Source organism: Aeromonas sp. ANP5, from assembly GCF_963870295.1.
Lineage (GTDB): Bacteria > Pseudomonadota > Gammaproteobacteria > Enterobacterales > Aeromonadaceae > Aeromonas > Aeromonas veronii.
Window position 1 is genome coordinate 57,672 of sequence record NZ_CAWMRY010000012.1, and the last position, 53,553, is coordinate 111,224.

Here is a 53,553-nt window from a genome sequence, read left to right on the forward strand (position 1 = left end):
CGTTCTACTGCGAGCCCACACAGCACAACCCCGCTTGTCCTCCCTGACGTTTAACACCGCTTAATGAAAAGATGCCACCGAGGTATGCATATCAGTATGACCTGCCCCCCACTCTTTATCGTCTTGGATGCTGGTGAGTAAAATATCGCGATCACGGATATGTTTACGCATCATCGTGAATCTGCATTCAAATTAATGGTAAGAGAAAAGGCAAGGTGGAAGGCTGTCTGCAACATAGACATCATATTTAACTCGCGATGCATTCGCTCATCCGGTTACAGATGTTACCGACCACCTTCACACTATTTACCTTCACGTCACCCCGCTTAATTAACCAGAGCGTAAATATCCATCTCCATCGATATAGATGATAATTATTCTTGTTCAACTGCAGCAAAAAGAAATGAGCGGGGATGATGATGAACATGACAAACGATATGTGTGTCAATCATCACCCGAGCAGTGGCTCCAGCCACTACCTTGCCTGATCGAACTCGAACTCGTTGACAGCCCTGCTCAGCTCGTGAAATGCAGCCCGAAGCGGCCGCCGTTGCAGAGAGAAGCCTCCCCCTGACTGCCTCTGATAACCACGCCATGGAGCCTTGTTTCTGGCTGGCCCAATGGACACTTGCCAAGTGCGGGAATTGAACAAAAAAACGAGAAAAATCAAGATAGATAGCCAATTAAAATGACATAATTGACTATAGTTTAATCGAACGTTTGAAAAACGTGACCACTTCACATGGGCCCAGCGCAATGACCACTGAACGGGAACAGTTGATCCGTTCACTGTTTGATGAGTACATCGAGCTGTATTCATCACGGGATGATCGGCTCACCACGCGGTTTAGCGACAATTTCAGCGGTTTTGCCGGCAGCAGTGATGTTCTGGTTACCGATAAAGATGAGTGGATCCGGATAACCCGCCGTGATTTTGCCCAGATCCCGGGCAGGATCCGCCTGGAAACACTCGATGTGACCCTGCAAGATCTGGCCGCTGATGTGGTGGCGGTCACCGCCTTCTTTCATATCCATCTACCGAAATCAGAACCTATCCTCTCCCGCAGAACCGCCAGGCTGGTGCTGATTTTTCGACACGAAGCCATGGCGTGGAAAATTGCTCACAGCAGTATCTCCATCCCTTACAGTGCGGCTCGGGAAAGCGAAATTTACCCGATGACCAGTCTGGAGGAGCGCCAACATGAGCTGGAGCTCATTATCGAGCTCAGAACCAAGGAGCTGGCGGAAGCGAACCGGAAACTGGAAGCGCTCAGCAATACCGACGGGCTCACCAACATCGGCAACCGTCGTCTGTTCGACAACTCATTGAACCAGGCCTGGGAGCGCTGTATTCAGACAGAGATGCCGATTGCGCTCATCATGCTCGACATCGATCATTTCAAGCAGTTCAACGACCTCTATGGCCACGTTGCCGGTGACGAGTGCCTTCGATTGCTGGCCCATACCCTGGCGCAATCCGGGCGCCGCTCGGGGGAGTTGGTGGCCCGCTACGGCGGAGAGGAATTTGTCATCCTGTTGCCACATGTCGAGCGTCAATCCGCCTATGAAATTGCCCAACATATCCAGCGACTGATTTTTGCACTCGCGCAGCCACACGCACAAAATACCACCGGTCTGGTGACCGTTAGCATGGGTGTCGCCTGCCTCAGACCATCGAGTTACTGGCAGCCATCTGAACTGGTCAAACTGGCTGATGCTGCGCTCTACACCGCCAAATCATCCGGCCGTAACTGCATCAGAGTGGCGGAGTCACCCAGCTTCCCGCAACCAGTCTGACCATAAATCCCTCATACCCCCCCATCCTCTCCGTGGGGAACCACTGCGCGCTAACCATGCACGGCAAGGCTCAACGCATCCCATCGCAACATGCCTTCCCACTGATCCAGTGTGCTTTGGTAGGTATCCGCCGCGTTGTAATGGACCATGGCATGCAGGCGGGCATGATGGCCAAGTCGCTTGACCACGTCGGGCATGGCATTGAGGCTGGCCAGCACCTGCGCCAGATCGCCGGGATCGTTTGGCTGATATTTGCGGCAATTCACGTCATCGGTGAGGTGTCGATCCCACCAGGCCCCATCGGCCGGGATCACTACGCATAATCCTGCCGCCATGGCTTCCAGAATGGAGAGACCAAAGGGTTCCTGATGACTGGTGGAGACAAAAATGCCGCATCGAGATCGGATCTCGTCAAGATTGGCGGGGTTGGCATACCAGTGCGTGTCTGGCAACTGTGGCTGAGGCTGGCTGCAGGGCTGCAGCGTGCCCTTGGGTTGCAGATAGCACACCATCAGCTCGGGGCGAGCGTCAGGGATCATCTGATGGGCGGCCAGCATGGTCTCCAGCCCCTTCCAGCGCAGCAACGAAGCCGCCCACAAAATACGAGGCCCCCCCAGGGTCGCTTTGGGCCAATCAATCTCGCTCAAACCGTTGGTAAATGGCTGCCAGTGTGACGGGAACTCGGTCTCGCCAAGCCGGGCCAGCAACGCCCCCAGGGAGCTGCGGGTTGATTCGAGATAAAACACAAAACTCGCCCGTTGCAAGGCTCTGGCAGAGAGCCCCGAGCACCCCACAGGGCCATGGATCAGCTGAACCACCCGGCACCGCAACCAGCGGGCCGCCCAGTAACAGCAGAGATCCACCCCCGGCCCGGACGCCGCCACCAGGCACGTCACCTCCCCCAAACGCAACATCAGCCAGAGGATCAGCAGGGTCTGCCACCCCTGTTTGAGCAGATAACCGATGCCGGACTCCCGCCCCTTCAATATGTGGGGCAGCCAAAGGGGATGATGCTGGCAACGGGACCAGGAGTCGGGATCCTGGGTCAGCACATGGCATGTGAGCCCGGGCATCCGCTTGGCCAACTCATTGAGCAGCACTTCGGTCGCAACCTTGGAGCCACCGCGAAACGGGATGGGATCCACGACGATGATCTTTCCAAACACCGGCTCAGTTTGCATGCTCATCTTGCTGCTCCCTTACTCTGGCACCTTGCGGCGGCCAAACCCCAGTTGCACTTTTTGCGCCACTTTAGCCATCCCACTCGCCAGCATATTGCGCCCTCTGGCAAGGAGTCGTTGCCCCGCCCAATGAATGAGTGTGCGATAGGGCGCGGGGGCCGTTGAGTGCCAACGACCAGCCCGCGCGGCGTCCCACACCGCCGTGACCCCGTCGACATAGCGCGCCACCGTGAACAACTGTGCGGCACGCAACTGAGCGGCCCGCCCCATTTCACATCGGCGCTGCGGATTGCTCAATTGCCGCCAGTGATCAGCCATCTCGGCCCAATCCCCCGGGGTTGCCAGCAAACCGGTCACCCCCTCCTCCACTACTTCAGGGATGCCGCCCACCCGATAGGCACTGACCGGGAGCCCCAACATGCCCGCCTCCGCCAACGTCAGACCAAACACCTCCTCACGGGCTCCAGAGACCAGCAGATCCACCCCGCCCCGCAAGATCGCGGCACTGTCCGGCCGCTCGCCCAAAAAGTGGACGCGCTCGGCCACCCCGAGTTCGACAGCCAACGCCATCAATGCTTCCCGCTCCGGGCCGCTGCCAATGATCAGCAACTGAGCCTCCTCCCCCGATGCCATCAGGGCAGCCAGCGAGCGGATCAGCAGATCAATCCCCTTGCGTTTGATCAATGAGCCAACGGTTGCGATGATCATATCCCCCGGTGGCAAGCCCAGCATGCCGACGACCGGCCAGTGAGCACCGCCATTCAGGCGAGCGGCATCCACCCCGTTGGGTACCCGGATCAACCGATCGGCCGCGCAGCCATCCTGGCGCCAACCGGTCAACACCGGCTCGCTCACCCCGATCAGCACGCTTGCCTGATGAACCCGCAGGCTGAACCTGTCTCTTGGCTGGTAACGGGCATGGAGGTGGCACACCAGCGGTACCTGCAACGCCCGACAGACCCCCGCCAGCCACTGACAAGGGGCCGCGCTGTTGGCGTGCACCAGCCCAATCTGCCGCTCGGTGATGAGATCTCTGGCTCGCCGGGAGAGGCGCCGATGGGCCGCAAGATCAAAACGTGGCGCCTGCCATCCCAGCAGCAGGCTGAACGGCTCGACCATGGTTTCTACCCCGAGGGTGGCCGCCTCTGCCGCCAGCATCGGGCTATTGCACCAGAGCAGGGGCGTAAAGCGGCTGCGATCGAGGTGGGCCAGCAGATCCAGCAGGCAGCGTTCGCTGCCACGGATCCAGTCCTCTCCGTAGTGAACCAGCAAAACAGGGGTTGCGTTCATCCTCTTGCTCCCTTTGGTGGCACTGCCGGCAACCGGGTTGCCTCCTGATGATCCTCTGCGGTGGCCTTCACCTCTGTGGCCGCCTGCTGCACGTACTTGATGGCGGCGACGGCCAGCGCCAACTCCAGATAGATGGGCCAGGTAAACCCCTGGGTCAGGAAGGATCCCGAAATCACAAACCCCACCATGCTGGCCATCACCCCCTGCATCGCCGTGATCACTGCAGGAGGCATGCCAGCAAGCTGGCAACGCCAGCAACTGCGCAGGGTAACCGTCACCATGCCGATAAACAGCGCCAGCCCGACAAAACCGGTTTCAGCCAGCACCCCGAACCAGGTGGAGTGCACCGCATGATTGAGTCCATCCCAATGGGGGCTGTAGAAGAAGTAGTTGTAATAGAAATTGGACAAGCCCACCCCCACCAGCGGATGGCCCAACGCCATGCCCCAGGCCGCTTGCCAGGCGTAGATCCGCCCCATGGCCGAGGCATCGACCCCGCTCTCGGCGGCACCGCCAGATGCCCGGTCGCTGATCCCGGCAGCGGCAAACAGCACCACCAGCGCGACCATCCCCAGCGAGATCAACAGGGTTTTCGACTTCACCCGCTGCCAGGCAAACAGGCCACCAACGGCGCAGATACCCAGCAACCCCCCCCGGCTCTGGGTGGCGATAATGGCGGCGGCGGTCAGCGCAAAGCCGAGCCCCCCCAGCAAACGCCCCCCCACCCCATTGCCCTGATTGAGCAGCAAGCTCAGCGAAAAACCGGCAGGAAAGAGCAGCACCAGCGCCAGATCGTTGGGATCCCCCAGCACAGAGCCCAGCTCGCGCCCTATGGTCACCCGGGTCCCCTCCACCAGCCCGATCCCGCTCGCCTTGTTGTAGAGGGCCACCAGCGCCACCAGACAGCCCGCTACCACGAAGGTACGCACCGCCAGCGCAAAATCCCCCGGAGTGCGCACCAGCCAGGCGGTCGCCAGGGTCATCAGATAGATCTTGCTGTAACTGCCGGTCCAGGTGGCGATCGCCTCGCCCCGGTTGCTGGCAAACAGCACACCGATGGAGACCATCACAAAGAAGGCCGTCAGCCAGCTCAGGGCTGGACTCCAGTAGGGCTTGATCCGGCCGGTCAACAAAATGTGCCAGACCAGCGCGCCGATGGCGGCCAGCGAGAAGAGCAGCGGGATCTTGAGGGGATAGAGCTGTGGGAACACCTCATGCAGCCGAAAGAAGGAGAAGGTGACAAACCCCAGCACCATCAAGAAGGGCCAGCGCAGGGCAAACCAGATGGCGGGAATGGCAAGACCGAGCACCGGTAGCAGCAAGGGATGGGGCAGCCGCCACCAGAGCAGGGCCAGCACCAGACAGATGGCGCTTGCCCAGATGGCCGGCGTTAGACGAGCCATGATCCTGCCCACCATTGGCCGAGCCAGACCATCGCCAGCGCCCCAAGCGAACTGGCCCAGAGGGTCGAGAGGCGATACGGCAGCGGCAGCAACCGCTGGCTCACCAGATAAAAGGCCAGCGCCCGCACCAGATAGACCAGCAGCAGAGTCCAGATCACCCCGGCAACCCCGAAGGGGGGAATGGCGAGCAGAAAGCCTGCGACCCCAAGAGCGCTGCAGCCCAGATTGATCACCATCTGGGCATTGCTCTTCTCGCCGCTAAAGCAGCCGACATTGAGCAAGTCCGAAACATTGCGCACCGCCATCCCCAGCACCAGCAGCGGAATATAGGCGATCGCCCCGTGATAGCTCTCCGGGGTCAGCCAGCGAATGAGCAAGGGGGCAGTGAGCCCAACAATCCCCGCGGTGACAAACCCCAGTACCGACCCCATCACGCTGTAGTGGGCATTGAGTCGCAGTCCATCCGGCTCGCGCAGCAGCATGAAACGGCGGGGATACCACCAGAGGGCAAAGGGTTGCAGCAACAGCCCCACCGCCAGCGCCAACTTGCCCGCCACCGCGTAGTAGGCGAGCAGCGCCTCACCCACCACATCGGCCAGCAGCCAGCGATCCAGTCCGCTCAGGGCAAAACCTGCCAGCCCGCTCACCACCAGGGGCAATCCATAGCGCAGCAGCGGCCGATAGTGCTGCCAGTCAAAGCGGATCCCGCTATCTCGCCACTGCCAGAGGCTCAGCAGCAGCGCCAGTGCGACGCAGGTCAGGGTGCCGGAGGCCAGCACCCCGCTCACGCCCCAGCCGAGCCAGAGCCACCAGCCGGTCAGCAGGGACTGGATCACCGCCTTGCCTGCAGTCGCTACGAAAAAGAGCCGCGCCTGATTGCGCATCCGCAGCCATGCCAGTGGCACGCCGATCACCCCTTCAAACGGCAGGGCGCAGAGCACCCAGCGCACATCCGCAAGGCGGGTTTCCACCGGCAGCCAGGCTTGCACCAGAGGTGCCAGCAGCCAGAGCAGCACCAGACTGGCCAGGGCGATCAACCAGACCAAACCAAACATGCGGGCCACCACCTGCTGGCGCTCCTGCTCATCTTTCGCCAATCCGGCAAAGCGGTAGAGGGCATCCACCAGCCCGAAGCCGAGAATGAGGGAGCCCAGATTGATGAGGGTCAACAGCACCTCCAGCTGGCCGTATTCACGAGGCAGCAGCTGATGGGTCAGCACCGGCAGCATCAGCAGGGAGATCCCCTTCATCAGGAGCAAGCCGCCGGCGTAATAGAGCATGGCAATCTGGTTCACACCAAGTTTCATAGGGCCTCCCAGCCACCCGAAGCATCCTGCTCCGGGTCAGCTACCGCTAATGCAAAGCCCACGCCACTCACTCCCGCCCTGAAGCGATAGCCCCTCTGTGCGGCTTAACCGGCCTGAACAAGCCCAGAATGAGACTGGCATTTGCGTTTTGCACAACGCTGGCTGCAAATTGCACCGACCGGCGCAATCTGCCCCTCCTCTTAGCCCCATTTGGCCCGATCACGCTGGGGTCGTCCTGTTGGCCCGATCCCTGCTTTCTGCTTAGCGAGCAACGGACTGCACCAGAGGGAGAGGTCGCCATGAACACCATCAACCTGCACCGGATGAAAAGCTGGGCCAAACAGGGGGAAACGCCACTGGCTCGCCGGGTATGGCGACTGGCCAAAAGTGCCCGCCACTGGTCATGCCCAGTGATCCCTCCCCTGCATCGGCTGCTTTATCGGCTCTATCTGCTGGGCAGCAACGCGCTGGCGACCCTGACCCGCACCCTTTGGTGGACCCCCTTGTTTCAATCTCGCCTCACGGCCCCCGCCCCACGCCTCTACCTCTATGGCGGCATCCCCTATATCAGCGGTCCGGTCACCATCGAGATCGGTGCCGACTGCCGCCTCAGCGCCGCCATGACCATCAGCGGCCGGGCATCGAGCCAGACACCACGGCTGGTGATTGGCCGCAATGTCGGGATTGGCTGGCAAACCACCCTGGCGGTGGGTAGCAAGATAGTGCTGGGGGATAACGTGAGAATTGCTGGCCGTGCCTTTCTGGCGGGCTACCCGGGGCACCCGGTCAATGCCCGCGATCGCGCCCTTGGCAAACCGGATCGCGATGAACAGGTGGGAGCCATTGTGCTGGAGCAGGATGTCTGGCTCGGCACCGGGGTGATGGTGATGGCCGGCGTCACCATAGGCGCAGGCACTATTGTCGCCGCAGGCAGCGTCGTCACCCGGGACCTGCCCGCCGGTGTGCTGGCAGCGGGGGTACCGGCCACCGTACTGCGCCCCTTGCAACCACAGGATCACAGCGACCCCGCACACGCTTCGGAGACCTTTTCATGAAACCACACTCACTGCCGCAACTGGTGGTGCTGGGCGAGGATTGGGGCCAGCACCCCTCCAGCACCCAACACCTGATCAAGCGTCTGTTGCCCGATTATCAGGTGCTCTGGGTCAACTCCATCGGCATGCGCTGTCCCCGCTTTACCCTTCATGATCTCACCCGCATCGTCCGCAAACTGGGGGCGGTGCTGCGCGGCGCGCGCCATGCTGGCGGCCAGTCGGTTGCGCCATCAGAGGTCAGCAGCCCCCGGGTTCTGCCGCCGCTCGCCTTACCGCTGCCGGGCAGTCGGCTGGCGGGCAAGATCAATGGCCACTGGCTGGCGGCGCAGATCCGGCGCCAGTTGCCCGAGCTGGATCGCCCCTTGCTTTGGATCTCCCTGCCCAGCGCCGTCGATCTGATTGGCAAGCTGGATGAGCGGGCGGTGATCTACTACTGCGGCGATGACTTCTCGGCGCTGGCTGGGGTGGATCATCAGGCTATCGCTCACTGCGAGGCCCGACTGGTGGAAAAAGCGGACCTCATTCTGGCCGCCAGCCCCGCGTTGGCCAGCCGCTTCCCCCCCCATAAAACCCGGCTCCTCAGCCACGGCGTGGATCTCGAACTGTTTATGCCCCCCAGAGAGCGGCCAGCGGATCTCCCCTCCGGCCGCCCCATTGCCGGATTTTACGGCAGCCTGAGCGACTGGATTGATATCCCCCTGCTGGCAGAGACGGCCGCCGCCCTGCCCCATTGGGATCTGGTGCTGATTGGCCCGGTCCAGACCGATATCTCCCCCCTCAAGGGGCTCCCCAATATCCATCTGCTGGGGCCCCGTCCCCATCACACGCTGGCGGCCTATGCCCAGCACTGGCAGGTGAGTCTGCTGCCCTTTGTCGACAACGCCCAGATCCGTGCCTGCAATCCATTGAAATTGCGCGAGTATCTGGCCGCAGGGCGACCCATCGTCAGCACCGATTTTCCGGCCCTCGATGGCTATCGGGATCAGATCCAGCTCCCCCACGATGGGGAGAGCCTGGCCCAGGCCATCAATCGGGCCGCCTTTGATCAATCCAATCCGGGCTGGTTTCAGGAGAGTGGCTGGGAGGGGCTCACCCGCAGCGAAGGGCGCCACACGCGCCAACAGCAGGTGGCCCTGCAAAGCTGGGATCACAAGGCTGCCGAGCTGAATAACTGGTTGAAGGGGCTGCCCGGATGAGCAGAGGGCTTTGGCTGGTTATCCTGCTCTGCGCCAATGCAGCGATGGGCGCTACCCGGCTGGAGGGGCAGACCCCGCTGCCCCTGACAGGCAACCAGACACCCCAACGGCTCGATCTGAGCACCCACAGATGGCCAATAGGCAGCGATGATGAACTGGTGATCGAGGGCCATAACCCCAGCGCCCGCCCGCAAACCCTGATCCTGCGTATCGACGACGAGGCCTCGGTCAACTACCGCAGCCGGGTCAATCTGGAGCGGATTGTCGCCCCCGGCCCCTTCACCCAGCGCTTTGCCTTGAGCGAGTGGCGCACCAGCCAACCCAGAGCACTGGCGCTGGACAAACTCACCAAGCTCTATCTCTTTATGGCCGATAACGCCCCCTCGCTGACCATCCACCGCTGGTACTGGGAGCCCGGTCTGACTCTGCCTGCGGGCACCATTGCGCTGGATCTGGGGGCGGCGGCTGCGCCCCGCTTTACCGGCTTTGAGGCCCTGAGCCCGGGGGATCCCCGGCTGATTGGCCATCCCACCCCCATCTTGCGCCCCTCCGGTGATGCCCTTGTGCGCGATGGACTGCGCAATCTGGATGGCGTACGGTTGGAGGTCGCCAAGGGGCGCTACCAGCTCACCCTCTGGCTGGATGACCCCGGCGAGTGGGAGTACCTGCCCCACCCCTTCGAGCGCAGCGTGCTGGTCAATGGCGAGCCCATCTGGGCCGAGCAGTGGCAACCGCAGGAGTGGCTAACGCAGCGCTATCTGGCGGGACAATCGCGCGAGGCACTGCCAAATCCGGATCCCTGGCAGCTGTTCGGGGCACGACAGGGCGGCCCGGTTCATGTCACCCTGAACCACCCCGGCGGCCCACTCACTATCACACTGGTGGGCCACTCACCGGATGCCAAATACCTGGCGGGGCTACTGCTTGCCCCCTATCCGGCCAGCACCCGCAAAGAGGCTCTCCCGAATAGTGGAAAAGATCTCGCCGTATTGGCCGACGCTACCGCAAGCGTGCTGACCAAGCAGCGCCAGTTGTTTGTGGAAAAGTGGACTCTGGCCCCCTATTCCCCAACCCCAGCCCCAGCTTCGCAGCAGCTGAGCCTCACGCCGATTACGGATGCCGCACCAACCCTGCAGATCGCCCCGCTATCTGCGGCCGATGCGTTGCAGCAGGCTTCGCAACCCGTGCTGGCCGCCCGTGGCAGCCAGCTGTTGCTGGAGTTTGCCATCCACACCGCCACCGACGATCCGGCCCCCTTGCTGGTGATCCAGCCCCCCGAGCAGGCAGGATCGCCGCTGGCGCTGACCCCCTATTACGGCAAGTGGCATCTGGTTCGCCCGCAGGCGAGCGGCACCCTGCTGGCTCCCTCGGATCAGGAGCTGGTCGAGGGGATCGCCGGACTCACCCTGCTGGCAGGCGTGCCCCGGCGTCTGGTGCTGCAAATGACCGTCCCACGCGATGCGCCGGCGGGGCGCTATCTGGGCAATATTCAGCTGCTGAGCCAACAGCAACTGGTGCAGCTGCCACTGACTATCGAGGTGCTGCCACTGACCCTGCCCGCGGCCAACAAGCCGGTCGGCATCTATGTCGAAGCGCCCCCCTATCTCAACTGGCTGAGCCCCAATCCCGAGGCGTTAAAAGAGCAGCTCGCCGCAGCCAGTCGCTGCGATCTGGCGCGGCTCGCCAAACTCGGGATCAGCGGCCTCTCGCCCGCCCTGCCACAAGATGAAGCAGGGATGCGGGAGATCATGGGAGAGGCGGCCGGGCTCGGCTTTGTGCCGCCCCTGCTGGCCTATACCCCGCTCAAACGCTGGGGGGGCGACCCTGCCCGCCAGCTCGAACAGTGGCAGGCGCGGCAACAGGCGCTGACCGCCAACGGCTTGCCACCGCTGGCATGGAGCCTGTTTGATGAGCCGGATCTCGCCACCCTGCCCGCCATCACCACCCTGGCGCGGGAGATGAAACGGCGGGATCCGGCGGTGATCCGCGCGGGCCACTTCAATCATCCGGGTCAGGTTGGTCTGCTGGCAGAGGTGGAGATTGCCCTGATCAACGCAGGCTTTGGCGCCGACAAGGCCGATGTGGCGCGGGTACGCCGGCACAAGGTCACCCCCTGGTTTTACAATCTGGGCACCCCGAGAGCCGCCGGGTTCTATCTGTGGCAAAGCGGCGCCGAGGGCTATTTGCAGTGGCATGGCCGCATGCCCACCGCCCTGCCCTATGACCCCACCGATGGGCGGGAGAGCGACTTTATGCTGCTCGGCCCGCAAGCCTGCGAGGCGCACCGCCTCTCCCACGATCTGTTGCTGTTGCAGCAAGCCATCGAGGATCTGCGCTGGCTCGCCTGGCTGGAGCAGGAGGCCCGCTATCAGGTGGAGGCCGCCTTGCTACTGGAACGCCTGCGCGATCAGCTGCCGACCCGCTGGCAGGTGGCAGAGCAACTGCCCTCTGCCGCCTGGATCCAGTGGCGCCGCGAGATTGAACAACTGGCCAAGGGATTGAAAACATTGCAAACTGGTGCCAACTCATCCTCCTGAAGTGACTGCGTATGGCCAACCAGACTCCCCGCTCCACAGCCAAAGACAGCGCCCTGTGCCGCCTGTTGCCTCTGATGCTGCCGCTGCTGCTCCTCACCGGTTGCGCCCGTCAGGAGCCGGTCAATGAGACCCTGCCGATCCTCAACCAGTTGCGGGAACAGCAAATGGCCGAACAGCCCCAGCTGCAACTGCAGTACCAGCAAGCGGAGACACAACTGCCAGCGGATCAGGAGCAGCTGCTGCATCAGTTTTTAGGCCGCAAGGATCCGGCCCGGATTGCGCTGGTAAGCGGCCCCGGGCTGCAAACCGACATGCTGGAGAGTGCGCGGATAGCGAGCGTGCGGCTGACCGCACTCACCCGCTTGCTGGGAGCTCGCGCCATTGAACTGGAGCCCCGCTATGACCCCATGCTGGCCCCCAATACCTTGCTGATCCGCATTCTGCCAAACGGTGAATCGGGGTCGGTCACCCCAGCGGCGGCGCAATAAGGCCGAGGCAGGTGGTCGGCAAGGCCACCCGATAGAGGGGATAAGGGGTCAGCCCCCACAACTTGCGCCAACCCTGGGTAAGACGGTACGAGAGCAGCGGCGGGCTCTGGTGCAACTCGCCTAAAAACATCACCCCCTGACTCATCCCTTCACTCGCCAGCGTCACTGACATCGCCTCCCGATCAGGCGCAACCAGCATGGCCTGCAGCAGGCCGTCACAGCGGGGATGGGCCAGCTGATAGCTGACATAGGTGCCGCCCAATACTGGCGTAGCCACCCGCAAGCGCCATCCCAACTGGACCAGCTCCATTAGCATGGGCTTGGCCCCCTCGTTAACTGCCCGGTTCTGATAACGCCAGCCCATGGCGGCAGCACTGAGCAGCGCCACCAGCAACAGCAACAGATATCCCCTAGATAGACGCATCACGGCGCCCCCGGATAAAGAGAATGGTCATCACCAGCAACATGATGGCCCACTGGTAGAGCTGGGCCAGCGAGCCGGTATGCAGCCAGCCATACCAGCGCAGATCCAGGCTCATCAGCACCAGCCGCAGCTGATTGGCCCCGATATAGAGCAGGCAAACCAGCAGCAACATGGGCCACTGCCGGTAGAGGGGGCGCTCCCGCGCCAGCCAGCAGCAGGAGACCAGCCAGGAGAGCACCACCAGATAGAGTTGAGAAAACGAGGAGCACCCCTTGAGCACAATCAGGGCATGGCCCCCCAACCGCTCGATGCGATTGCCATCAAGGCGAGTCTCCCAGCCCAGCAGCTGCAACCACTGGCCCACCCCCCAGGCATCGAGCGCCAGCACAGGGCCGGAGAGCAGGGCAAACACCTGCTGCCCCCACAACACCGCCACGGTAAAGGCGAGCACAATCTGCAACACCGCCCGCTCATCGCCACTCTGATGACGGCGCCATAGCGAGGCCACCAGCAGCAGACAGGCCAGCGCCTTGCAACTGGCACTGGGGATCAGGATCAGCAGGATAAAGAGGGCGAGCACCAGCGGATGCGGGCGCCAGCTCGGTGCAACCCGCGATGCAATTTGCCACCAGATAGCAATCAGCAACACCACCAGCAGGTTGAAGTGGCCCATATTGAGCCACACCATGCCCCACTGATTGGCCAAACCAAGTAGCAGCCAGTTGGGTGCCCACTGCCAGGGACGGATCTCCATCGCAACTCCTGCCGGTTATCAGCGCTTTTGAGTGCTGTCGCAAGTTCCATGCCTGCCCAGCCTCACCCGGATCAAGCCAAGTCAGAGGATGCAACAAAGCTGGCACGCTTTATTCATTCCCCCTGCTGGCACTAGCGCCAGGGAGAAGGAGTGAGCAATGAAACTCAAACCGTTGGCAGGGCTGCTGGGGATGTGGTTGGTAACCTCCCCCGCATACGCCTTGACCGAAGTCGATACCGAACTGCAACTGCTGATGGATGTGTCGGGCAGCGTCAGTTCATCGGAATTCAATTTGCAGTTACAGGGCTATGTGGACGCCTTTTACAGTCAGGATGTACAAAGCGCCATCCTCGACACCAGTGGCGACAGGCTGGGGTCCATTGCGGTACAGATGGTAATGTGGAGCGGCTCGACCCAGCAGAGCGTGATGACCGACTGGTTCCACCTCTACGACATGACCTCCATCAACAACTTCGCCGCCACCCTGGATGCCCTGGTGCGCCCCTATGCGGGGATGACGGCCCCCGGTTCAGCCATGGCCTTTGGTGCCCAGCAGTTTGATACCAACAACTACACCGCCGCCCGCCAGGTGATGGATGTGTCGGGTGACGGTATCCAGAACAACGGGCTGGATACCTCTACCGTGCGGGATCAACTGCTCGCCTCCGGCATCGACACCATCAACGGCATCACCATCGGCCAGGACTATGCCGATGGCGTACTGCAAGAGTGGTATGTGGAGAACGTGGCGGGCGGTCAGGATGCTTTTGTCATCAACGCCACCACCTTCGCCGACTTTGGCAATGCGCTGGAGCTCAAACTGGCGGCCGAAATTGAGGGGGGCATTATTCCGGAAGGGGCACTGGCCGCCCCCATCGAGGAGATCCCGCTGGCCGCCCAGCTGCTGCTCGGGATGCCGCTACTGCTGGCCTGGCGCTATCAGCGCCGTAATCAGGGACGCCTGCAGCCCGCCAACGGGCAACAATTGCCAGCTATCGGCTAGTAAATCACCCCGTGTGTCGCGATTAGGGAGCTATGGCTCCCTGATTTTTTGGGGCGACGATGACCTGAATACAGCGCGAAAAGGCTAGTCGCCCTGACGAAATTCGCCCGATTGACCAATATGCCAAGTCTGACCATATGGATGATGCGCCGCTTGTTCTTCTGAGGGCAACAACGATAACGCCCCCAAAGTTGATGCAATAAGTTCATTCTTGCCCAGCGCCTGGCGTAGAGAGAGCGCCTCTGACAGCACGGCGCGAGCATTATCATAGGCGCCGGTCTGTACGAGAGCCTTGCCAAGATGATGCAGTGCGAAATGCCGCATAAAGGATTTTGGTTGCAACCGACAAACTACTTGGGTGGCCAAACTGACAGCTTCGTCCAAACGGTCGAGCCGCTGCAAAACCTGCACCAGGCGTAGTTCTGAGCTAACGCGAGCAGCATCGTCCTCTGAAACCATCTGCGCGGAGATCACCTCTCGGAGAATGGCTTCTGCCTGCGCGGCTCGTCCCACACATAGCAACATAAAGGCGGCAGCGCTCCGAGCTCTTGAAGCATCTTGTGATAATGCAGCACAGGGATGTAGGTCAAGGGACTGATTGGCAACAGCCAGCATAGCTATTGGGTCTACCGCGTTGGGGAGCAGAAAGGGAGCGCACAAGCGGTATTCCGTACCGGTGCCTGCGATGCAAAACGTGTAGTCATCAGTGAGCGCCATGGGTTGATTCATCAATCCTCACGTTTGAAATAAGCTGCCTTGCAACATTCGATACTTGCAGCAAGCAAGGGCTGTAGGTTCGATTAGCGCAGCGTAATCGGACATTCGCGGTCTTTCTACAATATTTCTCTTTAACTCACCAAAAACTTCCCAGATTACCACTTCGCCCCACCAAAAAACTTACTCTCGAACTGGCACCGGCCGTGACGTTATTTCCGCATTGACATGAAATTTCACCGCGATCGTCCAATTACGCCTACCGGCTAATCGAACCTACGAGCTAACGCCGCACTTTGCGGCAAGTTTGGATCACAGCGGTAAACTTGTTCGACAGCAGCGACTTGTTAGTTTTCTTCAATGAGCAGGTATCCCCATAGATGCTCTCCGAAAAGCGACTTATCTCCCTGAGGATATAAATGTACATATAGGTACCTTTCGGTAGAATCAAACCCTGAAACTATACTAGTTACGCTATAGTAGAAGTTCTCTTCAACAACACCTACTTGAGCAGACTCTTTTGAAGGATTTTGGAATACCGGCTTTCCGACATATATCGGAGGTGCAGGTATAGATTTTTCGGTTTTGGGATACCTTCGGCTTGCATCCTGTTCCTGTTTTTTTAATAAAAAGTCAATAATGAGATCTAGGCAGTAGTTAAAGTTTTCCCTGTTTAGCTCATTCGCGGCAAAAGTAGGTGAATACTCAAAATGCCATGCATTTGTTTCTGTTCTAACTACTTCTGGTGTTAGCCTTCGAAAATTCTCGATGTCAACCGTACTTACACCAAGCTCCATGCAGTCTGTCTTTAATTGTTCGTGATTGATTTGCACATAGTCAACAGGCTTTCTTACATTTTTTTCCACCCATTGTTTGTTCCTTGTCCAATGGTGAGCCTTCATCCCTTCCGACGACCCAAAGCTGAGAATGCCCAAAAGCCCTCTTTCATTCTCATCTCGTTCTCTAAAAGAGTAAATGCAATACTGGTATTCGTAAGCGATAAAAAATGCCTTCCGAAGCCCAATTAGTGCGTCTAAAAAACGTTCCTGCTCGGAAAGTGATATAGACTCTCTTATTAGGTTTTTTACTTCTCCGTCTTTTAATATGTCTGTAAGAAATATTTCGCTTAACTTTGAACCAACTACGGCTTCCAACAAAGTATCAACAAATTGTTTTGCGACGAAAAAATAATTTACGACTGATGCTGGCTCGGCTAGCTGCCCGTAGTGCTTAGATATTACCCTTTGTTTATTTAGCGCTTTAATCGTCCCAGATTTTACTATAGGAACTTTTCTTTTTTTGAGCTCACCTAGTAACTCATCAAAAGACTTAGACTCGAGTGCTCTTTGCTCTTCGACATCTAGCTCATCTAGAGCAGCCAAAATAACGAGCTCGACAAAATCTTGCAAAAGAATTATTCCAGCAGTGCAAGCATGCTTATCACCTGAATTAACTAAATATTTGGTTTCGCCATAAATTGATTTGGCGACCATTAAAGTATTTAGTGTTGAAGGCTTCATTTCTCACCTGTTTAAAAGCTAACTCCCGTATTTTCGGCTGGTTTGGTGCTCAGCGGCAAACCAGTCCGGCAACATGTGCTTTTTAGCTACTTTTGAATATTATGGCTAAAGCCGCAACTGCTAATGATGCGGCTGCAGTAAGCCACGGGCCAAAGACAGCTATTTTATTACTTCTTTCTTCCGCTGCTTTTGCTATTACAAAATCAAGCAGTTTATTCAGATATTCCGACTCCAACGGCGGCCTTTTTGATTCTTCATCATCAGTGTCAGTATCCTCTAACCATTGTCTTGCATGGCGTATTTGCAAACTGTAGTAATTTTCGCTGGTCTTTTTGTTGATTCTTTTTCCTTTCCGAAACAAACCCTTAAAGCTTTCAAGAACAGTAATAATCTCATCTTTATCAATAGAAATTGCTTTAGATATGTTCGTAGGGCTTCTAGCAGACCAATCAGTCATTGCAAGGTGTGTCACCAATGCTATTAGCGTTTCTTGATGCTCCGAATATTTTGGATTTTGGCTCATAATTTCCTTTTACAGCTAACAGTAATTAGATGGAAAGATCTATTAGTATGTTGATAACGCCATCCTTCTAACTCCACCACACTCTTCATAACAACCAATAAATCATTTAAAAATCAATTCATTAACAACCAACGCCAGATTTATAAATGTATTATCAACGTCTTACGTCGGCTCCACTTGTACCACTGGGTAAAACTACCGTCAAGAAACGTAAGCAGAAAATGAAGCCTATATCCTCTTTTATTGGCTTGCCGCGATGTTTACTCCGCCATCCGTACAATATAAAAAAGGCCTTATCACAAGGCCTTTTCAGATATATCCAGATTCCGGCTGTCAGCCCGTTTTTACGGCAATCACCCCGGCTCTGGTGACAAGGGCAGCACCTGCCCATCCAGCGCATGATCACTATTGGATGGATAGTCCGGCATCGGCTCGCAGTAGGGAATGCGGCTTAGCACCGGCGCCTTGACCAGGGCGGCCAGTTGATCGGAGCGGCGCAGGCTGGCATCCGCCAGTTCGGCCACCAGCGCCAGACCGCAGCCGAGCCCCAGCCCGCCAACAATGCCCGCCAACAGGAACAGCCAGAGCGGGTAGTTGCTCGGCTTGCTGGGGGCAAAGGGTTTGTCGATCACCTTGATCCGCTCCCCCTGCTCGAAGTTGCCCAGATCGCCGGTCACCTTGGCCTTCTCATAGCGCAGCAGCAAATCCTGATAGAGGGTGCGCTTGACCGCCAGATCCCGCTCCAGCTCGGCGAGCTGGCGCTCGGTATCTCCCTGGGAGTCGACCACCTTGTCCAGCCCATCCAGCTGGCTCTTCAGGCCGGCGGCGTTTTGCTCCGCCTCCGTCAGCTGCGTTTGGGCCAACTGCCACTCGGGCCCGCGGGCCATATCCGGCTGGGATTTGAGCTGCTCGAACTCCTGCTGCAACTGGTCAATCTGATAGCGCAGACTCTGCACCTTGCTGTGCTCGTCGCTGTAGCGGGCCCGCAGCAACACCAGCTCGGTGCGCATCAGCTGCAGCTTCTCATCCAGTTGGCGGGCCAGCTGGCTCTCCTGCCCCAGCGATAGCTGATCGACCCGGGCCTTGGCCTGCTGCAGGGTGATCAGGCTCTCGGCATAGCGCTCCTGCAAACCATAGAGACGGGCGACGTTGGTACTCTGCTGCTGGGGCAAGGCGCTGGCATGCTCCCGTTTGAAGTCGGCGAGCAGCTGCTCGGCCGCTTGCAGTTCGCTGCGGCGGCTGTCGAGCTGGCTTTGCAGGAAACGTTCGGACGATTCCGCCGACTGGCGCCCCTTGCTGAGCAGGTTGAAGAAAAAGCGCCGTGAAATGGCTTCGAGCAAACCGGCGCTGTTGGCCGCCGAATCCGCTTTGACCTTTATCTCGATCACCTCATCGCCAATCAACCGCAGCGAGACGGCACTCGAGAGCCAGTCCATGATGGCATCGCGCTGGGCTGGCGGGGTCTCGTCATTGACCAGACCGCGATCCCGCGCCACTCCATCGAGCACATAGCGGCTGCGCAGCAGGGCTTCGAGCACCGCAAAGCGATCCTTGAGACTCTCCTGAGTGATCAGATCCTTGAGGGTCGGTGTCTGGTTGGCATCTTGCGGCACCATAAAGGTGGTGCGGCTCTCATACTCCTTGGGGGTGAGCAGGCCGATTGTCACGCCCACCAGCGGCATCACCAGCACCGGGATCACCAGCAGATAGCGACGGCGCCAGGCGGCAAAGAGAATGATGTAGAGGTTGTAATAGAACTGGACAGGCATGGCATCACTCCCTGAGAAAAGTCCTCCCCCCGCACGATGCAAAGGCAGTGCCACCAGAGGTGGCTGATCGCCTCTGTGGGCAGATCGCAAGAGTGGTACAAGATTCGCATTCTCCCGCTATCCGGGGTGTCACCCCTTCCCTTGCCGGAGCGCGAACCATGTTGTCATCAACCCCGTCGCACAGACCCCATCCCCGCAGGAGCGCCAGCGCCCAGCCCGTCGTTCAGTCTGTCGTGCAACCTGTCGTGCAAATAGTGCAGCACCTGCAGCCCGGCGGGCTGGAGACCATGGTGCTCAACCTCACTCAGGCAAGCCCCGCCGGGCAGCCAGTGCATATCATCTCCCTCGAAGGGCGCAAAGGGGATGTGTTAAGGGCATGGCCCGCCCTGCGTCCCTTTGCTGGCAATATTCACTGTCTGGAAAAGCCCGCGGGCTGGTCGCTGGCGACCCTCTGGCGGCTCACCCGACTGCTGCGCCAACTCAAGCCCGTCGCGGTACATACCCACCATCTGGGGCCCATGCTCTATGGCGGTCTGGCCAGTCGGCTGGCCCGGGTGCCCACCCTGGTACACACAGAGCACGATGCCTGGTATCTCGATGATCCCCATCAGCGCACGCTGGCCCTGTGGGGGCTGCGCGCCTTCAACCCCATTCTGGTGGCCGATGCCACGCCGGTGGCCAACCAGCTGCTGGCCAAGCTGGGCCAGCTGTCGCCAACCGTGATCCCCAACGGCATCGATGAGCAGCGTTTTACCCCGGGCGCCGCCGCCCTCGCCCGTCAGCAGATGGGGCTGCCACAAGGGGTCAAGTTGATTGGCTGCGCCGCCCGCCTTGAGTCGGTCAAGGGTCACACCTTGCTGCTGGAGGCGATCCGCACCCTGCCGCAGGAGGTGCATCTTGCGTTGGCAGGTGTCGGCAGTTTGCAAAATGCGTTGCAACAACAGTGTCAGCAACTGGGGATCGCCCATCGGGTCCATTTTCTCGGGCTGGTCGAAAACATGCCGCGCTTCTATCAGGGACTGGATCTCTTCTGCCTCCCCTCGCTGGCGGAGGGGATGCCGCTCTGCGTGCTGGAAGCACAGGCCTGCGGGGTACCGGTGGTGATGAGCGATGTGGGGGCGGCCAGAGAGATCGTCTGCCAGGCCAGCGGCCATATCCTGTCGGAGCGGGATCCCGGCCGCCTTGCCCAGCTTCTGGCACAAGGGTTGCTGCACTGCCATAGCCTGCGTGCCGTCACCCGTGAGTTTGTGTGCCAGCAAAGCAGCTTGAGCCGGATGGCTCAGGCCTATCAGCAGCTCTACAGCCGCTGATCAAGCGACCCGATGACCAGAGGAGCATCCCATGGAGTGGATCATGATCGTATTCTGGCTGTGCGCTGTACTGGTGGTCTACCACCATGTCGGCTATCCCCTGCTGCTCAAATTCGGTGGTCGGCAGGCGCGCAAGGTAGCCAATCCACCCCGCCCTCTGGATCGAGGGTTCAAAACAGACGCCACCGATGAGGCGCTGCCGACCATCACCCTGCTGATGCCGGTTTATAACGAGGCGGCGACCATCGCGGCCAAGCTGCAAAACCTCGCCAGCCTCGATTACCCCGCCGACAAGCTGTGGGTGCATGTGCATTTCGATGGCTGCAGCGACAACAGCTACCCCATTGCGCTGAGCCAGCTCGGTGATCCCGCCCTGCAGCAGTTGCAGATCAGGCTGTTTGATCACCCCCGCAATCGCGGCAAGGTTGCCGTGCTCAACGAGGCCATGACCCGGGTGCACAGCGATCTGGTGGCCCTCACCGATGTCTCGGCCCTGCTGCCCATCGACAGCCTGCTGCTGGCGGTCGCCCATTTTGCCGATCCCAAGGTAGGGGTGGTCGGGGAAGCATACCGCTTCTGGCAACCGGGCTCACAGGGCGAGGAGAGTTACTGGCACTATCAAAGCCAGATCAAGCTCTGCGAATCGGCCCTTGGCGGCATGCTGGGGGCTCACGGGGCCTTTTACATGATGCGCCGGGAGTGCCTCACCCCGCTGGCTGCCGATACCATCAACGACGATTTCATCCTGCCGATGCAGGCCATCGCCAAGGGGTATCGGGCTGTCTACGACAATCGCTGCGCCGCACTGGAGCTGGAAGTTTCCAATGCCGCGCTGGAGGCGACACGGCGCAAGCGGATCGGGGCAGGCAACACCCAGCAGCTGTTGCGGTTGCTGCCCCTGCTGCACCCCAAGTTCGGCTGGGTTGCCTTCAACTTTGCCAGTGGCAAGGGGCTGCGGGTTTTGATGCCACTCTGCCTGACCCTGCTGTGGCTCTGCGCCATCCCGCTGGCCACCCAATCCCTGCTGTTTCAACTGCTGCTGGGGCTGCAACTGCTGGGGTATCTGCTGGTCATCTTGATCCAGCTGACCCCTGTGCACCCCTGGCCCAATCTGTTTCGCAAGATCCACTATCTGGTACTCGGACACTGGTACAACGGCATGGGCACCCTGCGCTACTGCCTGCGCGCCCCCATACGTTTCATGTCACAGGAGAAAGCCGTATGACACACCCCATTCCAAGATTGACCCTGGTGGTCAAACGCAGCATGGATCTGCTCGGTGCCACTCTTGGCCTGCTGCTGACGCTGCCGCTGTGGCCGCTGATCATGTTGGCCATCCGGCTCGATAGCCCGGGGCCTGTGTTCTTTCGTCAGCTGCGGATCGGGCGCAGCCACGCCACCCATACCGAGCTCTTTTTCATGATCAAGTTTCGCACCATGCGCGCCGACGCCGAGGCGGCCACCGGGCCGGTCTGGTGTGGCAAGGGGGACAGCCGGATCACCCGCAGCGGCGACTTTCTGCGCAAAACCCGGCTCGATGAACTGCCGCAGTTTATCAATGTGCTCAAGGGGGAGATGTCGCTGATCGGCCCCCGCCCGGAGCGACCCGGGATCGCCAACCGTCTGGAAGATGCTGTGCCGTACTTTATTGAACGCACCTATGAAGTGGCCCCCGGTATTACCGGTCTGGCGCAGGTCAATCAGGGTTACGACGAGTCGCTCGATGATGTGCGCAGCAAGCTGGCGTTCGATCTGGCCTACTCGGTTGCCCTGCTCCACCCCTGGCGCTGGCTGGTGCAGGATGTGCATATCATCGGCAAGACGATCGCCATCATGGTTGGCAAGAAGGGGCGCTAATTCTGCCAATCTCAGCAACGCCTCAACCCCACCAGGCCATTGCTACTGCAATGGCCTTTTTTATGGCGCATCCTTGTGGCAAATCAACGTTGATCACCGAGAAGTCAGCGATCTGATCGCCATCATCTGGCCCCATCCATCCAAAGGCCTGATGCCTGTTTGACCAACAGCAGAAACCCAAGCGCTGCGTGATCACCGAAGCAATCCGCCCCCTGCAACCCCTAACACCTGCACATAAAAAAACGAGTAGCCAGCGGCCACTCGTTTTGACAGGTTTCTCCGTGATTCAGGCGCCGTAGACGGCCAGAATATCGGTCACTCTGTTGTTAACGCTGTACCCGCGGGCGATGGTGTTGCGGGCCGCCTGACTCATTTTGCTGCGCACCACCCCATCGCTGCGCAGCCAGTAGTTGACCAGCTCCGCCATATCCCGCACATGGCCGGGCTCCACCAGCCAGCCATTGGATTTGTGATCGATCAGGTTGACCAGGCCCCCCACCGCAAAGGTACAGACAGGTATGCCGTGAGCCATCGCCTCCAGGGCCACCAGCGGCAACCCTTCAAAGCGGGAGGTGATGCAGAGCAGGTCGATGTTGTGCCACTCATTGGCCATGTTCTGGAAACCATGAAGCTGGACGCGATCACCATACTGCTGCAACAAAGCGCTTTTCATGGGGCCATCCCCGTAGAGATGAAACGCCCCGTCCGGGCAGAAGGCGGCCAGCTGGCAGAATGCCTCCGGCCCCTTTTCCGGCGAGAGGCGGCCGACAAAGGCAATCCGGTTGCCAGTTACCGTAGCCGGCGTCGCAGGCATGGGGACGAAGTTGCTGATCACCGTGCTCGGCACAGGCAATTTGCGAGCGATGGGCTCGCTTACTGCAATACACTTCGCAAAACGCGCTGTAGTGCGATCCAGCCAGCTGTAAAACTTCAGCAACCCCTCCCCGTCATCTCCACTGTGAAAAGTCGAGACCACCGATTTACCGGTGAACCAGGCTGTCAGCCGCCCCAGCACCCCGGCCTTGTAGCCGTGGGTATGGATCAGCACAGAAGCAGGCTGGCGGGCCAGACGGCGCATAAAATCGCGGCTGTTGTGGCACACCTCGTAGGGCAAGCCCTGTTGTTTGAGCAGGGTCGTAAAGGGGGTCATGCCGTGGTTGCTCACCAGCACTATTGTGGGGCGAAATCCCCTGGCCAGCAGATCGTTGGCCAAGTGGATAATGTGAACTTCAATTCCACCGACCTGACGCGCATCGATGGCCAGCCAGATCTGCTGCATGGGTAACATAAGGCCCTCCTCCCGTGGCTCCATGCCACCTGAAATGGGGCGCTGCATAGAGCGGGCCAGTCAGGCAAAGAGGGGCAGGATCAGGCGCCGGGACAGGCGACCAGCAGGAGGGTCATGTCATCGAGGGCGGCATCATTGATGCGCTCATCAAACCAGCGGGCAATGCGATGAGCCAGTTGCTCAAGACCGGGCCCCGAGGTCAGGCAGATCGCCTTGAGCTGCGCCTCCCAGCGCTGGCGCTCTTCTGCGTCACGGCTATCGAGCAGGCCGTCGGTCCAGAACAGCAGGATCTCGCCGGGCTTGAGCTGACGCTCATTGGTCACGAAGTGGGGATCCGGGCGCAAACCGGGCAAGGGGCCGGTCACGCCGACCTGACGGATGGTGCCGGGCCCGACCAGCCAGGGCGCAGGGTGGCCCGCGCTGGCCCACTGCACCCGCCCCTCGTTGCCGAGCTCAATACAGAGGGTGGTGAGCAGGGTAGCCCCAAGGAGCGGATCACTGTGAACCGCATTGGACAAGATGGTCAGCAAACGGGCGGGGGCGCGCTCCAGATCGTGCGCCGTCAGCAAGCCGCGCAGATAACCGGCATAGGCATGGGCAAAGAACTTGGCTTCCGCGTCGTGGCCCATCACATCCCCGAGCCACAACACCCGACCCTTGACCAGCAGAAAGTCACCGCCCCCCACGGTGGCCGCGCGGGTTTGCAACGCCAGCTGGTATCCCCCTATGGAGGTGGCGGGCAATAACGGGCGCAGCGCCGAGGTCATGCGCTGATCCAGCTGCTCGCCCCATTGCGACTTGAGCTGCTGCGAGCGTTGCAGCACCCGCGAAACCGCCAGCAACAGGTCCTGCTTGGTGATGGGTTTGACCAGAAAGTCATCGATCCCCAGCGCCCCCGCCCGACTCTGGGTCCACTGATCCTGATGACCGGTCAGGAAGATAAAGGGCACCCCCTTCATCTTGGGATCCTTCATCAACTGCTGGCGCAGCCCAAAGCCATCGATCCCCTCCATCTCGATATCGGAGAGCACCAGCGCGGGGGGCTGCTTTCCAAGCGCCAGCAGGGCGGCATGGGAGTCGGCATAACTTTCAACCCGGTAGTGCTCATGGAGATAGGCGGTGAGCAAGGCACGCATCACCTTGTCATCGTCGATCACCGCGATCACCGGCAGTTGGTTGACCGGGCCCTGCTGGCGAAGGGTCACGCGATTGCGCTCACCGTCGCGAGAGAAGTGCACCTCGGCAAACAGCTGGTGCACCAGCGCCAGCCCGTATCCCCCCTCCTGCAGTTCATCGGGTAACGGCGCACTGGCAAGACCGGGTTGCGGGCCGCCATCATCCTCCAGTATCAGACTCAAGCCCGTTTCATCCTCTTTCAGCGTGAGCCAGAGCCGGGTCGCGGGAGGCGCTGTGTGTTTGACGCTATTGGTGGCCAGCTCACTGAAACAGAGCAGCCAGTTGGCTTGATCCTTTGGGGAGACCTGAAACAGGGAGAGTCCCTGCGCCAGCCGGTTGCGCAGTTCGCGCACCGCCTGCAGGGTTGCCGGAGCAGATCGCAACCAGTCATCCATATCGGGCCTCCATCAGCGGGCGATCAGATCCGGAAATTGAGCAAGGCGCTGCGCCGGCACCAGCGCTTGAGCCATTCGGTCACCCGGTTACTGGGCAGCCGGTTGAGCTCGCGCAAGATCTCGCTGGCCAGCCCCGGGTTGAGCTTGTCGTTATAGACTGCGCCAATCAGATTGGCCTCGGCACGAGTCAGTTTATCCACCGCACTTTGTACCACTGTGGTCGGGGTCACCCCCGCCAGCACCACCAGCAGCGCCCCTTCACAGGCCCCACACACCTGATCGGCCGGAATATTGCCCCGATTGAGGGCGGTGAGCGGCGAGGTATCGAAGATCACCACATCGTAATGTTCCAGCCAGCGAACCAGCAATTGGCGCAAGGTATCCTTGTTGCGAAAAGCCATCAGATCCTTGCCCGGCGCCGGGAGCAGGGACAAGGAGCGGCCAGTGGCCACCGGCTCGGGCACATCATTGGGCCCCCAGGCAACCGCCGTGGCGCGGCCGGGATGATAGAGGTTGAGATCCACCAGCAGGGTGCGCAGCCCATCCGCCTCCGAACGCCTTGCCAGCGCATCGCAGATGGAGCTCACCCCCTCTCCCCCTTCTGACGAGGTGACCGCCAGCGAGCGGATCCCCCGGGCGACCGTCGCCGCGTAGAGGGATTCGAGCTCCAGATATTGAATGGGGATGCTCATATCAAAGCGTCCCGACCAGGGCCACCACCGAGATCGTGGTCAAAATGTCGCGCATGCCATCCATGAAGATGGCCCAGTTGCTGCTTTTGCTATCAGGGATAAAGACGGTGTCCCCAGCACGCAGCACCGGCAACTGGCTAAAGTCGGGCTCTTTGGCAAAGCCGTCGAGATCGAAGCTGCGGGCCTGATCCCCCTGACCACTGGTGGCCATGTTGATCACCACAATCTTCTTGATATAGGCGCTGCTGGTCGGGCCCCCTGCCTCTGCCAGCAGATCCAGCAGGGTCATGGAGGAGTCAAAGCGGTAGCGACCGGGACGGGCAATCGCCCCCAACACCCGAATGGTGTTCTCCTTGGGCTCGTCGAGCCAGGGGCGATTCTTCTCCGGCAGATAGATGGAGTCGCCGGGCAGCACCTTGGGCAGCAAGGTTTCATCGCCGGTTTCAAAGTAGAGAGCAAGGTCGAGCTTGCTGACCCGCGCCGTGCTGCCACTGCGATGGGCGATGCGCACATTGCGCAGATCCGCCGCCGCAGTCGGGCCATCGGCGGCCGACAGGATGTCGATAAAGCCCATCTGCTCATTGAAGGCATAGCGACCTGGAGCCCCGACCTGACCGAAGATATAGATGGAGCTATCCGGTGACTGGCGCACCCACTGGGACTTGTTGTCACTGGGATCGGTGGGCAGCTCGGGGATCATGATGGTGAATCCGGCCCGGATCTTCGGCAGGCTGGCGAGCGCCCCCCCCTGATGGAGGAACTTGTCGAGATCAAACAGGGTTGGCGTGGCCTGCCCCCCTTCGGCGGTCAGGATCTGCACCTTGGCGATATCGGCCCGCTCGTTGGGGCCACCGGCGTGGGCAATCAGATCCAGCAGCGACATTTCGTCAGACCATTCATAACGCCCCGGGATCCGCACCGCCCCCATCACCATCACCGCCCGCCCGGGTGCCACTTTCAACCAGGACTTCTCGTTGATATCGGTCTTTTCCGGCACAAAGATGGCGTCACCGGGTTTGACTTGGGGCAGCGCCTTTTGCATCCCTTCGGTATAGGCCTGCAAGTCGATGGGTTCGATCGTGCCATCAGTGCGCAGCAAACGGATCTGGCGACTCTCGGCATAGCGGGTCGGGCCACCGGCATTGGCCAGAATATCGAGGAAGGAGTCCCCTTCCCGCCCCTCATAGGCGCCGGGTTTGAACACCTCGCCCATGATGTAGATGGTGCGCGCTCCCCGTTTTATCTGCTCTTCATCCTTGGGTACGAAGATGGTGGCGCCCGGCGCCAGATTGGGCAGCAACTTGTTGTTGCCGGAGTCGAGATAGGCTTTGAGATCGAACAGTTCGGGGGCATCACCATTGATCACCCGGATCCGCTCCACCCCGGCAAAGCGGGTCACCCCACCGGCTCGCATCAGCAGATCCACGATGGAGTTGCCACTCTTGAAACTGAAGGCGCCGGGGCTGTTGACCTCGCCAAACACCTTGATCGCCTTGCCGGTATCCCCATCCCCACCTGCCGCCAGGGTCGCCGCATCAAAATCGATCTGCACGTTGCCGATCAAAGGGGATGCTGGCACGAACACCACATCGAGGGATTGCAATGGTGGCAACACGCTGGCATCGCCGGTATCGAGATAACGCTTGTAGTCGAAGCTCGAGACCGTGCTGCCGCGCCGCACCTGCATATTGTTGAGCTGGGCACCGGGCACCAGACCGCCTGCGGCATCGAGGGCCATCTGCACGTTGCCATCGGGCGCCAGATCATAACTGCCGGGTTTTTTGACATAGCCCATCACGCTGATCAGCAGCCGCTTCTCCAGCAAGGTGACTGTCAATTGAGAGAGGTTGTTGTAAACAGGTTTGAGGGCGGTGCGGATCAGTTCATCCGCCTGTTGCAGGGTCTTCCCCCCCACCACGACGTTGCCAACTTCAGGCAGTGCAATCTCCCCCTGCTTGTTGATCTGGAAAGGCTGATCAAAAGCAGGCTCACCGGGTTGTACGATGGCCAACCGATCACCGGGAGCCAACAAGGCGGAGGCCAGTAACGGGCTAGTGAACAACAGCAAGAGAACACAGATCAATCCTTCGAGAGCGCCCCGTTTCATAGACATCCTTTTCGTCTGTTACGTCTGCCCCCATTGGCGTAAGGGGAGCCCTGACCAATCAGCACGACAGCCATCCGCTGTTGTCTGTTGCAGCCGCAAACGTACTTGTTGTAGTGATTGTGCCAGCACGGTCTGACGCCAGGCTACATCCGACCAGAGCCGTCCGTGCATATCCCGTTCGATATCAATACGTTGAGATTGTAGTCGTTTCAACTCGGCAGGCATACACCCCTGCAGACTCGCTTGCTTTAATTCCGTCAGCTGCAAGTCGAGTTCCTTCTGACGCTCATCATAACGAGACCAGACCCGCCGTTCATCCTCATTGACCGGAATACGGGTGGGTCTTGCCTCTGCCATGCCGCCATACCCCTCCGGCGGCCACTGCACACAACCCGACAGCAGAATGGACGAGAGCAGGATACCAAAGCGTTTCATGATGCAGCGGTCATCATGCCACGGGAGCGCATATAGGCCTTGATGCTCTCATGGCAGGGGATCACCCGGTCGATATGCAGCATCTCCAGCAGGTCATGAGGTTGACCGGGTCCGCAGACAAGGGCCATCTGATGCCCGTTCATAATCAATCTTTTATAGAGAAATACCAAGGCTCCGATCCCCGACGAGTCGATAAAATGAACATCGCTGATATCGGCCAGGATATCTCCCGGGTGGGTCGAGAGGGTTTCAAACAACGGGCGGAGCTCACTGACGGCCATCGCGTCAAACTCGTTTTCCAGTACCACTACCTGGATATCATTAAGGGTGTAAGTCATGCTTTCCATCGCTAGCTCCTTGTCGATGCTCAGACTATTTGCTGTCACGGCATTCAGCACGTTGCAAATGTTATGCCGGGCAGTGCCACGGCACTTGTTCTCCAAATGATACTCTTTGCGCCTTATTCACCGACACCCACTCCTCGTTTTGATTGCCAAATTGCAATTAACCTCCCCCGCACGTTGCAAACTGCAATTCACCTTGGCCGAGATCGCCCGATAACAGGCTAAATGGCTGATAATTCAAGCCCATTAGACTGGGCCCGATTATTGCTTGCCTTTGAGCACACTTCACAAGCCACCGTTGGCTCGGCCCCCATGCCGCCATTTTCTAGGAAGGAGAGATCATGAAAGCAGGCCTTTACATCGCACCACTGTTGGCAGCCCTTTGCGGCACCGCATACGCAGCCCCCTCCCCTGACAGCGCCGTGTTGAAGGTTGAAGGCGCCATCAGCAGCCCCACTCATCAGGCTCTGGCCCTGTGGGACAGCGCCATGCTGGATCAACTGCCGGTACACGAAATCAAAACCCATACCCCCTGGTATGACGAAGCCAAGACTTTTCGCGGCCCGCTGCTGCAAGATGTATTGGCCAAGGTCGGGGCAACTGGCAAACAGCTCACCATTACCGCGCTCAATGACTACTCGGTACAGGTGCCGACAAGCGATGCCGAGCAGTATCGGGTCATCCTCGCCCGCACGATCAATGGCAAGCCACTGTCGGTGCGTGACAAAGGGCCGCTGTTCCTTGTCTATCCGTTCGATCAATATCCCGAACTGCAAAACAAGCTCTATTACGGTCGGGCTATTTGGCAGATCAGCGCGATAAAAGTGGAGTAGATCCCATCATGCGTTCCATGGCGGCCAGTCAACGTTTCTTGTTTGTGGTGCTTTGTGTGCTGCTCCTTGCCTTTGCCGGTATTGGTACCATCCAGTACCGGCAATTTCAGGATCTGCAGCGCAGTACCAGCCAAGGCGAAGACAACGTGATGTGGAACTATTTCCAGCTCTATAACGAAGCGCTGCGTTTTCAAAGCTCGCTGCTCCATGAGTCGCAACCGACCTTCCAGCTCAGATACGATATTCTGGTCAGCCGCATGGATCTGGTGTTGGAGAGCAAGGATCGCAGCCTGCTTCAGCAAACAGAGATCTACCAGCAGGCAAGCAAAGCCATTCGATCCTACATCTCTCTGGCTGATATCTGGCTCGGCCCGGAAGCCACCAAGCCGCTCGACAATCTTGCCCATCAAGAACTGCGCCAACAGCTTGCCTCCCTGCTCCCCCTGCTCCATCAGCTGACTCTGGAGGTGAACCAGCAGGCGACCCTGTTTGATGTGGCGCGTCGCGACAGCGTGAGGGAGCAGATCATCACGACGACACTCATCGCAACCCTGCAATTTGCGCTGCTCTTTGTGCTCGCCCTGCTGATCTGGCGGCAAATGAATATCTCGTTTCTGCAACACAAACTGATGCAGCAGCTCAATGACAAACTGCTGCGGGCAAATCAGGCGGCAGAGGCCGGCACAAGAGCCAAAAGCAGCTTTTTGGCCAACATGAGCCATGAAATTCGCACCCCCATGAATGGCATTCTCGGCATGCTCTCACTGCTGGCCGATCGGGATATGGATCCGAGGGAGCGAGACTATCTGGAGACGGCGCGCGAATCGGCAAACCATCTGCTCGGTCTGCTTAACGACATTCTGGATGTATCCAAGCTGGAAGAGGGCAAGATCGAGCTGCAACTGGCCCCCCATCACTTGCCCCAGCTTCTGGAGGATATCCGGGCCCTGATGCAGAGCAACTGCGATGCAAAAGGGATCAAACTGACCCTGACTGTTGCCCCCGATACGCCGGAGTGGTTGATGATCGACCCGCTGAGGGTTCGCCAGATCCTCTTCAACCTGGTGAGCAATGCCATCAAGTTCACCCATCAGGGGGAAGTAAAGATCCATGTTGATAGCACCCTGTTGGAGCAGGATCGCCACTCGATACGCATCTCGATCCAGGACACCGGGATCGGCATGAGCAAAAGTCAGTTAAAGAACCTGTTTCAACGTTTCGCCCAAGCGGATGTCTCGATCACCCGCCAATATGGCGGATCGGGCCTGGGACTTGAAATATCCCGTAACCTCGCACGCCTGATGGGCGGCGATATCTCGGTAGAGAGCAGCGAGGGACATGGCAGTACTTTTACCTACATCTGGCCCGCCAGAGCCACGACCCCCTCGATTGTTTGCCTGCCGTCCAAGCCGCTGGATCAGGAGAGCTATCGCATCTTGCTGGTTGATGACAATGCCACCAACCGCAAGGTGATCGGCGCCATGCTCGACTCCGTGGGCCATCAGGTCACACTGGCCGTTCAGGGAGAAGAGGCGCTGGAGAAACTGGGTCACACCGAATTTGATCTGGTGTTGATGGATGTCCAGATGCCAGTGATGGATGGCCTGGTGGCCACCACCCGGATCCGTACCTCCCAGATGCCTTGGGCAGATATCCCCATCATCGCCCTGACGGCTGATGCGATGCCGGAATCCAAGCAATACTATCTCTCCCATGGCATGAACGGGTATATCACCAAGCCCATCAATAAAGAGACGCTACTGAGCGAGATAAACAGACATATTTCCCATGGTCGGCTTAAATACAACGCAGCCATGCGTGTCACCAAACAATAAAACCTTGGATTCCGGGGTACTGATTGCTCATGTGGGGCAACATTGACGTCTGCAGGCAACTGAATGGGCTTGGGTCTGGAACGCACACAGGCAAGCAGCTTCGCAACAGCTGCACGGGCCGTCAGCTTGTCTCGGGTATGCAGGGATTTTTTGATCTCTTTGCGGCGACCACAGGGGAGCGTGGTGACTTTCCGGTAATACCATATGCCGTGGGGACTGAGCCAGAGATTCACTATGAAGACTCCTGATTCATCCACACAAAGTGGATTACCAAGAGGTCTGAAGGGGGCTATTAGCTGTAACTTATTGAATTGCAGAAACAAGTGGTGGCCCTACCAGCCACATCCCGGCACTCGAGTCCCCCGCCTTGGCTGCTACCTTCCGGTCCTGACCAGGTCGACGGGTTATCAATGCGAGAGGACCAATAGGACCACCGGCGAGGAGAATAGGCAAACTGGGCGTTCAATGCAACGGCTTTCTACCCTCCAATAGATCGTTTGCCTTATTTTTCAACAATCTGCCGAATGAATCAGCTAAACAGCATAAATTTCACCCCCACCAGCAGCATCAGCAGGGCAAAGGCCTGCTTGAGGCGTGTGGGTGACAGGCGGTGTGCCAGCTTGGCGCCAATGCGGGCGAACTGGGTACTGGTCAGCACAATACCCAGCAGGGCGGGCAGATAGATGTAGCCCACACTCCACTCGGGCAGATCGGCATGATCCCAACCCGCATAGAGGTAGCTGAGGCTCCCCGCCAGCGCGATGGGCATGCTGCAGGCTGCAGAGGCCGCCACTGCATTGCGCATCGGCACCGAGTTCCAGCTCAGGTAAGGGACGGTGAGCGAGCCACCGCCAATGCCAAACAGGGCTGACATCCAGCCTATCACTGTGCCAGCAATGCCGGTGCCGAACGCTCCTGGCAGGTGTCTTTCCGCCTTGGGCTTGAGGTTAAGCCCCATCTGCAGCGCCATAGTCCAGGCGAAGCAGCCGATAATGATATTGAGGATGCTGGTACTGAGCAGATTGGCCGTCATACCACCGAGCCAGGCACCAACCAACATACCAGCCCCCAATCTGCGGATCATCACCCAGTCGACGGCGCCCGCTTCCTGATGTGCTCTAAGCGAGCTGAATCCGGTAAAGATCATGGTGGGCAACGAGGTGCCGAGGGCCAGATGGGTAATGATTTCAGGGTCGATACCCTGGGCGCGAAAGGTCATGACCAGCACGGGGACAATGATAAGACCGCCGCCGATCCCGAACAGCCCCGCCAGCATACCGGCAAAGGCGCCCAGCAGGAGGTAACCCATAAACAGCATAAAAATTCCTGTGTTAAACAAAAACTGGCCAACACGGCCGGGCAACAGTGGATATCTGCATGAAAAAAAAGAGATGGCGCGAGGGCCATCTCTTCATTGTGCCGGTTAGTGCAGTGGAATGGTACCGTCCATCACCTTGTAGAAGGCCAGCACGGCACAGCCGAGCAGGGCCGCCGTCATCCCCTGCTCCAACCGGTTAAGGCCGCGCAGACCGTGATGCTGACGCGCCTTCCAGTAGATGAAGATGCCCGGACTATAGAGCAGCGCCACCAGCAGCAGGTACTCCACACCGGCAGCGTAGACCAGCCAGCAGCCGTAAACCGTCGCCACCAGGGCCAGCAGCAGGTCACGCTTGCGCTGATGAGGTTGACCCTGATAGGTCTCCCCTTTCAATGCCAGCTTCAGGCCATAAGCGCCCGAAAAGACGTAAGGCACCAGCGCCGCCGAGGTTGCGATGTTGACCAGCGCCAAATAGGTGCTGCTCTGAAAGTAGATGATGATCAAGAAGATCTGCACCAGACAGGTAGAGCACCAGAGGGACACCTGCGGCGAGCCGTTCTTGTTCTCCTTGGCAAACCAGCCCGGAAAGACGCCGGTCTTGCCCGCGATGTAGGGCACTTCAGCGGCCAGCACGGTCCAGCTGAGCAGCGCCCCCATCACCGACACCACCAGACCGATGTTGATAAGCCAAGCGCCCCAGGGGCCGACTACGGCTTCAAGGATCATGGCGGTCGAAGGGTTCTTGAGCGCCGCCAGTTGCGGCTGGCTCATGACACCCAGCGAGAACAGGGTCACCATCACATAGAGTGTCAGGGCGCCGAGCAGCGCCAGCACGGTGGCACGGCCCACATCCTTGCGATGACGGGCACGGGCAGAGACCACCACGGCCCCTTCAATCCCGATAAAGACCCAGAGGGTCACCTTCATGGTGGACTTGACCTGATCCATCACGGAGCCCAGCTCCATGTTGTTCTGGCCCCAGATATCCAGAGTGAAGGTATCCATGTTGAAGGCCAGCAGGATCGCGACACAGAAGACGATGAGCGGCACCATCTTGGCGATGGTGGTGACGATATTCACCAGCGCAGCGACCTGCACCCCGCGCAGCACCAGCGCATGCACCGACCAGATCAGGATGGAGGCCAGCGTGATGGCCACCGGCGTATTGCCGTCACCGAAGATGACGTTGTCAGGCGTATCGAAGAAGTAGCTCAGGGCGCTGAACACTACGATGGCGTAGGAGACGTTGGCCAGCAGTTGGCAGAGCCAGTAACCCCAGGCGGCGTTGAAACCGATAAAATCGCCGAAACCGGCTTTGGCATAGCTGAAGATACCGCCATCAAGATCAGGGCGGCGCATGGAGAGGTTCTGATAGACCAGCGCGAGACAGATCATGCCAAGACCGGTGATGGCCCAACCCAGGGCGACCGCCCCGGCACTGGCATGCGCAGCAATGTTTTGTGGCAGACTGAAGACCCCGGCGCCGACCATGGAGCCGATCACCAGCGAAATGAGGGCGCCCAGCCCTAGTTTCTTGTCCATTTCAATCCTGTTTATTTAGGCGGCGGCAGAGCGTCCGTATTCATACTGCGCGCAATATGGGAGGGGCTGGGAATCCTGACCCCGTGAAAAAGGCGGCAACTATATTGCATGACTATTCCGACCGCAATCCCTCGTCTCGTCAATCATGCACCGCCTTGACCGCGCGCAATTTTACAGCACTGACCCATATGGCCTGTGAGCTGGCTCAAATTAACCAAGACCCATTGATATTTCTCATTTTTCTGCCAACACAACCTGACTCGCATGGTTCCTATGCATCGCCATTCAGGCACTCTCTGTATAAATAATCTGCATAAAAAAGCCCCGGTGGAAACACCGGGGCCCATTATGTAAATCCCTATAAACGCAAACCGCCATCCAGTTCTATCATCCTTCCCGACAGATAGTCGTTGGCAAAAATAAAGCTCACCGTCTCGGCCAGCTGTTGCGCATCGCCAAGGATGCCGACCGGAATGGCCTGCTGCATCCGCGCCATCGCCTCCGGCTTCATCGCCGCCGTCATGTCGGTGGCAAACACCCCGGGGGCAATCCCCATCACCCGAATGCCATGGCGCGCCAACTCCCGCGCCCAGGTCACCACCAGCGAGGCAACCCCCGCCTTGCTGGCGGCATAGTTGCTCTGGCCAATATTGCCGGCTCGGGCGATAGAGGAGATGTTGATGATGACGCCCCCCTGCCCCCCTTGCGCCATCAGCGCCGCCCCCTCGCGACCGCAGAGGAAGGTACCGGTGAGGTTGACGTCAATCACGCTCTGCCACTGGGCCAGCGTCATCTTCTCCACCAGCTCACCCTCTTTCACCTTGATCAGCATGCCATCGCGTAAAATGCCGGCGCAGTTGATAAGACCGTGCAGCACGCCAAAACGCTCCTTGATGCAAGCAAAAACCGACTCAACCTCGGCTTCGCTCGCCACATTGCAGACAAACAGCTCGCACTGGCTATCTTGATCGCACTGACCATTCTGGCTGCGAACCATGGCGGCGGTCGCCTCCAGATCGGCGCGATTGATGTCGAGCAGCGCCAGCGTCGCCCCCTGTGCACCCAGGGCCAGCGCAATGGCCCGTCCCAAGCCACGTCCAGCGCCGGTAATAACGATGACCTTATCTTTGATATCCATCAATGCTCCTTGTAGCGGTCGAAGGGAGATGCCTTGAAGAGAGGTGGCCCGTCAGGCGGGATCCTGTTTATCCAGATAGAGTTCGACGATGCTGGAGAAATCACGGCTCCCCTGCCCCTGAGCGGCATGCAGGTTGAACAGGTTACGAGCGAGCGCCCCCATCGGCACAGCGCTGTGGCCATGCTCGGCCAGCGCCATGGCCAATCCCAAATCTTTCACCATCAGCCGGGTCATAAATCCCCCCTGATAGTTGCGGGCAGCGGGCACATTCTCCATCACTCCGGGCCAGGGGTTGTAGCGCTCCAGACTCCAGTTGTTGCCGGAGCTCTTGCCCATGATGGTGGAGAGCACGGCGGGATCCAGTCCCTCCTTCACCCCGAGGGCCAGCGCCTCGGCGGTACCCGCCATATGGATCGCAAGCAGCATGTTGTTGCACATCTTGGCGATCTGCCCGGCACCCAGCGCCCCGGCGTGAAACAGGTTCTGCCCCATGCATGCGAGCAAGGGTTTTGCCGCCTCGAAATCTGCCGCGTCGCCGCCAACGATAAAGGTGAGCGTCCCGGCGGCCGCACCGGCGACACCGCCCGAGACAGGGGCATCGATAAAGCGCAAACCACGCGCGCGAGCCGCCTCCCCGACCTGACGGGCAGAGTCGACATCTATGGTGGAGCAGTCGATCACCAGTGCACCAACCGGCAGGGCTGCCAGCAGATCCTGCCCGCCCCGCTCACCGGCGCTCTCGCCCAACCAAAGGGCGCGCACATGCTCCCCCGCAGGTAGCATGCTGATCACCACCTCGCAGCCAGTCACCGCCTCACGGGCATCCCCCGCGGCTATGCAGCCAGCGGCGATAGCGCGCTCAATGTTTTGGGCAACCAGATCAAACACCTGCACCGTATGCCCGGCCCTGGCCAGATTGGCCGCCATGGGGCCCCCCATGTTGCCGAGCCCGATAAACCCTATCCTTGTCATCCCGCTTGCTCCTTGCGTTGCTGATGGCGGCTTCCGCCGGTTGCCAAGATGTTATTCCTTGCAGGCCAACGGATTGCGCCCCTGCGGCCAGCGATAGAACTCATTCAGCCACTCCCCCTCCGGTGGCAACTGTTGCCAGCGGGGATCTTTATCCTTGTCGATCAGCAGTGCCCGCACCCCTTCCACAAAATCCCCCTTCAGCACGCAGTTGACCGAGAGGGTCAGCTCCTCGGCAAATACCTCTGCCAGTGAGTTGCGGCGAGCCTGCCAATATTGACGCCACAAAATGGCGCGGCTGATGGGGCTGCCGGTGCGGCAGAGCTGCTGCGCCTGCCTGAGTACCGTCTCCTGTTCATCGAACTGAGCTTCGAACAACCGCGCCAATACCCTTTGCAACGTGCGCCCCGCCAGCAGGGCATCGATCCTCTGTTGATGGGGCAGCAGCACAGGCGCTGGCAAGCGGGCCGCCACCTCACCATGCAACCCCGTGAGCAGCAGATCGATCTGCTCACGGGGATCACCACTGCCAGCCCAGTCGAGCACAGCGAGGCGTGACAACAGCGCACTGCGCTCGCCACTGGCGATGGCGTGATCCGCCAGCCCAATACCGATGGCATCACTCCCGTTGAAGCGGGCGCCAGTCAGACCAAGCCAGAGCCCCAGCCGCCCCGGCATCCTGCTTAAAAACCAGCTTGCCCCCACGTCGGGGTAGAGGCCGATGGTCACCTCCGGCATGGCGAACAGGCTCTTTTCGGTCACCACCCGAAAATCGGCACCGGCAAACAGGCCAATGCCGCCCCCCATGCAGATACCGTCCGCCACGCAGATCAGGGGCTTGCGGTAAGAGTGAATGTGGTGGTCGAGCCGGTACTCCTGCTCGAAAAAGTCGCGGGCATATTCGAACAGTTCCGATCCGCTCGCCTCCTGCTTGCGGTAATAGAAGGAGCGGATATCGCCACCGGCACAAAATGCCTTCTCACCCGCCCCCTGCAGCAGCACACAGACGATGGCGGGATCCTGCTCCCAACGGGTCAGCGTCTGTTGCAGGATCTGGATCATCGGCAGGCTCAATGCGTTGAGAGACGCAGGGCTGTCGAGGGTCAACACCCCGACCTGATGGCCATCTTCGGTGGGATAACAGCTAACCTTGACCGGCTCACTCATAAACGGCTCCGTATGGATTTATTTTGTTGGGCCATATTGCCAGCGCGGTAAGCGTTTCTCCAGGAAGGCGGCCACCCCTTCACGCTGGTTGGCATCGCTAAAGAGATCGAGAAACAGCGCTCGCTCAAGGGGCAAGGCGGCATCCCGCGGGCCGCTGCGGCCCTGATTGATCAGGGTTTTGCAGGCGCGCAGGGCGCTCGGGCTCTGGCGCTCCACCAGATGGGCCATCTGGTGCGCCGCCTCCCATGCCTGACCGGTTTTCACCACCTCCTCCACCAGCCCCATCTCGTAGGCCAGCGAGGCACTCACCTTCTCACCGCAGAGGATCATCCGCTTGGCCCAGCCCGGCCCCACCAGCTCGGTCAGGCGCTGGGTGCCACCGGCACAGGGAAGCAAGCCCACCGAGGCTTCCGGCAGTCCCAGCAACGCCTGCTGCTCGGCGATGCGGATATCACAAGCCAGCGCCACTTCCAGCCCACCGCCCATGGCATAACCATTGATGGCGGCGATACTGACGCCGTGAAAACGGGCCAGCGCCTCGAAGGCCTTGCCAAAGGCCTCGGCTACTTCGCGGGCCAGCTCGACATTCCCCTCGACAAACATATTGAGGTCGGCACCGGCGCAGAAAAATTTGTCGCCCGCACCACGGATCACCAGCGCCACCACGTCGGGACGACTGTCGAGCTCCACCATCATCTGCAAAAAGGCCTGCAGGCTGGCGAGGGTCCAGGTGTTGGCAGGGGGATGGTCGAGGGTGATATAGGCCACGTGGCCATGATATTCGAGTCTGATCCTTGTCATAACATTGTCCTTGTCGATGAAGCTGCCGCCATGATGACAGGCTTGAATGACACCAACCTGTGGCTGGCTCACAAAGCCGAAACCGGCATGGCATGGTGCAAATCGGGTGGCAGGCAACACACCCTTGATGCGACCACCGGTTAGCCCAGCGACAAACCGGGATCGGCCAGCAGGCGGCGCGCGATGATGAGTCGCATCACCTCGTTGGTGCCCTCCAGAATGCGGTGTACCCGGGTATCGCGCAGATAGCGCTCGAGCGGATACTCGCGGATATAACCATAGCCGCCAAAGAGTTGCAGAGCCTCATCACAGATTCGATAACCCACATCGGTAGCAAAACGCTTGGCCATGGCACACCAGGCACTCTTGTCGGGTGCCCCGCGATCCAGCTTGTCGGCGGCCTGACGCACCAGCAAACGGGCGGCAGCCAGCTCGGTCGCCATATCGGCCAGGCGAAACTGCACGCTCTGGAATTCGCTGATCGGGTGACCAAATTGCTGGCGCTGCTGCACATAAGCCAGCGCATCGTCCAGCGCCTGCTGGGCGGTGCCCACCGAACAGGTGGCAATATTGATGCGCCCCCCATCGAGGGCCTGCATGGCGAACTTGAATCCTTCCCCCTCTTCGCCCAACCGGTAGCAGGCAGGAATGCGAACCCCGTTGAAAACAACCTCCCGAGTCGGCTGGCTGTTCCAGCCCATCTTCTCTTCTGCCTTGCCATAGCTCACGCCGGGGGCATTAGCCGGCACCATAAAGGCAGAGATCCCCTTCGCACCTTCACCACCGGTACGGGCCATCACCACCAGCACATCGCTGCTGCCTGCCCCCGAGATAAAGACCTTGGTCCCCTCGATGAGGTAGCTGTCACCCTCGCGCACCGCCCGGGTCTTGAGTGCCGCCGCATCGGAACCCGCCCCCGGCTCGGTGAGGCAATAGGAGCCCAGCAGCTCGCCGCTGGCCAGTTTGGGCACCCACTCCTTGGCAACCTCGGTAGGCAACCAGTTACCCAGCATCCAGCTCACCATGTTGTGGATGGTCAGATACGCAGTGGTCGAGGTACAGCCCATGGCGAGGCGTTCGAAGATGAGGCTCGCATCGAGGCGCGGCAGCCCCAATCCGCCAAACGGCTCCGGGGTATAGAGGCCACAAAAACCTAGCTCTGCCGCCTGCTTGATGGTCGGGATCGGAAACTCATGCTCCTTGTCCCAGCGCGCGGCATGGGGTTTGAGCGCCTCATCGGCAAAGGCGGCGGCCGCCTCCACATACGCCTGTTGATCATCGGTCAGGGTAAAATCCATCTTGTCGTTCGCTCCCTTGTTGCCCCGCGCTTATTTTCCTGAGTTAGCGCTTTATGACGCGGCGCCCACACGCTGCGTCAGTCGGATCTGCCACTATGGCGCTGTTGTCGTGGTAGCTGATGACGCTCTCACTACCACCTATCTATCGACACACAACAGATTAACAATTGATTTACGTTTACGCTAACGTAAACTTGTGGCAGAAGTGAAGTACAAAATGGACCGACCACTGCCAGCCGTAACGCCGAGTCAGCCGGTCGAACCAACCTTCCTACCCGACTGTCATATCCGCAAGGAGAGCATGGATGCAGATGGATGAGACCCTGAATGCCCTGACCGAACAGGTTGCGGCCTTCTGCCAGAAAGTGATCGCCCCGCGCGCCAGCGAGATCGATCAGAGCAACGCCTTTCCCCGTGATCTCTGGCCCCGGATGGGTGAACTGGGGCTGCACGGCATCACGGTGGCGGAGGAGTATGACGGGGTGAACCTCGGCTATCTGGCCCACGTGCTGGTGATGGAACAGGTGAGCCGCGCCAGCGCCTCGGTCGGCCTCTCCTACGGCGCCCACTCCAATCTCTGCATCAATCAGATCCACCGCCACGGCACGGCGGAGCAAAAAGCACGCTACCTCCCCCCGCTGGTGAGCGGCGAGCATGTGGGGGCGCTGGCCATGAGCGAGCCGGGCGCCGGGTCCGATGTGGTCAGCATGCGCCTCACCGCGGAGAGCGAGGGCGATCACTTCGTGCTGAACGGCAACAAGATGTGGATCACCAACGGTCCCGATGCCGACACCTTCGTCATCTATGCCAAGACAGATACCAGTGCGGGCCCCAAAGGAATTTCTGCCTTTATCGTTGAAGCCGGCACTCCCGGTTTTTCTACCGCCCAGAAGCTCGACAAGCTGGGGATGCGCGGCTCCAGCACCTGCGAGCTGGTGCTCGACAACTGCCGAGTGCCGCAGGAAAACCTGCTGGGCACCCTGCACGGCGGGGTCAAGGTGCTGATGAGCGGGCTCGATTACGAGCGGGTGGTGCTGGCTGCAGGCCCCCTTGGCATCATGCAGGCCTGCATGGATGTAGTGCTGCCCTATGTGCGCGAGCGCAAACAGTTCGGCCAAGCCATCGGCGAGTTCCAGCTGGTACAGGGCAAGCTCGCCGACATGTATACCCGCCTCGCCAGCAGCCGGGCGCTGGTCTACTCGGTGGCGAGCGCCTGCGATCAGGGTCACACCAGCCGTAAAGATTGCGCCGCAGCCATCCTGTTTGCCGCCGAAAACGCCACCCAGATGGCCCTCGACGCTATCCAGCTGCTCGGCGGCAACGGTTACATCAACGAATACCCCACTGGCCGCCTACTGCGGGACGCCAAACTCTACGAGATCGGCGCCGGCACCTCGGAGATCCGCCGCTGGCTCATCGGCCGCGAGCTGATGGGAGAAAATGCATGAGTCGTATCCACTCCCGCCTTGACACGGCGAGCCCGGAATATGCGGCCAATCGGGCCGCCATGCAGGGGCTGGTCGACGATCTCCACGCCCGCATTGCCGAGATCGCGCTAGGGGGCGGCGCGGCCAACAACGCCCGCCATCAGGCCCGTGGCAAGCTGCTGCCCCGCGAGCGCATCAATCAGCTGCTGGACCCGGGCTCCCCGTTTCTCGAACTGTCGGCACTGGCTGGCTGGCAGGTCTATGACGAGCCGGTGCCCGCCGCCGGTATCATCACCGGCATCGGCCGGGTCTCGGGCAGGCTCTGCATGCTGGTGGTAAACGACGCCACCGTGAAGGGCGGCACCTACTACCCGCTCACGGTGAAAAAACACCTGCGCGCCCAGGCCATCGCCGAGCGGCTGCGCCTCCCCTGCCTCTATCTGGTGGATTCCGGTGGCGCCTTCTTGCCGATGCAGGATGAGGTGTTCCCCGACCGGGATCACTTTGGCCGCATCTTCTACAACCAGGCCCGCATGTCGGCTCAGAACATCCCACAACTGGCGGTGGTGATGGGGCTCTGTACCGCAGGCGGCGCCTACGTGCCCGCCATGGCTGATGAATCGATCATGGTCAGGGAGCAGGCCACCATCTTTCTGGCCGGCCCGCCGCTGGTCAAGGCCGCCACCGGCGAGGAGATCAGCGCCGAGGCCCTGGGCGGCGCCGAGGTGCACTGCGCCCACTCCGGCGTTGCTGATCATATGGCCCGTGACGATGCCCACGCGCTGGCCATCGCCCGAACCCTGCTCACCCATCTGGGCAGTGACCATGTTCCGCTCTCGGGTTTGGCATCGACCTACGATGAGCCAAGCTACCCGATCGAGGAGCTCTACGGTCTGGTGGGCACCAGTCTCAAACGCCCTTACGACGCCCGCGAACTGATTGCACGACTGGTGGATAGCTCTGACTTTGACGAATTCAAGGCGCTGTTCGGCACCACTCTGGTGACCGGCTTTGCCCGTATTTGCGGCATGGAAGTGGGGATCCTCGCTAACAATGGCGTGCTGCACAGCGACAGCGCCCAGAAGGGGGCCCACTTTATCCAGCTCTGTAACCGGCGTGCCATTCCGCTGCTTTTTTTGCAGAACATCACCGGCTTTATGGTGGGGAGCAGCGCAGAAAAAGAGGGGATCGCCAAGCACGGCGCCAAGCTGGTCACCGCAGTGGCCTGCAGCCGGGTGCCAAAGATCACCCTGATCGTCGGCGGCAGCTTTGGTGCCGGCAACTACGGCATGTGTGGCCGCGCCTACGAACCCGATTTTCTCTTTAGCTGGCCCAACAGCCGCATCTCTGTCATGGGTGGCGAACAAGCTGCCGGAGTGCTGGTGCAGGTGCGTCGGGAGAAGCTGACTGCTGAGGGCAAAGATTTGAGCGAGCAGGAAGCGGCCGCCATCCGCGCGCCCGTGATCGAACAGTATGAGCGCCAGGGTCACCCCTACTACGCCAGCGCCCGCCTGTGGGATGATGGCGTCATTGACCCGGCCCAGAGTCGCACCGTGCTGGCGCTGGCGCTCGCCGCCTGTCAGGGGGCCCGCGCAGAACCCGAGCAGTACGGCATCTTCCGGATGTAAGGAGCAAAACGATGTCAGATCCACTTACTTCCTCAGCACTTGGCTCTTCAACACAGGGCCCGTTTCGGCTGGAGCGGCACGGCCCGCTGGCCGAACTGGTGCTGTCGCGCCCGGCCCGCCACAACGCCTTTGATGCCGACCTGATGCTGGGGCTGCTCGACTGCCTCGATGATCTGGCCCATCTCCATGGTCATGATCTCGCCGAGCGCCCCCACGCCCTGCTGCTGCGGGCAGAGGGCAAACACTTCTGCGCGGGCGCCGACCTCAACTGGATGCGCAATCTGGCCCACGCAGATTTCGAGCACAATCGCGAAGACGCTCGGGTACTGGCGCGGCTGATGCAGACCCTCGATGAGCTTCCCTTCCCTACGGTGGCGCTGGTGCAAGGGGCCGCCTACGGCGGGGCGCTGGGGCTGCTCTGTGCCTGCGATATGGTGCTGGCCAGCGATGATGCCCGCTTCTGCCTCTCAGAGGTGAGCCTGGGTCTGGTGCCTGCGGTGATCAGCCCCTACGTGGTGCGCACTATGGGGATGCGTCAGGCGCGCCGCTACATGCTCAGTGCCGAGCCGTTCGATGCCATTACCGCCTGTCGGCTCAATGTGGCACACCAACTCTGCAAACCGGATCAACTGCTGGCGGAGGGGCGGACGCAGGCCCTTCGTCTGTGCCGCAACGGGCCGGAGGCAATGAAAGAGACCAAACGACTGCTGGCGGCGATAGAGGCCCATCCTTCCCGCCTGCACGAAGAGAAAACAGTCGAGACCATCGCCCGGGTACGGGTCGGTCTCGAAGCTCAGGAGGGGATGCAAGCCTTCTTCGACAAACGCCCTCCCGCCTGGCGTCCCCGTTTCAAGGATGAGACATGACCCATCACATTCAGATTAAACGCCTGCTAATTGCCAATCGCGGCGAAATCGCCGTGCGCATCATCAAGACGGCGAAACGCCTCGGCATTCACACCATCGCCCTCTACTCCGATGCCGACGCCCTTGCCATGCACACCCGTCTGGCCGATGAGGCCTGGCATCTGGGGCCCGCACCGGCCAGAGAGAGCTATCTCGACACCGGCAAGGTGCTGAAGATTGCCAAAGAGGCGCGCGCCGATGCCATCCATCCCGGTTACGGCTTTCTGTCGGAAAACAGCGATTTTGCCACCGCCTGCGAACAGCGCGGCCTGCGCTTTGTCGGCCCAAGCGGCGCCGCCATTCTCGCCATGGGCGACAAATCGGGCGCCAAGGCGCTGATGCAGGCGGCCGGCGTACCTGTGCTGCCCGGCTATCACGGCACGGATCAGCGGCAGGACTTCTTGCGCGATCAGGCGAGCCAGATTGGCTTCCCGCTACTTATCAAGGCAGCCAGTGGCGGCGGTGGCAAGGGGATGCGTCGGGTCGATCAGCTGGCCGACTTTGACGAGTCGCTGGCGGCAGTCAAACGTGAAGCCAAGGCTGCCTTTGGTGACGATCTGGTACTGCTCGAGCGCTATCTGCCCCAGGCTCGCCATGTTGAGGTGCAGGTCTTTGCCGATAGCCTCGGCAACGCCATCTATCTGGGGGACAGGGACTGCTCCTTGCAGCGACGCCATCAGAAAGTGATCGAAGAGGCACCCGCCCCCGATATCCCTCCGGCTCTGCGCCGCGCTATGGGGGAGGCAGCCGTGGCCGCAGCCAAGGCCATCCACTATCAGGGGGCTGGCACCATCGAATTTCTGCTCTGCAAGGATGAGTTCTTCTTTATGGAGATGAACACCCGGCTGCAGGTGGAGCATCCGGTCACCGAAGCGGTGACCGGGCAGGATCTGGTAGCCTGGCAGCTGGCCGTAGCCGAAGGCAAGCCGCTGCCACTCACCCAGGAGGAAGTGGTGCTGCACGGCCATGCGGTGGAAGCGCGCCTCTACGCCGAGGATGTGGCGGCCGGTTTTCTGCCTGCCAGCGGGCCTATCCACTGGCTCCACTGGCCCGTTGGCGTGCGCATCGACACCGGCGTCACCGCTGGCGATGAGGTGAGCCCCTATTACGATCCCATGATCGCCAAGCTGATCGCCCACGGCCAGAGCCGCACCGAGGCGTTCGCCCAACTGGCCGATGCGCTGGCGGCACTGGATCTCGGCCCGCTGGTGCACAACGGCGCGCTCTTGCTGCGCCTTTGTGAAGAGCCTGACGTCCTGGCCATGGGCCACCATACCCAGTGGCCCATACCCACCACAGCACGGCCCATTCCTGAGCTCGCCTGGCCGCTGGCCGCCCTCTGGCTGGCGAGCCGCCCTGCGGGCACCTCCCCCTGGCAGCAAGCCTGCGGATTTCGGCTGGGGCCGGATCGCTGCTGGACAGCGGCGTTGCGCATCGGTGATGAGCACCGGGTATTGACCCTTAACGATCATGGCGGCCAGTTTGAGTGGCAAGGGGAGACTCATTGCTACCAAAGAGGTGACAATAATATCCGGCTGCAGCAGGGTGGCTGCTGGCAACAGATCCCTATTCAGACGGTCGCAGGCTCGGAGGCAGCCTTCATCATGACCCTGGGGGGCCAGCGCATCCGCTTCGCGGCAGATGATCGGCAGCACAGCCACCACTATGAGCAGGCAAACGAGAAGGTGCAGGGCGCCATCGCGCCCATGCACGGCATCGTGGTGGCCGTACTGGTCGAGCAAGGGCAAACAGTCAGCAAGGGGCAACCCCTGCTGGTGCTGGAGGCGATGAAGATGGAGCACCAGTTGCGTGCAGAGCGGGATGGGGTAATTGAAGCCCTGCAGTGCAAACAGGGCGAGCAGGTAAGCCAGGGGGCCGTGCTGGTGCGCTTTGTCGAAGAGATTGCCACACAGGAGGATCACCCATGAACCGATCACAGGACGTCCGTGACGACAGGGTCAGTCTGGTGGAGATGGGGCCGCGAGATGGCCTGCAAAATGAAGCTGCGCCCCTCTCCCTGGTACAGCGGCTGGAGCTGATCCAGCGCCTTACCGACAGCGGCCTGCAACGCATCGAGGTGGGTGCCTTTGTCTCTGCCAAAAAAGTGCCGCAGATGGCGGACTCCGCAGCGCTGTTCGAGGCACTGCCGCGCAAGGGCTCAACCCGTTACGGCGCTCTGGTGCCCAATCTGCAAGGCTTGCAGGCAGCCATTGCCGCCCGCGCCGATGAGATTGGCCTCTTCACCGCCTGCTCCGACGGTTTTACCCGCGCCAATATCGGCATCAGCGTGGAGGAGTCGCTGGTGCGCTTCGCCCCGCTGGTGCAGGAGGCACGCCGCCTCGGCATCAAGGTGCGTGGCTACCTCTCCACCGTCATCGCCTGCCCGTTTGATGGCCCGACCCGCCCGAAACGGGTCGCCGCCATGGCCGAACAGTTACTGGATCTCGGCTGCCACGAAATTTCGCTGGGGGACACCATCGGCGTTGGCACCCCCGGAACGGTGGCGCCCATGCTGGATGCGGTGCTGCACGAGATCCCGGCGGGGCGACTCGCGATCCATTTTCACGACACCTACGGCCAGGGGTTGGCCAACCTGCTGCCCGCGCTGGAGCGCGGTATTCGCACTATCGATTGCTCGGTAGCTGGCCTTGGCGGCTGCCCCTATGCGCCGGGCGCCTCCGGCAATGTGGCGTCAGAAGAGGTGGTCTACCTGCTGCACGGCCTTGGCATGACGACGGGGGTGGATCTCGACAAACTGGCGGCCACCGGCCAGTGGGTGAGCGAGCAGCTCGCTCGCCCCAACGGCTCGCGGGTCGGTCAGGCCTTGCACGCCAATGCCGAGCGGCTGCGTGCCCGCCTCTGCCAGCCACACGCCCAGCAACAGGAGTCATGACCATGCCCCGTTCCCTGCCCGGCAAGGAGATCACCTACAGCATTTCGGATCTGGCCCACGAGTTCGATGTCACGCCGCGCACCATCCGCTACTACGAGGATGAGGGGCTGCTCACCCCGCTGCGGGAGGGGCAAACCCGCATCTACAGCCACCGGGACAAGATCCGGCTCAAATTGACCCTGCGCGGCAAACGGCTGGGGTTTAGCCTGGCCGAGATCCGCGAGCTGTTCGATATGTACGACACCGACAAATCGAGCAAAACCCAGCTCCACTCCATGATCCAGCTGATCGATGAAAAGCGCGACGCACTGCGCCAACAACTGGAGGATATCCAGATGGTGATGGCCGAGCTGGAAGCCGCCGAACAGCGCTGTGTTAATTCCCTTAACAGCTTGAAAACTGGCGCAGATTAACCGAATCTGGGAGCAAGCTATTGCCCTGGGGATCCCATGAGATATTGGTGCTGGTTTTTGCTCTTGTTCAGCCTCTCTGGCTGGAGCCATCCCCTCATCAAGGTTGGTGGATACCCCTACGCCCCCTTTGTGGTCAAACTCCCCGATTCCCGCTATGAAGGACTGACCCTGGAGCTTATCGACCAGCTCAATGCCGTACAGAAAGAGGTGACCTTCGTCTTTGTCCCCACCTCGGCCGCCAACCGTTACAAGGCGCTCGATCTGGGCCGGTTCTCGCTGATGTTGTTTGAAGACACCAAGTGGGGCTGGGACACCGATAAATTCAAGATAACAACCCCCTTCCTCGGTGGTGGCGAGGTCTATGTGGCCCTGAACAAAGCGGGCCGGGATCAGCGCTTTTTCGACGATCCTGCCAGCCATCACCTCATCGGGGTGACCGGCTATCACTACGGCGTCGGCCAGTTCAATGCCGATCCTCTCTACCTGCAGCGCAAGCTCAATATCACCCTGGTCAAAGACAACGTCAGCGCCCTGCAAGCGCTACTCAAAGGGCGCGGCGAGGTAGCCATTCTCAACGTTTCGTACCTTAACCAGTATCTGCAGGCCAATCCCGACACAGCCGACCAGCTGCTGATCTCGCAAAAATGGGATCAACAGTATCAACACCGCGCCATCCTTCACCCTGAGGCCCCCATTACCCCTGCCCAGCTGGAACAGTGGCTGGCAGCGCTGCAACAACAGGGTGAACTGGATCGCCTTTGGACAAAGTACGGCGTACAACAGCACGCAACCCCATGATTACTATCCAGCTTTTCTGTACCATGGCGGGAACCAAATGGGAGTGCACCAAATGAACACCACCGAGCCCGCGTCCCCCAAGCTCCGCTTGCTGCGCTACCTTGCCTACGCTTTTCTGCTGCTTCTTATCCTGATCACCCTGCTGCTGTGGCAAACCCCCCGTCTGGTCCAGCGCTATCTGCCCGGCTGGCTGGCCGAGCACTACGGCCTGCAACTGACGCTGGGGGAGATTGACGTAGGGCTGCGCACCCCATCTCTCACCCTCGGCGCGACCGCCCTGCTCGATGCCAAACAGCAGCCCATCATCGGTTTTGAGCAGCTCTTTATCACCCCCGACCTGCAAGCCAGCTGGCAGCAGAAAGGGGTCGTGCTTTCCGCCGTCACCCTGACCAAACCCATGGTGCTGCTGCAACGGCTGACAGACAAAAAAGGGGATGTTCGACTCAATCTGACCGATGCGCTGGCCCCCCTGCTCACCCCTGCCCCCTCCCCCGAGCCCGAAACAGCCAGCGCCCCGCTATTGGTCGATATTGCCAGCATCGCAGTCACTGACGGCCATGTGCGCTATCAGGATCAACGCAAGGAGAGCGAACCCGGCTGGTTGCCGCCTCTCAATCTGGAGAAAGTGACCCTCAAGCTCGATAACCTGCGCACCGAGGCAAATCACCCGACCGCCTATCAGCTGAACGCCGCCATCAACGGCAAAAGCAGCCTCGCTGCCCACGGCAAACTCGATGTGATGAGCGGCATGGGTCAGGGTAAGGTGAGCCTCAAACAGGTCGACCTGAAACCCTTCGCCCCGCTCTGGACACCCTATCTCAAGCTGGATCTGGCCAAGGGCCACGCCAATGCAGAGGTGGAGTACCAGCTTAAAGAGGGCAAGCAAGGGGTACTGTGGCAATTGTCCAAAGGCAAGCTGACGCTGGACAACTGGCAGCTTAAAAAACACAAGGGCGACGAATTTGCCCGCTTCGGCCAGCTGGCGCTTAGCGATCTGGCTGTCGATGGCCAGAAACAGTCGCTCCAGATCGGCAAGGTAACCCTGCAACAGCCCCTGCTCAAGGCCACCCTCAACCCACAGCAGGAGCTTGATCTGGCTGACTTGCTGATTGAACAAGCTCCCGCCAAGCCCGTCAAAGGAGCCGACACCGCAAACGAGGTGGCCAGCAATGCGGCGCCCAAATCGGCACAACAAGCAAAGACAGCCGGTAACGGCAAGAAACAGGTGCCAGACAAACCCTGGCAGTGGCAGATCAAGCAGATCCTTATCGACAAGGGCGATCTCACCCTCACCGAATCGAGCAGCGGCAAACCGCAGGCACGCCAGCTCTCCGGCCTCAAGCTGGCGCTGGGGCCACTGGGCAGCAAGGGGGAGCAACCGAGCAAACTGACTCTGGCCACCCAGTTCAACCAGAGCAGCCCCCTCGCCTTTGATGGCCAACTGACCCTGACTCCTTTCACCTTAAGCGGCGACATCAACCAGCAGGGGCTGCCCCTGACGCTGGCACAGCCCTATCTGGCCGATCTGGTGCGTATCAAGGTGCAAAACGGGCTGCTGAGCAGCAAGACCCGCCTTGATCTCGCCACCACCGCCCAGGGAGATCTGAGCAAGCTGAGCCTGCAGGGGGGGCTCGATGTCAACGGGCTCAAAGTAGTCGATCGGGCAGACAATCAGCGGCTGCTGGAGTTCAACACCCTGGCTCTCACCGGTCTGACGTACGACGGCATCAGCCAGCAGATGCGGATCAAGGACATTGCTCTGAACAAGCCCTTCGCCCGCATCGAGATCAACGAAGATGGCACCACCAACCTGCAACAGCTGCTGTTGCCACAACCGGCGGCAGCAAAAAGTACTGAAGCAAAGGCAGGCAGCAAGGCTCCCGACTTTCGTTTCACCATTGACCAGCTGCGCACCGAGCAGGGCAACCTGCGCTTTGCCGACCGCAGCCTGAGCCAAGATTTTGTGGCCGATATCGCCTCGCTGGGCGGCCAGAGCCGTCATATCAGCAATATTCCGGGGCAACGCTCCGATCTCGCCTTCAACGGCAAGGTGGATCGCTATGCGCCAGTGACCATTCGCGGCGGTACCAACCTGCTGGTCGCCAACCCTATCCTCGACATCGCGGTCGCCTTCCACAACCTAGAGCTCACCACCTTTACCCCTTATTCGGGCACCTATGCGGGTTATGCCATCGACAAGGGGCAGCTCTCCATGAAGCTGCACTACAAGCTGGAGGGCAACCGGCTGGAGGGAGATAACGACATCACCATCAAGAAGCTGCAACTGGGCGAGAAGATCAAGAGCGATCAGGCCAAGGATCTGCCGCTGGGGCTGGCCATCGCCCTGCTGAGCGATGCCAACGGGGTGATACAGATGAACCTCAAGGTGAAGGGCGATCTCGATCAACCGGACTTCAGCATCGGCAATATCTTCTGGGATGTGCTGGGCAACACCCTGAGCAAGGCGATCACCTCCCCCTTCTCCCTGCTCGCCTCGCTGGCCGATGGCACCGAAGATCTCGACGAACTTCCCTTCCTGCCGGGGGATCCCGATCTCACCCCCACCCAGCAGGAGAAACTGGTCAAGCTGGCGCAGGCCCTCAAGGATAGACCCAAGCTCAGCATGAACATTCGCGGCAAGGTCAACTTCAACGAGGAGCGCCCCATCCTGCAACGGCAAAAGCTGGAGCGGGTACTGGCCAAGCTCACCGGCAATCAGGCGGATCTCGACCTGCTGGAACAGGACTCAGCCCTGCAAGAGGCGCTGGCCCAGGCCTATGAAGAGCGCTTTGGCGAAGATCTGGATGATCTGGCGGACCGCCTCCATCTGGATGAAGAGAGCGCGGCACTGCGGGCCCAGGCGGTGATCCTGCTGCGGGATCAGCAGCTCATCACCGCCAAATCCCTGCGCAATCTCGCCATGCGCCGGGCGCAAAATACCAAGGAGTTTCTGGTCGACAGCCAGGGGATCGCCCCGGAGCGGCTGTTCGTGCTCGACAGCCAGGTCAAGGAAGAGGACAAGGAAGCCAAAGTGATCCTGACACTGGATCAGTGACGCCGCCGCACTTCGTAAAAAGCGTAATAAAAATACAACCCCTCAACTATTTTGACACCTTTTGCTCACCAAACAGCCTGCCTTGGTGAGCATTTGGCCTCTGATGCAAATAATCACGTAGTTTTTTTACGATTTACCCCCCTTGCCCCCTTGCGGGCGCGCCACAGCCTGCCTAAAATCGCGCGTCTTTTGTTAACCCCCACCTCTATTTTTGGAGAACGCCACGTGAGCGAAAAATTGGCCAACCCTGCCCCTCTGGGTCTGATGGGTTTCGGTATGACCACCATCCTGCTGAACATCCATAACGCAGGTTTCTTCCCCATCAGCGCCATGATCCTGGCCATGGGCCTGTGCTACGGCGGCATCGCCCAGATCATCGCTGGCATCATGGAGTACAAGCGTGGCAACACCTTCGGTGTGACCGCGTTCACCTCCTACGGCCTGTTCTGGCTGAGCTTGGTTGTCCTGCTCGTCATGCCGACCATGGGTCTGGCAGAAGCGACTCCGCACGCCTACATGGGTTGGTATCTGCTGATGTGGGGCATGTTCACCCTGTTCATGCTGGTTGGCACCATCAACTACCCGCGCGCCAAGCAGTTCGTGTTCGCCTCCCTGACCGTGCTGTTCTTCCTGCTGGCCGCCCGTGACTTCACCGGCAGCACCCTGATCGGCACCATCGCCGGTTTCGAAGGCATCATCTGTGGCGCCAGCGCCATCTACCTGGCCATGGCCACCGTGATCAACGAGCAGTTCGGCCGCACCGTGATGCCGATCGGCGATCACAAGAAAGCCGCCGCCGTACAGCTGAAAGCCGCTGCCTGATAGGCAAGCCACTCAGATTGTGAAAAGGGCACCCTCGGGTGCCTTTTTGCTATTTCGCAAAGCTGACGTTCCTGCGCACACATTTTCCCTTTTCAGCCCTACATCCGGATATCCGTCTCTAGCTATTCGGCACTCCTGACACACCCATTTGTGGATATATCCATCAACTAAATAAGGCTCTCACGGGCCACCACAAGGGATGCAGTGTGTTTTTTAGTATGAGGGCGTATAGCCACTGCCTTTTTTAGGAACTGATCCACCTAATACTATCAAGTTATTTTAAAGCATCCCGGTTCAATACTTTTTTATCTGCCATCAAAAGGTCATTCACCTTGCTCGACCAAACAGGTTCATATTCTTTATTTTCATTTTTTTTGATAGACCATACAAAGCCATGTTTATCAAAATCTTCCTTGTCGATTGTTGTCCCCGGTTGTGGAGTTAAAATCTTCACATTCAATTTATTAGCAGCATTTATCACTCGCTCTATGGGTTCTGACCACCCATGTGGAGCCATATTGTAAGCAGCCCAATGAACAGGTAATAAATATTTCCCTCGCAATATTTTATGAGCTATAACGGCTTGCTCTGGTCCTAGGTGTGTATCATGCCACATGGCACTATATGAGCCAGCCTCCATTAATGTTAGATCAAATGGGCCATACTTTTCACCAATAGTGTTAAACTCCCGATGCATCCCCGTGTCACCACTATAAAAGATTGAATTATTACTATCCTTTATGACCCAACTCGACCACAAGGTGTGATTAGATCTTGATAAACGGCCAGAGTAATGGCGTGCCGGTGTTGAAGCAATAAAAACCCCATCAATGACTTTTTCTTCCCACCAATCAAATTCAATCACTTGAGCTTCTGGCACCCCCCATTTCATGAGAATGCTCTTGATTCCTAATGGAACAACCCATTTTGTTTTTTTACTTCTAAAGTAGTTCGCTACCTCATAGTCTAGATGGTCATAGTGATCATGCGATATAACGATAAGATCAACTGGAGGTAGCGCATCTAGCCTCATGGAAGGAGAATAAAATCTTTTTGGCCCCAGAGCCTTAAATGGAGATGCTCGTTCAGACCATGTCGGGTCAATAAGGACTCGACTCTTTTTGAACTCCAATAATACATTTGAATGCCCAAACCATGTAACTCTCAAACCTGACGATGGTAACGCAACCAAATCTTTGCCATTGCGAATACCATAATCAATAGGCTCCTCAGGAGTTCTAACCTCCTTATTATTAAATAGAAGGTGATACAAGCGTTCTATCGATGAGCTATCATCCTCCTTCATCTCATCAATGTTCTCAAATCCCTTTCCATTCCAATGTTCTGAGTTAATGACTTTCAGGTTATCTTTTGGAGCATCAGTGTCGCCGATAACAATATAGACGGATGTATATATCGACAAGACGACAATGAATATCATGGATAGCAATGCTAAAATAACTTTCACAAAAGCACCTCTAAATAAAAGCAAGTTGAATCTTTTAATATAACAGCAGATTGCATCAACAGGATTAAATTAAACTATTCATGGAAGATAGAATAGACTCAAGACCATTTGTAAAAATTGACTCAGGGATTAACATGGTTAATCCCTGACTACAGGTAGCTACATTAAAAATGTGAGAGTGATGATAAATAAACTTAACTTCGAATTACAGATATTACACTGTTTCTATCTTCCGGTTTTTGTGGACCTATCAATATTGAGTTTTTAACCATTCGATCAATCAAAATAAATTGATCTTCAGTCTGAGCGTGGATCATCGCGATCGGCTTGTCAGCATCGACGCTTTGACCCAGGCGGATAAAGTCGGTCAGACCGACCGCATAATCAAGTTTGTCACCGGCAGCGCGGCGACCACCGCCCATCGCTACCACGGCCAGCCCCAGCTCGCGGGTATCCATGGCGGTCACGAAGCCGCTGTTGGCCGCGAAAACCGGGCGTACGATGGCTGCCTTGGGCAGGTAAGCGTCGTAACGCTCCATAAAATCGGCCGGGCCACCGAGACCTGTCACCATGCGACCGAAGATCTCGGCCGCCTTGCCGTTATCCAGCACCGCCTGCAGCTTGGCACGGGCATCGCGCTCATCGCTGGCCAGACCGGCGGAGATCAGCATCTCGGCG

General features: G+C 59.4%; 44 protein-coding genes, 1 other RNA gene and 1 pseudogene. 20 read left to right on the top strand and 26 right to left on the bottom strand.

Annotation, left to right across the window (positions count from 1 at the left end; translation table 11 throughout):
- The first annotated feature begins 756 nt into the window (after positions 1–756).
- On the top strand, positions 757–1,797 hold the full coding sequence (locus tag AACT07_RS09155) for a GGDEF domain-containing protein (RefSeq protein WP_069527345.1): 1,041 nt from the start codon (positions 757–759) through the stop codon (positions 1,795–1,797).
- Between the two features lie 50 nt (positions 1,798–1,847).
- Here AACT07_RS09155 and AACT07_RS09160 read toward each other — a convergent pair whose 3' ends face one another.
- From AACT07_RS09160 to AACT07_RS09175, 4 genes are read right to left on the bottom strand one after another with little or no spacing between them, the layout of a single operon-like run.
- Positions 1,848–2,984: a glycosyltransferase family 4 protein gene (locus AACT07_RS09160; protein ID WP_069527346.1), complete on the bottom strand. Its 1,137-nt coding sequence runs from the start codon at positions 2,982–2,984 to the stop codon at positions 1,848–1,850.
- A 12-nt stretch (positions 2,985–2,996) separates the two neighbouring features.
- Entirely contained in the window at positions 2,997–4,268 is a 1,272-nt protein-coding gene (locus AACT07_RS09165) for a glycosyltransferase family 4 protein (RefSeq protein ID WP_069527347.1), read from the bottom strand.
- Positions 4,265–5,671 carry an O-antigen ligase family protein gene (locus AACT07_RS09170; protein ID WP_083249940.1) on the bottom strand — a complete coding sequence of 469 codons (1,407 nt, stop codon included), beginning with the start codon at positions 5,669–5,671 and terminating at the stop codon, positions 4,265–4,267. Before AACT07_RS09170 ends, AACT07_RS09165 begins: the two co-directional genes overlap by 4 nt.
- Positions 5,659–6,978, bottom strand: coding sequence for a lipopolysaccharide biosynthesis protein (locus AACT07_RS09175; protein WP_042080505.1), 1,320 nt, complete (start codon positions 6,976–6,978; stop codon positions 5,659–5,661). The genes AACT07_RS09170 and AACT07_RS09175 overlap by 13 nt, the downstream gene beginning before the upstream one ends.
- A gap of 299 nt (positions 6,979–7,277) precedes the next feature.
- Between AACT07_RS09175 and AACT07_RS09180 the strand changes: the two genes are divergently transcribed.
- The 4 genes from AACT07_RS09180 to AACT07_RS09195 are packed head-to-tail and all read left to right on the top strand — an operon-like array spanning position 7,278 to position 12,254.
- Positions 7,278–8,033 (top strand): acyltransferase, encoded by a 756-nt coding sequence (locus AACT07_RS09180; RefSeq protein ID WP_069527349.1) that lies wholly within the window; start codon positions 7,278–7,280, stop codon positions 8,031–8,033.
- Positions 8,030–9,229, top strand: coding sequence for a glycosyltransferase (locus AACT07_RS09185; RefSeq protein ID WP_069527350.1), 1,200 nt, complete (start codon positions 8,030–8,032; stop codon positions 9,227–9,229). Before AACT07_RS09180 ends, AACT07_RS09185 begins: the two co-directional genes overlap by 4 nt.
- The gene (locus tag AACT07_RS09190; RefSeq protein WP_069527352.1) at positions 9,226–11,766 is read left to right on the top strand and encodes a hypothetical protein; all 2,541 of its coding nucleotides are present in this window, start codon (positions 9,226–9,228) and stop codon (positions 11,764–11,766) included. The genes AACT07_RS09185 and AACT07_RS09190 overlap by 4 nt, the downstream gene beginning before the upstream one ends.
- An 11-nt stretch (positions 11,767–11,777) precedes the next feature.
- Positions 11,778–12,254, top strand: coding sequence for a hypothetical protein (locus tag AACT07_RS09195; RefSeq protein ID WP_069527353.1), 477 nt, complete (start codon positions 11,778–11,780; stop codon positions 12,252–12,254).
- Here AACT07_RS09195 and AACT07_RS09200 read toward each other — a convergent pair.
- Both AACT07_RS09200 and AACT07_RS09205 read right to left on the bottom strand, forming a co-directional pair.
- Positions 12,232–12,678, bottom strand: coding sequence for a hypothetical protein (locus AACT07_RS09200; RefSeq protein WP_047435176.1), 447 nt, complete (start codon positions 12,676–12,678; stop codon positions 12,232–12,234). The genes AACT07_RS09195 and AACT07_RS09200 overlap by 23 nt on opposite strands.
- Complete coding sequence (locus tag AACT07_RS09205) at positions 12,665–13,432, bottom strand: hypothetical protein (protein WP_069527354.1); 768 nt, start codon at positions 13,430–13,432, stop codon at positions 12,665–12,667. The genes AACT07_RS09200 and AACT07_RS09205 overlap by 14 nt, the downstream gene beginning before the upstream one ends.
- A gap of 157 nt (positions 13,433–13,589) precedes the next feature.
- Here AACT07_RS09205 and AACT07_RS09210 point away from each other — a divergent pair, with 157 nt between their 5' ends.
- Entirely contained in the window at positions 13,590–14,435 is an 846-nt protein-coding gene (locus AACT07_RS09210) for a DUF1194 domain-containing protein (RefSeq protein ID WP_069527355.1), read from the top strand.
- Positions 14,436–14,519: 84 nt separating this feature from the next.
- Here AACT07_RS09210 and AACT07_RS09215 read toward each other — a convergent pair whose 3' ends face one another.
- From AACT07_RS09215 to AACT07_RS09230, 4 genes are all read right to left on the bottom strand, one after another.
- Positions 14,520–15,164 (bottom strand): tetratricopeptide repeat protein, encoded by a 645-nt coding sequence (locus AACT07_RS09215; protein WP_139123780.1) that lies wholly within the window; start codon positions 15,162–15,164, stop codon positions 14,520–14,522.
- 332 nt (positions 15,165–15,496) lie between these two features.
- Positions 15,497–16,669, bottom strand: coding sequence for a hypothetical protein (locus tag AACT07_RS09220; protein ID WP_069527358.1), 1,173 nt, complete (start codon positions 16,667–16,669; stop codon positions 15,497–15,499).
- Between the two features lie 82 nt (positions 16,670–16,751).
- Positions 16,752–17,192 (bottom strand): hypothetical protein, encoded by a 441-nt coding sequence (locus tag AACT07_RS09225; RefSeq protein WP_069527360.1) that lies wholly within the window; start codon positions 17,190–17,192, stop codon positions 16,752–16,754.
- Between the two features lie 353 nt (positions 17,193–17,545).
- Positions 17,546–18,961 carry a GumC family protein gene (locus AACT07_RS09230; RefSeq protein WP_069527362.1) on the bottom strand — a complete coding sequence of 472 codons (1,416 nt, stop codon included), beginning with the start codon at positions 18,959–18,961 and terminating at the stop codon, positions 17,546–17,548.
- A 245-nt stretch (positions 18,962–19,206) separates the two neighbouring features.
- On the opposite strand from AACT07_RS09230, the gene AACT07_RS09235 reads away from it, so the two are divergent.
- Genes AACT07_RS09235 through AACT07_RS09245 form a run of 3 tightly spaced genes read left to right on the top strand, consistent with a single transcriptional unit; the run spans position 19,207 to position 22,128 of the window.
- Positions 19,207–20,271, top strand: a complete 1,065-nt coding sequence (locus AACT07_RS09235) for a glycosyltransferase (protein ID WP_253182242.1) — start codon at positions 19,207–19,209, stop codon at positions 20,269–20,271.
- A 31-nt stretch (positions 20,272–20,302) separates the two neighbouring features.
- Positions 20,303–21,496, top strand: coding sequence for a glycosyltransferase family 2 protein (locus AACT07_RS09240; protein ID WP_069527365.1), 1,194 nt, complete (start codon positions 20,303–20,305; stop codon positions 21,494–21,496).
- Positions 21,493–22,128, top strand: a complete 636-nt coding sequence (locus AACT07_RS09245; protein ID WP_005333398.1) for a sugar transferase — start codon at positions 21,493–21,495, stop codon at positions 22,126–22,128. Before AACT07_RS09240 ends, AACT07_RS09245 begins: the two co-directional genes overlap by 4 nt.
- Before the next feature lie 286 nt (positions 22,129–22,414).
- Here the strand turns inward: AACT07_RS09245 and AACT07_RS09250 are convergent, their stop codons facing one another.
- The 6 genes from AACT07_RS09250 to AACT07_RS09275 all read right to left on the bottom strand — a co-directional run bounded on the left by AACT07_RS09250 (position 22,415) and on the right by AACT07_RS09275 (position 28,568).
- Positions 22,415–23,416: a glycosyltransferase family 4 protein gene (locus AACT07_RS09250; protein WP_069527367.1), complete on the bottom strand. Its 1,002-nt coding sequence runs from the start codon at positions 23,414–23,416 to the stop codon at positions 22,415–22,417.
- Positions 23,417–23,496: 80 nt separating this feature from the next.
- On the bottom strand, positions 23,497–24,987 hold the full coding sequence (locus tag AACT07_RS09255) for a SpoIIE family protein phosphatase (protein ID WP_069527369.1): 1,491 nt from the start codon (positions 24,985–24,987) through the stop codon (positions 23,497–23,499).
- Between the two features lie 23 nt (positions 24,988–25,010).
- Positions 25,011–25,679, bottom strand: a complete 669-nt coding sequence (locus tag AACT07_RS09260; protein WP_005360129.1) for a tyrosine-protein kinase family protein — start codon at positions 25,677–25,679, stop codon at positions 25,011–25,013.
- 1 nt (position 25,680) lies between these two features.
- Positions 25,681–27,747, bottom strand: coding sequence for an SLBB domain-containing protein (locus AACT07_RS09265; RefSeq protein WP_253182243.1), 2,067 nt, complete (start codon positions 27,745–27,747; stop codon positions 25,681–25,683).
- Between the two features lie 57 nt (positions 27,748–27,804).
- Positions 27,805–28,221: a hypothetical protein gene (locus AACT07_RS09270; protein ID WP_069527372.1), complete on the bottom strand. Its 417-nt coding sequence runs from the start codon at positions 28,219–28,221 to the stop codon at positions 27,805–27,807.
- Positions 28,218–28,568, bottom strand: a complete 351-nt coding sequence (locus AACT07_RS09275) for an STAS domain-containing protein (RefSeq protein ID WP_083249941.1) — start codon at positions 28,566–28,568, stop codon at positions 28,218–28,220. The genes AACT07_RS09270 and AACT07_RS09275 overlap by 4 nt, the downstream gene beginning before the upstream one ends.
- A 338-nt stretch (positions 28,569–28,906) precedes the next feature.
- Between AACT07_RS09275 and AACT07_RS09280 the strand changes: the two genes are divergently transcribed.
- Both AACT07_RS09280 and AACT07_RS09285 read left to right on the top strand, forming a co-directional pair.
- Positions 28,907–29,398, top strand: coding sequence for a molybdopterin-dependent oxidoreductase (locus tag AACT07_RS09280; RefSeq protein WP_005351410.1), 492 nt, complete (start codon positions 28,907–28,909; stop codon positions 29,396–29,398).
- Between the two features lie 8 nt (positions 29,399–29,406).
- A complete protein-coding gene (locus AACT07_RS09285) occupies positions 29,407–31,233 on the top strand; it encodes an ATP-binding protein (protein ID WP_047435143.1) in 1,827 nt (608 codons plus the stop codon).
- Positions 31,234–31,563: 330 nt separating this feature from the next.
- On the opposite strand, the gene ffs is transcribed toward AACT07_RS09285, so the two are convergent.
- The 8 genes from ffs to AACT07_RS09325 form a co-directional block, all read right to left on the bottom strand.
- Positions 31,564–31,660: signal recognition particle sRNA small type (gene ffs / locus AACT07_RS09290), an RNA gene on the bottom strand.
- Between the two features lie 102 nt (positions 31,661–31,762).
- Positions 31,763–32,551 (bottom strand): sulfite exporter TauE/SafE family protein, encoded by a 789-nt coding sequence (locus AACT07_RS09295; protein WP_069527376.1) that lies wholly within the window; start codon positions 32,549–32,551, stop codon positions 31,763–31,765.
- Between the two features lie 105 nt (positions 32,552–32,656).
- On the bottom strand, positions 32,657–34,093 hold the full coding sequence (arcD, locus tag AACT07_RS09300; protein ID WP_005336921.1) for an arginine-ornithine antiporter: 1,437 nt from the start codon (positions 34,091–34,093) through the stop codon (positions 32,657–32,659).
- 358 nt (positions 34,094–34,451) lie between these two features.
- Positions 34,452–35,231, bottom strand: coding sequence for an SDR family oxidoreductase (locus tag AACT07_RS09305; protein ID WP_069527377.1), 780 nt, complete (start codon positions 35,229–35,231; stop codon positions 34,452–34,454).
- A 51-nt stretch (positions 35,232–35,282) separates the two neighbouring features.
- Complete coding sequence (gene mmsB / locus AACT07_RS09310; RefSeq protein WP_069527379.1) at positions 35,283–36,203, bottom strand: 3-hydroxyisobutyrate dehydrogenase; 921 nt, start codon at positions 36,201–36,203, stop codon at positions 35,283–35,285.
- A 51-nt stretch (positions 36,204–36,254) separates the two neighbouring features.
- Positions 36,255–37,367 carry an enoyl-CoA hydratase/isomerase family protein gene (locus AACT07_RS09315; protein WP_069527380.1) on the bottom strand — a complete coding sequence of 371 codons (1,113 nt, stop codon included), beginning with the start codon at positions 37,365–37,367 and terminating at the stop codon, positions 36,255–36,257.
- 18 nt (positions 37,368–37,385) lie between these two features.
- Positions 37,386–38,168, bottom strand: a complete 783-nt coding sequence (locus AACT07_RS09320) for an enoyl-CoA hydratase (RefSeq protein ID WP_069527382.1) — start codon at positions 38,166–38,168, stop codon at positions 37,386–37,388.
- 140 nt (positions 38,169–38,308) lie between these two features.
- Positions 38,309–39,466: an acyl-CoA dehydrogenase family protein gene (locus tag AACT07_RS09325; protein WP_069527384.1), complete on the bottom strand. Its 1,158-nt coding sequence runs from the start codon at positions 39,464–39,466 to the stop codon at positions 38,309–38,311.
- Positions 39,467–39,771: 305 nt separating this feature from the next.
- Here AACT07_RS09325 and AACT07_RS09330 point away from each other — a divergent pair, with 305 nt between their 5' ends.
- The 9 genes from AACT07_RS09330 (at position 39,772) to AACT07_RS09370 (ending at position 51,407) form a co-directional block, all read left to right on the top strand.
- Positions 39,772–40,914, top strand: coding sequence for an isovaleryl-CoA dehydrogenase (locus tag AACT07_RS09330; protein WP_069527386.1), 1,143 nt, complete (start codon positions 39,772–39,774; stop codon positions 40,912–40,914).
- Positions 40,911–42,521, top strand: coding sequence for a carboxyl transferase domain-containing protein (locus tag AACT07_RS09335; protein WP_069527388.1), 1,611 nt, complete (start codon positions 40,911–40,913; stop codon positions 42,519–42,521). Before AACT07_RS09330 ends, AACT07_RS09335 begins: the two co-directional genes overlap by 4 nt.
- An 11-nt stretch (positions 42,522–42,532) precedes the next feature.
- Positions 42,533–43,387, top strand: coding sequence for an enoyl-CoA hydratase-related protein (locus tag AACT07_RS09340; protein WP_069527390.1), 855 nt, complete (start codon positions 42,533–42,535; stop codon positions 43,385–43,387).
- The gene (locus AACT07_RS09345; RefSeq protein WP_069527391.1) at positions 43,384–45,354 is read left to right on the top strand and encodes an acetyl/propionyl/methylcrotonyl-CoA carboxylase subunit alpha; all 1,971 of its coding nucleotides are present in this window, start codon (positions 43,384–43,386) and stop codon (positions 45,352–45,354) included. Before AACT07_RS09340 ends, AACT07_RS09345 begins: the two co-directional genes overlap by 4 nt.
- The gene (locus tag AACT07_RS09350) at positions 45,351–46,319 is read left to right on the top strand and encodes a hydroxymethylglutaryl-CoA lyase (RefSeq protein ID WP_069527392.1); all 969 of its coding nucleotides are present in this window, start codon (positions 45,351–45,353) and stop codon (positions 46,317–46,319) included. The genes AACT07_RS09345 and AACT07_RS09350 overlap by 4 nt, the downstream gene beginning before the upstream one ends.
- A 2-nt stretch (positions 46,320–46,321) precedes the next feature.
- Positions 46,322–46,732 carry a MerR family transcriptional regulator gene (locus AACT07_RS09355; protein WP_069527393.1) on the top strand — a complete coding sequence of 137 codons (411 nt, stop codon included), beginning with the start codon at positions 46,322–46,324 and terminating at the stop codon, positions 46,730–46,732.
- Between the two features lie 36 nt (positions 46,733–46,768).
- Positions 46,769–47,530 (top strand): substrate-binding periplasmic protein, encoded by a 762-nt coding sequence (locus tag AACT07_RS09360; protein WP_069527394.1) that lies wholly within the window; start codon positions 46,769–46,771, stop codon positions 47,528–47,530.
- 52 nt (positions 47,531–47,582) lie between these two features.
- Positions 47,583–50,585 carry a DUF748 domain-containing protein gene (locus AACT07_RS09365; RefSeq protein ID WP_069527395.1) on the top strand — a complete coding sequence of 1,001 codons (3,003 nt, stop codon included), beginning with the start codon at positions 47,583–47,585 and terminating at the stop codon, positions 50,583–50,585.
- A 225-nt stretch (positions 50,586–50,810) separates the two neighbouring features.
- Complete coding sequence (locus tag AACT07_RS09370; RefSeq protein WP_021230311.1) at positions 50,811–51,407, top strand: acetate uptake transporter; 597 nt, start codon at positions 50,811–50,813, stop codon at positions 51,405–51,407.
- A 274-nt stretch (positions 51,408–51,681) separates the two neighbouring features.
- Here the strand turns inward: AACT07_RS09370 and AACT07_RS09375 are convergent, their stop codons facing one another.
- Both AACT07_RS09375 and AACT07_RS09380 read right to left on the bottom strand, forming a co-directional pair.
- On the bottom strand, positions 51,682–52,875 hold the full coding sequence (locus tag AACT07_RS09375; RefSeq protein WP_139123781.1) for an MBL fold metallo-hydrolase: 1,194 nt from the start codon (positions 52,873–52,875) through the stop codon (positions 51,682–51,684).
- A gap of 194 nt (positions 52,876–53,069) precedes the next feature.
- Positions 53,070–53,553: pseudogene (locus AACT07_RS09380) on the bottom strand (thymidine phosphorylase); the annotation flags it as partial.

Bases quoted from the DNA above. Each gene is read 5' to 3' on its own strand.
- AACT07_RS09155 (WP_069527345.1), top strand. From the start codon at position 757: ATGACCACTGAACGGGAACAGTTGATCCGTTCACTGTTTGATGAGTAC.
- AACT07_RS09160 (WP_069527346.1), bottom strand. From the start codon at position 2,984: ATGAGCATGCAAACTGAGCCGGTGTTTGGAAAGATCATCGTCGTGGAT.
- AACT07_RS09165 (WP_069527347.1), bottom strand. From the start codon at position 4,268: ATGAACGCAACCCCTGTTTTGCTGGTTCACTACGGAGAGGACTGGATC.
- AACT07_RS09170 (WP_083249940.1), bottom strand. From the start codon at position 5,671: ATGGCTCGTCTAACGCCGGCCATCTGGGCAAGCGCCATCTGTCTGGTG.
- AACT07_RS09175 (WP_042080505.1), bottom strand. From the start codon at position 6,978: ATGAAACTTGGTGTGAACCAGATTGCCATGCTCTATTACGCCGGCGGC.
- AACT07_RS09180 (WP_069527349.1), top strand. From the start codon at position 7,278: ATGAACACCATCAACCTGCACCGGATGAAAAGCTGGGCCAAACAGGGG.
- AACT07_RS09185 (WP_069527350.1), top strand. From the start codon at position 8,030: ATGAAACCACACTCACTGCCGCAACTGGTGGTGCTGGGCGAGGATTGG.
- AACT07_RS09190 (WP_069527352.1), top strand. From the start codon at position 9,226: ATGAGCAGAGGGCTTTGGCTGGTTATCCTGCTCTGCGCCAATGCAGCG.
- AACT07_RS09195 (WP_069527353.1), top strand. From the start codon at position 11,778: ATGGCCAACCAGACTCCCCGCTCCACAGCCAAAGACAGCGCCCTGTGC.
- AACT07_RS09200 (WP_047435176.1), bottom strand. From the start codon at position 12,678: ATGCGTCTATCTAGGGGATATCTGTTGCTGTTGCTGGTGGCGCTGCTC.
- AACT07_RS09205 (WP_069527354.1), bottom strand. From the start codon at position 13,432: ATGGAGATCCGTCCCTGGCAGTGGGCACCCAACTGGCTGCTACTTGGT.
- AACT07_RS09210 (WP_069527355.1), top strand. From the start codon at position 13,590: ATGAAACTCAAACCGTTGGCAGGGCTGCTGGGGATGTGGTTGGTAACC.
- AACT07_RS09215 (WP_139123780.1), bottom strand. From the start codon at position 15,164: ATGAATCAACCCATGGCGCTCACTGATGACTACACGTTTTGCATCGCA.
- AACT07_RS09220 (WP_069527358.1), bottom strand. From the start codon at position 16,669: ATGAAGCCTTCAACACTAAATACTTTAATGGTCGCCAAATCAATTTAT.
- AACT07_RS09225 (WP_069527360.1), bottom strand. From the start codon at position 17,192: ATGAGCCAAAATCCAAAATATTCGGAGCATCAAGAAACGCTAATAGCA.
- AACT07_RS09230 (WP_069527362.1), bottom strand. From the start codon at position 18,961: ATGCCTGTCCAGTTCTATTACAACCTCTACATCATTCTCTTTGCCGCC.
- AACT07_RS09240 (WP_069527365.1), top strand. From the start codon at position 20,303: ATGGAGTGGATCATGATCGTATTCTGGCTGTGCGCTGTACTGGTGGTC.
- AACT07_RS09245 (WP_005333398.1), top strand. From the start codon at position 21,493: ATGACACACCCCATTCCAAGATTGACCCTGGTGGTCAAACGCAGCATG.
- AACT07_RS09250 (WP_069527367.1), bottom strand. From the start codon at position 23,416: ATGTTACCCATGCAGCAGATCTGGCTGGCCATCGATGCGCGTCAGGTC.
- AACT07_RS09255 (WP_069527369.1), bottom strand. From the start codon at position 24,987: ATGGATGACTGGTTGCGATCTGCTCCGGCAACCCTGCAGGCGGTGCGC.
- AACT07_RS09260 (WP_005360129.1), bottom strand. From the start codon at position 25,679: ATGAGCATCCCCATTCAATATCTGGAGCTCGAATCCCTCTACGCGGCG.
- AACT07_RS09270 (WP_069527372.1), bottom strand. From the start codon at position 28,221: ATGAAACGCTTTGGTATCCTGCTCTCGTCCATTCTGCTGTCGGGTTGT.
- AACT07_RS09275 (WP_083249941.1), bottom strand. From the start codon at position 28,568: ATGGAAAGCATGACTTACACCCTTAATGATATCCAGGTAGTGGTACTG.
- AACT07_RS09280 (WP_005351410.1), top strand. From the start codon at position 28,907: ATGAAAGCAGGCCTTTACATCGCACCACTGTTGGCAGCCCTTTGCGGC.
- AACT07_RS09285 (WP_047435143.1), top strand. From the start codon at position 29,407: ATGCGTTCCATGGCGGCCAGTCAACGTTTCTTGTTTGTGGTGCTTTGT.
- AACT07_RS09295 (WP_069527376.1), bottom strand. From the start codon at position 32,551: ATGCTGTTTATGGGTTACCTCCTGCTGGGCGCCTTTGCCGGTATGCTG.
- arcD (WP_005336921.1), bottom strand. From the start codon at position 34,093: ATGGACAAGAAACTAGGGCTGGGCGCCCTCATTTCGCTGGTGATCGGC.
- AACT07_RS09305 (WP_069527377.1), bottom strand. From the start codon at position 35,231: ATGGATATCAAAGATAAGGTCATCGTTATTACCGGCGCTGGACGTGGC.
- mmsB (WP_069527379.1), bottom strand. From the start codon at position 36,203: ATGACAAGGATAGGGTTTATCGGGCTCGGCAACATGGGGGGCCCCATG.
- AACT07_RS09315 (WP_069527380.1), bottom strand. From the start codon at position 37,367: ATGAGTGAGCCGGTCAAGGTTAGCTGTTATCCCACCGAAGATGGCCAT.
- AACT07_RS09320 (WP_069527382.1), bottom strand. From the start codon at position 38,168: ATGACAAGGATCAGACTCGAATATCATGGCCACGTGGCCTATATCACC.
- AACT07_RS09325 (WP_069527384.1), bottom strand. From the start codon at position 39,466: ATGGATTTTACCCTGACCGATGATCAACAGGCGTATGTGGAGGCGGCC.
- AACT07_RS09330 (WP_069527386.1), top strand. From the start codon at position 39,772: ATGCAGATGGATGAGACCCTGAATGCCCTGACCGAACAGGTTGCGGCC.
- AACT07_RS09335 (WP_069527388.1), top strand. From the start codon at position 40,911: ATGAGTCGTATCCACTCCCGCCTTGACACGGCGAGCCCGGAATATGCG.
- AACT07_RS09340 (WP_069527390.1), top strand. From the start codon at position 42,533: ATGTCAGATCCACTTACTTCCTCAGCACTTGGCTCTTCAACACAGGGC.
- AACT07_RS09345 (WP_069527391.1), top strand. From the start codon at position 43,384: ATGACCCATCACATTCAGATTAAACGCCTGCTAATTGCCAATCGCGGC.
- AACT07_RS09350 (WP_069527392.1), top strand. From the start codon at position 45,351: ATGAACCGATCACAGGACGTCCGTGACGACAGGGTCAGTCTGGTGGAG.
- AACT07_RS09355 (WP_069527393.1), top strand. From the start codon at position 46,322: ATGCCCCGTTCCCTGCCCGGCAAGGAGATCACCTACAGCATTTCGGAT.
- AACT07_RS09360 (WP_069527394.1), top strand. From the start codon at position 46,769: ATGAGATATTGGTGCTGGTTTTTGCTCTTGTTCAGCCTCTCTGGCTGG.
- AACT07_RS09365 (WP_069527395.1), top strand. From the start codon at position 47,583: ATGAACACCACCGAGCCCGCGTCCCCCAAGCTCCGCTTGCTGCGCTAC.